The sequence below is a fragment of the Levilactobacillus suantsaii genome, assembly GCF_004115745.1.
GTDB lineage: Bacteria > Bacillota > Bacilli > Lactobacillales > Lactobacillaceae > Levilactobacillus > Levilactobacillus suantsaii.
Map to the genome: position 1 here is coordinate 115344 of NZ_QXIL01000001.1, position 57671 is coordinate 173014.

At 52.6% G+C, this 57671-nt stretch carries 54 protein-coding genes and 2 pseudogenes (3 of these 56 running past the window's edge); 5 read left to right on the plus strand and 51 right to left on the minus strand.

Annotated elements, in window-relative coordinates:
• The 31 genes and pseudogenes from DXH47_RS00515 to DXH47_RS12065 form a co-directional block, all read right to left on the minus strand.
• Positions 1-488, minus strand: partial view of a PFL family protein gene (locus tag DXH47_RS00515; protein ID WP_129031138.1) — the start only. Its footprint begins 856 nt before the window's first position; the window shows 488 of its 1344 coding nt (coding positions 1-488); its start codon is at positions 486-488; its stop codon lies beyond the left edge, outside the window.
• Between the two features lie 9 nt (positions 489-497).
• On the minus strand, positions 498-767 hold the full coding sequence (locus DXH47_RS00520) for an ACT domain-containing protein (protein ID WP_129031139.1): 270 nt from the start codon (positions 765-767) through the stop codon (positions 498-500).
• 150 nt (positions 768-917) lie between these two features.
• On the minus strand, positions 918-1859 hold the full coding sequence (gene whiA / locus DXH47_RS00525; protein ID WP_129031140.1) for a DNA-binding protein WhiA: 942 nt from the start codon (positions 1857-1859) through the stop codon (positions 918-920).
• Positions 1860-1861: 2 nt separating this feature from the next.
• Positions 1862-2875: a gluconeogenesis factor YvcK family protein gene (locus DXH47_RS00530; RefSeq protein WP_129031141.1), complete on the minus strand. Its 1014-nt coding sequence runs from the start codon at positions 2873-2875 to the stop codon at positions 1862-1864.
• A complete protein-coding gene (rapZ, locus tag DXH47_RS00535; RefSeq protein WP_129031142.1) occupies positions 2872-3756 on the minus strand; it encodes an RNase adapter RapZ in 885 nt (294 codons plus the stop codon). Before rapZ ends, DXH47_RS00530 begins: the two co-directional genes overlap by 4 nt.
• 238 nt (positions 3757-3994) lie before the next feature.
• Positions 3995-4540, minus strand: coding sequence for a DUF308 domain-containing protein (locus DXH47_RS00540; protein ID WP_129031143.1), 546 nt, complete (start codon positions 4538-4540; stop codon positions 3995-3997).
• Between the two features lie 179 nt (positions 4541-4719).
• Positions 4720-7569 carry an excinuclease ABC subunit UvrA gene (uvrA, locus tag DXH47_RS00545; protein WP_129031144.1) on the minus strand — a complete coding sequence of 950 codons (2850 nt, stop codon included), beginning with the start codon at positions 7567-7569 and terminating at the stop codon, positions 4720-4722.
• Positions 7570-7589: 20 nt separating this feature from the next.
• Positions 7590-9596 carry an excinuclease ABC subunit UvrB gene (uvrB, locus tag DXH47_RS00550; protein ID WP_129031145.1) on the minus strand — a complete coding sequence of 669 codons (2007 nt, stop codon included), beginning with the start codon at positions 9594-9596 and terminating at the stop codon, positions 7590-7592.
• 104 nt (positions 9597-9700) lie between these two features.
• Positions 9701-10246, minus strand: coding sequence for an acetyltransferase (locus tag DXH47_RS00555; RefSeq protein ID WP_129031146.1), 546 nt, complete (start codon positions 10244-10246; stop codon positions 9701-9703).
• 1 nt (position 10247) lies between these two features.
• Positions 10248-10892 carry a YfbR-like 5'-deoxynucleotidase gene (locus DXH47_RS00560; RefSeq protein WP_129031147.1) on the minus strand — a complete coding sequence of 215 codons (645 nt, stop codon included), beginning with the start codon at positions 10890-10892 and terminating at the stop codon, positions 10248-10250.
• A 179-nt stretch (positions 10893-11071) separates the two neighbouring features.
• On the minus strand, positions 11072-12013 hold the full coding sequence (trxB, locus tag DXH47_RS00565; RefSeq protein ID WP_129031148.1) for a thioredoxin-disulfide reductase: 942 nt from the start codon (positions 12011-12013) through the stop codon (positions 11072-11074).
• 67 nt (positions 12014-12080) lie between these two features.
• A complete protein-coding gene (galU, locus tag DXH47_RS00570; protein ID WP_129031149.1) occupies positions 12081-12980 on the minus strand; it encodes a UTP--glucose-1-phosphate uridylyltransferase GalU in 900 nt (299 codons plus the stop codon).
• Positions 12981-13013: 33 nt separating this feature from the next.
• Positions 13014-14027: an NAD(P)H-dependent glycerol-3-phosphate dehydrogenase gene (locus DXH47_RS00575; RefSeq protein WP_129031150.1), complete on the minus strand. Its 1014-nt coding sequence runs from the start codon at positions 14025-14027 to the stop codon at positions 13014-13016.
• 14 nt (positions 14028-14041) lie between these two features.
• Positions 14042-14896, minus strand: a complete 855-nt coding sequence (lgt, locus tag DXH47_RS00580; protein WP_129031151.1) for a prolipoprotein diacylglyceryl transferase — start codon at positions 14894-14896, stop codon at positions 14042-14044.
• Positions 14893-15840 carry an HPr(Ser) kinase/phosphatase gene (gene hprK / locus DXH47_RS00585; RefSeq protein ID WP_129031152.1) on the minus strand — a complete coding sequence of 316 codons (948 nt, stop codon included), beginning with the start codon at positions 15838-15840 and terminating at the stop codon, positions 14893-14895. The genes lgt and hprK overlap by 4 nt, the downstream gene beginning before the upstream one ends.
• A gap of 133 nt (positions 15841-15973) precedes the next feature.
• Positions 15974-16345 (minus strand): phage holin family protein, encoded by a 372-nt coding sequence (locus DXH47_RS00590; RefSeq protein ID WP_129031153.1) that lies wholly within the window; start codon positions 16343-16345, stop codon positions 15974-15976.
• Positions 16346-16687: a PspC domain-containing protein gene (locus tag DXH47_RS00595; protein WP_129031154.1), complete on the minus strand. Its 342-nt coding sequence runs from the start codon at positions 16685-16687 to the stop codon at positions 16346-16348.
• A gap of 175 nt (positions 16688-16862) precedes the next feature.
• Entirely contained in the window at positions 16863-17540 is a 678-nt protein-coding gene (phoU, locus tag DXH47_RS00600; RefSeq protein WP_129031155.1) for a phosphate signaling complex protein PhoU, read from the minus strand.
• A 10-nt stretch (positions 17541-17550) separates the two neighbouring features.
• Entirely contained in the window at positions 17551-18312 is a 762-nt protein-coding gene (pstB, locus tag DXH47_RS00605) for a phosphate ABC transporter ATP-binding protein PstB (RefSeq protein ID WP_129031156.1), read from the minus strand.
• Between the two features lie 15 nt (positions 18313-18327).
• Complete coding sequence (gene pstB, locus DXH47_RS00610) at positions 18328-19116, minus strand: phosphate ABC transporter ATP-binding protein PstB (protein WP_225423467.1); 789 nt, start codon at positions 19114-19116, stop codon at positions 18328-18330.
• Between the two features lie 51 nt (positions 19117-19167).
• Complete coding sequence (gene pstA / locus DXH47_RS00615) at positions 19168-20052, minus strand: phosphate ABC transporter permease PstA (protein WP_129031158.1); 885 nt, start codon at positions 20050-20052, stop codon at positions 19168-19170.
• A gap of 1 nt (position 20053) precedes the next feature.
• Positions 20054-20986, minus strand: a complete 933-nt coding sequence (gene pstC / locus DXH47_RS00620) for a phosphate ABC transporter permease subunit PstC (protein ID WP_129031159.1) — start codon at positions 20984-20986, stop codon at positions 20054-20056.
• The gene (locus DXH47_RS00625; protein WP_129031160.1) at positions 20983-21870 is read right to left on the minus strand and encodes a phosphate ABC transporter substrate-binding protein; all 888 of its coding nucleotides are present in this window, start codon (positions 21868-21870) and stop codon (positions 20983-20985) included. The genes pstC and DXH47_RS00625 overlap by 4 nt, the downstream gene beginning before the upstream one ends.
• A gap of 276 nt (positions 21871-22146) precedes the next feature.
• Positions 22147-23553: a sensor histidine kinase gene (locus DXH47_RS00630; RefSeq protein ID WP_129031161.1), complete on the minus strand. Its 1407-nt coding sequence runs from the start codon at positions 23551-23553 to the stop codon at positions 22147-22149.
• Entirely contained in the window at positions 23550-24254 is a 705-nt protein-coding gene (locus DXH47_RS00635) for a response regulator transcription factor (RefSeq protein WP_318531324.1), read from the minus strand. The genes DXH47_RS00630 and DXH47_RS00635 overlap by 4 nt, the downstream gene beginning before the upstream one ends.
• 3 nt (positions 24255-24257) lie before the next feature.
• Positions 24258-25415, minus strand: a complete 1158-nt coding sequence (locus DXH47_RS00640) for a PDZ domain-containing protein (protein WP_129031163.1) — start codon at positions 25413-25415, stop codon at positions 24258-24260.
• 123 nt (positions 25416-25538) lie between these two features.
• Positions 25539-26655, minus strand: a protein-coding gene (gene prfB / locus DXH47_RS00645) for a peptide chain release factor 2 (RefSeq protein ID WP_191985849.1) whose coding sequence is annotated in 2 segments (ribosomal slippage) — positions 25539-26582 and positions 26584-26655 — 1116 coding nt in all. Because the reading frame shifts where the segments join, the coding sequence is not laid out codon by codon here.
• 110 nt (positions 26656-26765) lie between these two features.
• On the minus strand, positions 26766-29129 hold the full coding sequence (gene secA, locus DXH47_RS00650) for a preprotein translocase subunit SecA (protein ID WP_129031165.1): 2364 nt from the start codon (positions 29127-29129) through the stop codon (positions 26766-26768).
• A gap of 279 nt (positions 29130-29408) precedes the next feature.
• The gene (gene hpf / locus DXH47_RS00655) at positions 29409-29972 is read right to left on the minus strand and encodes a ribosome hibernation-promoting factor, HPF/YfiA family (RefSeq protein ID WP_129031166.1); all 564 of its coding nucleotides are present in this window, start codon (positions 29970-29972) and stop codon (positions 29409-29411) included.
• 277 nt (positions 29973-30249) lie between these two features.
• Positions 30250-30786: a ComF family protein gene (locus tag DXH47_RS11795; RefSeq protein WP_225423463.1), complete on the minus strand. Its 537-nt coding sequence runs from the start codon at positions 30784-30786 to the stop codon at positions 30250-30252.
• Positions 30786-32095: pseudogene (locus DXH47_RS12065) on the minus strand (DEAD/DEAH box helicase). Before DXH47_RS12065 ends, DXH47_RS11795 begins: the two are co-directional and overlap by 1 nt.
• A gap of 75 nt (positions 32096-32170) precedes the next feature.
• Here DXH47_RS12065 and DXH47_RS00670 point away from each other — a divergent pair.
• Positions 32171-32833 carry a YigZ family protein gene (locus DXH47_RS00670; RefSeq protein ID WP_129031167.1) on the plus strand — a complete coding sequence of 221 codons (663 nt, stop codon included), beginning with the start codon at positions 32171-32173 and terminating at the stop codon, positions 32831-32833.
• 89 nt (positions 32834-32922) lie between these two features.
• On the opposite strand, the gene DXH47_RS00675 is transcribed toward DXH47_RS00670, so the two are convergent.
• Positions 32923-34017: a glycosyltransferase family 4 protein gene (locus DXH47_RS00675; protein WP_129031168.1), complete on the minus strand. Its 1095-nt coding sequence runs from the start codon at positions 34015-34017 to the stop codon at positions 32923-32925.
• 626 nt (positions 34018-34643) lie between these two features.
• Between DXH47_RS00675 and DXH47_RS00680 the strand changes: the two genes are divergently transcribed.
• Positions 34644-35012 carry a CidA/LrgA family protein gene (locus DXH47_RS00680; RefSeq protein WP_129031222.1) on the plus strand — a complete coding sequence of 123 codons (369 nt, stop codon included), beginning with the start codon at positions 34644-34646 and terminating at the stop codon, positions 35010-35012.
• Between the two features lie 31 nt (positions 35013-35043).
• The gene (lrgB, locus tag DXH47_RS00685; RefSeq protein WP_129031169.1) at positions 35044-35850 is read left to right on the plus strand and encodes an antiholin-like protein LrgB; all 807 of its coding nucleotides are present in this window, start codon (positions 35044-35046) and stop codon (positions 35848-35850) included.
• A 150-nt stretch (positions 35851-36000) separates the two neighbouring features.
• Here the strand turns inward: lrgB and DXH47_RS00690 are convergent.
• Positions 36001-36739, minus strand: a pseudogene (locus DXH47_RS00690) (sulfite exporter TauE/SafE family protein).
• Positions 36740-36861: 122 nt separating this feature from the next.
• On the opposite strand from DXH47_RS00690, the gene DXH47_RS00695 reads away from it, so the two are divergent.
• Positions 36862-37437, plus strand: coding sequence for a TetR/AcrR family transcriptional regulator (locus tag DXH47_RS00695; protein WP_129031170.1), 576 nt, complete (start codon positions 36862-36864; stop codon positions 37435-37437).
• Between the two features lie 82 nt (positions 37438-37519).
• Here the strand turns inward: DXH47_RS00695 and DXH47_RS00700 are convergent, their stop codons facing one another.
• From DXH47_RS00700 to DXH47_RS00715, 4 genes are all read right to left on the minus strand, one after another.
• Positions 37520-39355 (minus strand): APC family permease, encoded by a 1836-nt coding sequence (locus tag DXH47_RS00700; RefSeq protein ID WP_129031171.1) that lies wholly within the window; start codon positions 39353-39355, stop codon positions 37520-37522.
• Positions 39356-39670: 315 nt separating this feature from the next.
• A complete protein-coding gene (gene groL, locus DXH47_RS00705) occupies positions 39671-41296 on the minus strand; it encodes a chaperonin GroEL (RefSeq protein ID WP_129031172.1) in 1626 nt (541 codons plus the stop codon).
• A 63-nt stretch (positions 41297-41359) separates the two neighbouring features.
• Entirely contained in the window at positions 41360-41644 is a 285-nt protein-coding gene (groES, locus tag DXH47_RS00710; protein ID WP_129031173.1) for a co-chaperone GroES, read from the minus strand.
• A 304-nt stretch (positions 41645-41948) separates the two neighbouring features.
• Complete coding sequence (locus DXH47_RS00715) at positions 41949-42590, minus strand: redox-sensing transcriptional repressor Rex (protein ID WP_129031174.1); 642 nt, start codon at positions 42588-42590, stop codon at positions 41949-41951.
• A 393-nt stretch (positions 42591-42983) separates the two neighbouring features.
• Here DXH47_RS00715 and DXH47_RS00720 point away from each other — a divergent pair, with 393 nt between their 5' ends.
• Positions 42984-44945, plus strand: coding sequence for an ABC-F family ATP-binding cassette domain-containing protein (locus tag DXH47_RS00720; RefSeq protein WP_129031175.1), 1962 nt, complete (start codon positions 42984-42986; stop codon positions 44943-44945).
• A gap of 74 nt (positions 44946-45019) precedes the next feature.
• Here the strand turns inward: DXH47_RS00720 and tsaD are convergent, their stop codons facing one another.
• Positions 45020-46063 carry a tRNA (adenosine(37)-N6)-threonylcarbamoyltransferase complex transferase subunit TsaD gene (gene tsaD / locus DXH47_RS00725; protein WP_129031176.1) on the minus strand — a complete coding sequence of 348 codons (1044 nt, stop codon included), beginning with the start codon at positions 46061-46063 and terminating at the stop codon, positions 45020-45022.
• Between the two features lie 38 nt (positions 46064-46101).
• Entirely contained in the window at positions 46102-46704 is a 603-nt protein-coding gene (gene rimI / locus DXH47_RS00730) for a ribosomal protein S18-alanine N-acetyltransferase (RefSeq protein ID WP_129031177.1), read from the minus strand.
• Positions 46688-47410, minus strand: coding sequence for a tRNA (adenosine(37)-N6)-threonylcarbamoyltransferase complex dimerization subunit type 1 TsaB (tsaB, locus tag DXH47_RS00735; RefSeq protein WP_129031178.1), 723 nt, complete (start codon positions 47408-47410; stop codon positions 46688-46690). Before tsaB ends, rimI begins: the two co-directional genes overlap by 17 nt.
• A 200-nt stretch (positions 47411-47610) precedes the next feature.
• Positions 47611-48351 carry an acyl-[acyl-carrier-protein] thioesterase gene (locus DXH47_RS00740; protein WP_129031179.1) on the minus strand — a complete coding sequence of 247 codons (741 nt, stop codon included), beginning with the start codon at positions 48349-48351 and terminating at the stop codon, positions 47611-47613.
• Positions 48341-49237, minus strand: coding sequence for a 16S rRNA (cytidine(1402)-2'-O)-methyltransferase (gene rsmI / locus DXH47_RS00745; RefSeq protein ID WP_129031180.1), 897 nt, complete (start codon positions 49235-49237; stop codon positions 48341-48343). The genes DXH47_RS00740 and rsmI overlap by 11 nt, the downstream gene beginning before the upstream one ends.
• 16 nt (positions 49238-49253) lie before the next feature.
• Complete coding sequence (locus DXH47_RS00750) at positions 49254-49595, minus strand: DNA replication initiation control protein YabA (protein ID WP_129031181.1); 342 nt, start codon at positions 49593-49595, stop codon at positions 49254-49256.
• A 24-nt stretch (positions 49596-49619) separates the two neighbouring features.
• The gene (gene holB / locus DXH47_RS00755) at positions 49620-50636 is read right to left on the minus strand and encodes a DNA polymerase III subunit delta' (RefSeq protein ID WP_129031182.1); all 1017 of its coding nucleotides are present in this window, start codon (positions 50634-50636) and stop codon (positions 49620-49622) included.
• A 9-nt stretch (positions 50637-50645) separates the two neighbouring features.
• A complete protein-coding gene (locus DXH47_RS00760) occupies positions 50646-50975 on the minus strand; it encodes a cyclic-di-AMP receptor (RefSeq protein WP_129031183.1) in 330 nt (109 codons plus the stop codon).
• A gap of 16 nt (positions 50976-50991) precedes the next feature.
• Entirely contained in the window at positions 50992-51660 is a 669-nt protein-coding gene (gene tmk, locus DXH47_RS00765) for a dTMP kinase (RefSeq protein WP_129031184.1), read from the minus strand.
• 230 nt (positions 51661-51890) lie between these two features.
• On the minus strand, positions 51891-52748 hold the full coding sequence (locus DXH47_RS00770) for a diguanylate cyclase (protein ID WP_129031185.1): 858 nt from the start codon (positions 52746-52748) through the stop codon (positions 51891-51893).
• Positions 52741-54876, minus strand: coding sequence for a cellulose biosynthesis cyclic di-GMP-binding regulatory protein BcsB (locus DXH47_RS00775; protein WP_170954913.1), 2136 nt, complete (start codon positions 54874-54876; stop codon positions 52741-52743). Before DXH47_RS00775 ends, DXH47_RS00770 begins: the two co-directional genes overlap by 8 nt.
• The gene (locus DXH47_RS00780) at positions 54821-56074 is read right to left on the minus strand and encodes a glycosyltransferase (protein WP_129031187.1); all 1254 of its coding nucleotides are present in this window, start codon (positions 56072-56074) and stop codon (positions 54821-54823) included. The genes DXH47_RS00775 and DXH47_RS00780 overlap by 56 nt, the downstream gene beginning before the upstream one ends.
• Before the next feature lie 19 nt (positions 56075-56093).
• Positions 56094-57671, minus strand: partial view of a hypothetical protein gene (locus DXH47_RS00785; protein WP_129031188.1) — the 3' portion only. Its footprint extends 3 nt past the window's final position; 1578 of the gene's 1581 nt are visible here — the last part of the coding sequence; its start codon lies beyond the right edge, outside the window; its stop codon occupies positions 56094-56096.
• A protein-coding gene (gene wsfD / locus DXH47_RS00790) for a glycan biosynthesis hexose transferase WsfD (RefSeq protein WP_129031189.1) crosses the window boundary here: on the minus strand, positions 57667-57671 show its final stretch. Its footprint extends 1480 nt past the window's final position; the window shows 5 of its 1485 coding nt (coding positions 1481-1485); its start codon lies off the right edge, out of view — the gene reads right to left on this strand; the stop codon is at positions 57667-57669. The genes DXH47_RS00785 and wsfD overlap by 8 nt, the downstream gene beginning before the upstream one ends.

Consider the following 57671-nt stretch of genomic DNA (forward strand, 5'->3'; position numbering starts at 1 on the left):
TCACCGACCGCATCGAGGTTGATGCCGGCTTTGGTGGACCCGATATTGACCGAACTGCAGACCCGGCTGGTCTCGGCTAAAGCTTGGGGGATCGAGGCAATCAACTTGCGGTCCCCGCTTTGATAACCCTTTTGGACCAGCGCCGAAAACCCACCAATCAAGTCTACGCCCAAAGCTTCTGCGGCTCGTTCCATGGTCTGTGCGTAAGCCACGTAATCTGCATCCCCACTGGCCGCAGCAATCAGGGCTATCGGCGTGACCGCGATACGCTTGTTGATGATGGGCACACCGTATTCCGTTTGAATCTGTTCGGCGACCTTGACCAGGTCTTGCGCACTGCGGGTAATCTTGTCGTAGATTTTCCGCCGGGCTTTAGCCCCATCACTATCGATGCAATCAAACAGCGAGATGCCCATGGTCACAGTCCGGATATCTAAGTTTTCTTCGTCTATCATTTGAATCGTTTCGAGAATTGAGCGACTTTCCATGGGAACCCCCTATACTTTCTGAATGGCATCAAAGAGCGACTCCCGTTGCATCCGGATTGTCAGCTGCTTTTGCTGTCCTAATGTTTCTAACGCCTGCTTCACGGCCGTAAAGCTCAGGACCTGTTCGTCCCATTCTCCCAGTAACATCATGGTGAAGTTCTGGTCCATGATGGTCTGTGACACATCGACAATGTTGATGTGTTTCTGGGCTAGCGTGGTCGCCACTTCGGCAATGATTCCCACGTGGTCTTGGCCAATCACCGTAATAATTGCTCGCATCTTATTTGCCTCCAATTGAACTCATTATTTTCTCATAATAGCATGTCCCACCCGTAAATGCATCCATTTTATCAAATCACCACACGCCCAATGACTAGACCCCGACACAAAAAGCGCTCCGCCACTAAGGAACGGAACGCTTCTTGATCGTTAAGCCGTGGCTTCCCCCTCACGGAGGTGCTTGGCATAATCATTGATTTTACGTAACCGGTGATTGATTCCCGACTTCGAAATCGGGCCTCCGGGCACCAGGTCGCCCAGTTCCTTCAAACTGACTTCCTGGTGTGCTAAACGGGTCTCCGCCACCTCACGCAGCTTGGTCGGTAATTGTCCCAAGCCCACCGTGGCCTCGATATACTGAATGTTATCGATTTGCCGGGTCGAAGCGGTCGCCACCTTATCCAGGTTGGCGTTTTCGCAGTTGACCAGCCGGTTGACCGAGTTACGCATGTCGCGCATGATGCGGACATCCTCGAATTTCAGCATGGCCGTCGTAGCACCAATCAAAGACAAGAAGTCAGCGATGTGTTCGGCCCCTTTTAAATAGGTGATGTAGCCACTACGCCGTTCGATTGAGCGGGCGTGCAAGTTATACTGGTTCATCATCCGCGCAATCATCTGGTTATGTTCTTCATACAAAGAGTAGATCTCCAGGTGATAACGACTGGTTTCCGGGTTGTTGACCGAGCCGCCCGCTAAAAAGGCGCCCCGGAGATACGAGCGCATCTGCAGGTCCGACTTTAAAATGCTCGCGGGCACGGCTTCGGACAATTGGGACCCGTCAAAGATGCCCAGGTCCGATAAGACGTCGGTCACACCACTCTTCACCCGGACGATGTAAAGGTTATTCTTCTTGAGCTTCATCTTACGCCGCACTAGCAATTCACTTTCCAAATCGTAGAACTGCTTCAACAGTTGGTACATTCGCCGCGCGATGGCGGGATTTTCCGTCTGGACGTTCAATACGAAATGATGATTGGCTAACCCTAAGGTCCCATTCATCCGAATCAAAGCCACCAGTTCTGCCTTGGCGTTGTCCCGGTGGACTTCTAACGTGGTGAGTTCTTTTTTGACTTCACTGGCATAGGACATGGTTAAGACCCCCGATTCATGCGATAAGTGGGTTGACCAATCAGGTTCAACAGTTCGTGGACGACTTCCTTACCGTTATGGAACGCACCGTTATCGCGTAATTCGAGAAAGTCCGTCGAGATGACCCGGCAGCCCTGGTTACGCAAGCCTTGAAAATCATGCTTGACGGGTTGCGAGATTTCATCCCACCGTTGGTAATCGATGTAGCGGTCCGGCACCTTTCGGGTGTTGACCAAAACGGTATCGATAAAGTTCGCGTGTAAGTGGCGGTTCAAGACCCGCACGTGGTCGGCGTCGGTGAAATTTTCTGTTTCACCTTTTTGGGTCATGATGTTACAGATGTACACCACTTCAGCCGGACTGGTGCGCACGGCATTACCCACGCTACTAATCATTAAGTTCGGTAAAATACTGGTAAATAAACTCCCGGGCCCCAACACGATTTGGTCGGCGGACATAATCGCGTCGATCACCGGTTGAACCGCTTGGGGTTGCTGGTGGTGGTCACTGGTCTCGACCCACACCCGTTTAATCAGCTTATGTGCGGCGGTGATCTCGGACTCACCACTTAACGTGCTACCGTCCGAAAACTGGGCGTGCAACTCTAAGGGCTCGTTAGCGGCCGGATAGATGTGCCCGTTGACCCGCATCAACTGGGACAACTCTTGAACAGCATCAAAAATTCCGCCCTTCATCTCTGAGAGGGCTGCAATAATCAGGTTCCCGATGGCGTGGCCCGCAAAAAAGTCGTCGGTCGTTTCAAACCGATATTGGAACAGGTCCTTGTAAATCGAGGGGACCTCAGCCAAAGCGACCATCACGTTACGGATGTCACCCGGCGGCACCACGTTGACGTAGTGGCGAATAATGCCGGATGAGCCCCCGTCATCAGCGACGGTCACGACCGCCGTAATATCGACGTTTTGGTCACGCAGATTCCGTAAAATGACCGGTAATCCGGTACCCCCACCGATCACGACAATTTTGGGCCGGTGCGTATGCATTGGATCTATCATGAGCGGTTAGCGGACTCCTTTCGTTTCTCAATGTCGCGGTGGGTCACATGGACGGGATATTCATCCCCCAAGGCCTGGCCCAGTCGTTCAGCTAACGCGACTGACCGATGTTGGCCTCCCGTACACCCAATGGCGACAGTAAGATTTGATTTGCCTTCTTTTTTATATCCCGGCATGATCGACTGTAATAAGCCCAAGAAGCGTTGGTAGAAAGCTTCGGTCTGGGGCTGTTTCATCACGTAGTCGTACACCGGTTGGTCCAATCCCGTCTGGTCCCGTAGTTCGGGTAAATAATACGGGTTGGGCAAGAACCGGACGTCCATCACGATATCGGCATCAATTGGTAACCCATACTTAAAGCCAAAAGACATCAATTCGACGTGGAACGTTTGGGTAGTTTCCGTTTCATAGTTATGGAAGATTTCCTCCCGCAACTTCCGGGGGGCAATCTCAGTGGTATCAATCACTAGTTGGGCAGCTTGACGAATCGGCGCCAGTAACCGGCGCTCACGCTGAATGCCTTCCATCACCCGACCATTACGGGCCAACGGGTGGGAGCGTCGGGTTTCCTTATACCGGGACACCAATTCCTCGTCGGAGGCGTCCAAAAACAGCACCTGCGCCTGCATCGTGCCGTGAATAGCGACGTCGTTCAACATCCGGACAATCTCATCGTAGAAGGCCCGGGAACGCAAATCAATGACCAAAGCAATCTTATTCAACTTGCCAGATTCGCGTACCAGGTCCCAAAACTTTGGCAATAACGATGGCGGTAAATTATCGATACAGAAGTAGCCCAAATCCTCGAAACTTTGCATGGCAACGGTCTTACCGGCACCACTCATGCCCGTAATAATCACCAAATGAACCTGTTCTGTCATAGTTGTCACCTTCCTTGTGGTCAAAAAACATCTTAGAGCAGTATAACACACCGGGCGTGTCTTTCCCAATGATTCCCAAAAAACGCCGGCTAGTCCACCGCCAATGCGTAGGCGACACCCCCCTTCCTTAAGCTTTACTAAAGGGTTGGGCAAGCGACCTAAAAAAACGACCCTCCTTAGTCAACGTGACTGAGGAAGGTCGCTTTAAATTTTGCCATCAGCGATGAAATATCAGCATTTAGCTACGGCTACGAGCAATCGCAATCCAGATGGCGTTCACCCCAAAGAGTCCAAAGAAGATGGCAATCAAGGTGTTTAATGAAACAGCCGCCACGATGGGATTGACGAACAGCAAGATCCCAATAATCAAGGTTAACAAGTCCAAGATGATCGAAACCCAGTAAAAGCCCCCACCAAAATCACGCAGGTGCCGGCCGACGAGCAACCGTTCCAGTGAATCAACAATGAACCACAACGCAAAGAGGTACCCTAACGTGACGATGGCACTGGACATATCGAAGAAAAAGACCAGTGCAATCAGAATATCGATAATCCCGAGCAGCAGCGCAAAATTTGCGCGCATCCCCGTAACGTCGTGTAGTTTCCGGTAGCCGGCAATGGTGGTCAATCCACTTAAAAGCGCAAGGGTCGCGAAAATAATAGCAAGTCCCGTTAAGCCAATCTTTGGCGAGCGGAATAGGCCGTACCCGGCAACCAGAAACAGGATGCCTAGGATGAATTCCCCCCAATCAAAGCCCCAGCGGGTTCGGTTCATATTAAACATGATGTTGACACTTCCTCTCACAAATTCAGTCAGATGCGACTGGTTTAAACCATTGTACTGGTTTTCCGTGGTTCTCACAAGTTAAGGGGTCACACTAACGGCGCGTTTCCCTGGTTTAATCCGGGAAACGCGCCGTTAATTTTTAGTTAATTTCAATTTTTACCTGGAATTCGAACAGCTTACTGATCTGTTTCGGTGCGCTTGCGGTCCCGTTCCAACACGGGTTTCAGGTACTGACCCGTATAGCTGTTCTTCACTTGGGCCAATTCCTCAGGCGTCCCGGTAGCGACCACGTAACCGCCGGCTTCCCCACCCTCAGGACCTAAGTCGATCAGATGGTCGGCCGTCTTGATGACATCGAGATTGTGTTCGATGACCAACACCGTGTTGCCCTTGTCGACTAACCGGTGGAGCACTTCCAACAGGCGCTTGATGTCGTCGGTGTGCAATCCAGTGGTGGGTTCATCCAGAATATAAAAGTTCTTGCCGTTTTGTTGCTTGTGTAGTTCAGCCGCCAACTTCATCCGTTGGGCTTCCCCACCGGATAAGGTCGTGGCGGGTTGACCCAACTTCACGTAGCCCAAGCCGACATCCTGAATCGTTTGTAATTTCCGGGTAATCTTCGGAATCGCTTCGAAGAATTTGAGGGCTTCACTGACTGTCATGTCCAAGACGTCGGCGATGTTCTTGCCCTTGTACTCGACTTCCAGAGTCTCAGAATTGTACCGCGTTCCGTGGCAGACTTCACACGGCACGTAAACGTCGGGCAAAAAGTTCATTTCAATCTTTAAGATGCCGTCACCGTGGCAGGCCTCACACCGACCGCCCTTGGTGTTGAAACTAAAGCGGCCCTTCTGGTAGCCCCGCAGTTTGGCGTCATTGGTCTGAGCGAACAACGCCCGCACATCGTCGAAGACTCCGGTGTAGGTCGCCGGGTTACTCCGCGGTGTCCGACCAATCGGACTTTGGTCGATGTCAACTAAGCGTTCGATGTTTTTGACACCCGCAACGCTCTTGTATTTGCCGGGCTTGGCTGAATTCCGATTCAGCTTCTGGGCCAGGACCCGCTTCAAAATGCTGTTGACCAACGTGGATTTCCCGGAACCGGAGACCCCGGTCACGACCACAAACTCACCTAACGGAAAGTCCACGGTGATGTCCTTCAAGTTGTTCTCGGCCGCACCGGTCAAGCGAATCTGCTTGCCGTTGCCCTGACGGCGTTCTAACGGCACCGGAATGTACTTCTTCCCGGAGAGGTATTGGCCGGTCAACGACTTACTTGAGCGCATCACTTGCTTAGGCGTGCCGGCGGCCATGACCTGGCCCCCGTTTTCCCCGGCTCCCGGACCAATGTCAACGATGTAGTCGGCAGCCCGCATGGTGTCTTCATCGTGTTCGACCACGATCAGGGTGTTCCCTAAATCACGCATTTGCTTCAATGACGAAATCAACCGGTCGTTATCTCGTTGGTGCAACCCGATGGACGGTTCGTCCAGGATATACAGCACCCCGGACAGGTTCGACCCAATCTGGGTGGCCAACCGAATCCGTTGGGCTTCCCCACCGGACAAAGTCCGCGCCGAACGACTCAGCGTTAGGTAGTTGACCCCCACGTTGCGTAGGAAGGTCAACCGGTCGCGAATTTCCTTTAAAATGGGGTGGGCAATCGTGGCGTCTTGTTCGCCAAAAGTCAACCCCTTGAAGAACGTTAATTCCTTATCAACGGGTAAATCGGAGACTTCCCCGATGTGTTGGCCGTCGATTTTGACACTCAACGCCTTTTCGTTGAGCCGGTAGCCGTGACAGGTATGACAAGTCAATTCGGTCATGTACTTGCGCATCACGTCGCGGGTGAAGTCACTGTTGGTCTCGTGGTAGCGCCGGTTGACGTTCGGGATGACCCCTTCGAATGCCACGTCGACGTCACGCACGCCACCAAAGTCGTTTTCGTAGTGGAAGTGGAACTGCTTGCCCTGTGACCCGTAAAGGACTAAGTCGCGGTCTTTTTTGGCCAGCTTATTAAAGGGTGTATCCATGTCAACGTTGAAGGCAGCACAAGCCTGTTCCAGTAAGGCTGGGTAGTACTGTGAACTGATGGGGTTCCAAGGCTCTAAAGCCCCTTCCCGCAAGGTCTTGGTCTTGTCCGGAACAACTAAGTCCAAGTCGACTTCCAGTTTGACACCTAACCCGTCACAATCGGGGCAAGCACCAAACGGGGCGTTGAAGGAGAACAGCCGTGGTTCCAGTTCACCAACCGTAAACCCACAAATCGGGCAGGCGTAGTGTTCGGAAAACACCATCGGTTCGCCATCAATCAAATCGGCGATCGCATAACCCCCACTCAAGCGTAACGCCGCTTCGAAGGAGTCAAACAAGCGGGACCGAATCCCCTTCTTGACCACGATTCGGTCGATGACGATGGCGATGTCGTGACGTTGATTCTTATTAAGTTCCGCCACGTCGTCGAGGTCTTGGGTCTCGCCATCCACGCGAACGCGAACGAAACCTTCCCGGCGAATCTTTTCGAAAATCTGCTTATGCTGGCCCTTCTTGCCCCGCACGATGGGCGACAAAATCTGGAGCTTGGTCCGTTCTGGCAAGGCCAAAATCTGGTCTACCATCTGTTCAACACTTTGGCTGGTAATCTTCGTGCCGTCGTTAGGACAGATGGGCGTGCCGACCCGCGCCCATAAAAGCCGCAGGTAGTCGTTGATTTCCGTAACGGTCCCCACGGTCGACCGTGGGTTCTTCGAGGTCGTCTTCTGGTCGATAGAGATGGCCGGACTCAGCCCATCGATGGAGTCCACGTCCGGTTTGTCCATCTGGCCTAAGAACTGCCGCGCGTAGGAAGATAAGCTCTCCACGTAGCGCCGTTGGCCTTCCGCGTATAGCGTGTCAAAGGCTAACGAGCTCTTCCCTGAACCGGAAAGACCACTGATGACCACAAACTTATTCTTAGGAATCGTGACGTCAATATCTTTTAAGTTATGGGCCCGTGCCCCATGAATGACAATCTTATCGTTCATCAAGTTTTCTTAGCTCCTTCTTCCTAATCACCAATCTCCGTCTTCATGTCCATGATGGTATCCCGTAAGGACGCCGCTTGTTCGAAGTCGAGTTTTTTCGCGGCTGCGCGCATCTCGTCTTCCAGACGGGCAATCAGCTTCTCCTGGTCGGCCTTATCCATATCCTCGAAGTCGTTAGTGACAAAGTCGTCGCTCTCGCCACTCTGGTCGTCCTTCTTGGTCACGGAAATCAGGTCACGGATTGGTTTGACAATCGTCTTCGGGGTAATCCCATGCTTTTGATTATAAGCCTGTTGAATCTTCCGCCGCCGAGCGGTCTCATCAATGGCGGCTTGCATCGAGTCAGTGACGCTATCCGCGTACATGATGACGTGCCCGTGAACGTTCCGGGCCGCCCGGCCGATAGTTTGAATCAGCGACCGTTCGTTTCGTAAGAACCCTTCCTTGTCGGCATCCAAAATGGCAATCAACGAGACTTCAGGAATATCGATACCTTCCCGCAAGAGGTTGATGCCGACTAAGACATCGTACTTGCCTAAACGCAAGTCCCGCATGATTTCGGTCCGTTCCAAAGTCTTGATGTCAGAATGCAGGTAGGCGACTTTAATGCCCAAGTCTTTCAAATAATCGGTCAAATCTTCGGCCATCTTCTTGGTCAAGGTGGTCACAAAGGTCCGTTCGTTGGCCTCGACCCGTTGGTTGATTTCACCCACCAGATCGTCCATTTGACCCATGATGGGGCAGACTTCGATGGTCGGATCCAATAACCCCGTCGGTCGAATAATTTGTTCGACCACGTGATTGGTCTGATCTTCTTCGTACGGCCCTGGCGTGGCGGACATGTAGACGACCTGATTGACGTGTTGTTCGAACTCATTGAGCTTTAACGGGCGGTTATCGAGCGCACTAGGCAACCGGAAGCCGTAGTCAATCAACTGTTGCTTGCGGGCACGGTCCCCGTTGTACATCCCCCGCACTTGGGGCATGGTGACGTGCGATTCATCGACCACCAGCAAAAAATCTTTGGGGAAGAAATCGAGTAAGGTGTACGGCGGTTCGCCCGCTTGGCGACCTTCCATCCAGCGTGAGTAGTTTTCAATCCCACTGGTGTAGCCCATCTCGCGCATCATTTCCACGTCGTAGGTGGTCCGTTGCTTCAGCCGTTGAGCTTCCAGTAACTTCCCCTGACTTTCGAACTCGGCCACCCGGTCCTTCATTTCACCTTCGATTCCAGCAGTGGCTTTCGCCATGATATCCTCATTGGTCAAAAAGTGGGTCGCCGGAAAGATAGCCACGTGGTCGCGGTCGCCGACGATTTCCCCGGTCAAGGCATCGACCTCGCGAATCCGGTCGATTTCGTCGCCGAAGAATTCGACCCGTAACGCGTGTTCGTCCCGCGATGCCGGGAAGATTTCGACCACATCACCGTGGACCCGGAACCGGCCCCGTTGGAAGTCGTAATCGTTGCGTTCGAATTGAATATCGACTAATTTCCGTAGTAACGCGTCCCGTTCGATTTCTTGACCGACCCGGAGTGAAACCACGTGGTTCTGGTATTCTTTGGGATCCCCTAATCCGAAGATCGAGGAGACGGAGGCCACGACGATGACATCGTTACGTTCCAGTAAGGAACTAGTTGCTGAGTGCCGTAATTTATCAATCTCATCATTAATAGATGAGTCTTTTTCAATATAAGTGTCGCTCGAAGGGACGTAAGCTTCCGGTTGGTAGTAGTCATAATAACTGACGAAATACTCCACCGCGTTATGCGGGAAAAACTGTTTGAATTCCCCGTAGAGCTGTCCCGCTAACGTTTTATTATGCGACAAAATCAGCGTCGGTTTATTGACGTTTTTGATCACGTTGGAAATGGTGAAGGTTTTCCCCGTTCCCGTGGCGCCTAGTAGAATCTGCGCCTTTTCGTGATTCTGGATTCCCTTGGTCAGTTCCTTGATGGCCTCGGGTTGATCCCCCGTTGGCTGATAGTTGGAGACCAAATCAAACTTCTGGTCCGTTTGTCGATCAATCATGCAGGTCCCTCCTTACCCGTTCAAAATGAATTTCAGCGAAAAAAATGGGAAACGTAGCGCTCCCCATCACGTTCAAATAGTTTACCACACCGAACATACTTTCGCTAGTTTGCGGTTCGGGTGTCAAATTTATCTTGATAAATGGTCACGTTGGCACTCCGGGAGCCCCGAACTACCGTGGTTCGTTGGACCTGCGTCAGCCCCTGGTCGGTCCAAAAGGTCGGCGCGTCACGGTCGCCCATAAAGACGCTCAGCTGGAGTTGCACCGCATCGACCGTCAGTAACGTCTGGACCAGACTTTGGTACAACTCGCCCTGTTGCGCGCGCGACAGTTGCTTATCGGGTAACCACAACCCCAGCCACACTAAGCTGGGAAGTGGGTAATCAATGATGAGGTCCACGATAAGTACCAAGCGGTCGTGGTCAAACACGCCCAGGTAGGCTTTTTGGTCCGCCGTCGCGTTGAGCGGAACGTCTTCCACGTCTTGCACCGCTTCGCGCCGCGTCACCGGATGGTCTTGAAAATGCCCAAAATATTCCGGGTGTTGGGCCTGAAACTCATAAATCAAGTCGTCATCAGCGTGGGTCAACGCCCGCACCGTGGTACCAGTGCCTTCGAGGCGGTGATTCCACACAGTTGCTAATGTCATGTTAGTCCTCCTTGGCGTGCTTCAACAGTTGATTCGTCAGCGCGGCGAGCTTCTGCCGGTCACTAAAGTCGGCCGACAACAGTTCGGCCAGGACTTCCTTTAAAAAGTACTGGACACACGCCATTTGTTTGAATTGTAAAATCGTGGCCAAGCTTTCGCGGTAGATCTCCGTGTAGACCGGTTCGGGATTACCCTTTTCGATTTCCCCAAAGGACTCGTACAGTAAGTCGACCTTATCGGCGACCGATAAGATACGGCCTTCTAGAGTATCGTCCTTGCCTTCACCTAGTCGCCGAGCGTACGCCGCTTGGAACTGTTCGGGAATTTCATTGTGGATGAAATTGGCAGTCAACGAATCCTCAACGTCGGCCAGCATCTTGCGCAGTTCCGGTGTCGCGTATTTCACCGGCGTCTTGATGTCACCGATAAAGCGTTCAGTGTAGTCGTGGTTTAACGATTTTTCGTATAACGACCGCCAGTTGATGGTGTGACCAGCTTGTTCCTCAACATCGCCTAAGAACTGGGCCACTTCCGCCACTTTAAACGAATGAGCGGCCACGGAGTGTTGTTCGAATTTGAAATACCCCGGTGCCCGGTTGATTGTTTCCAAGTCACTCAAACTCTGTAAATACTGGTTCATTCCCATTTTACTCAACTCCCTTGGTTGTGGTGGGTGCCCTAACGACATATCTACGTCTATCCTAGGCGATGTCCGTGCAGATTGCAAAATATATCTTAGTCGTAACGCACCCCCGAACTTAACCCGACACAAAATCGGACCGAGACTTGCCGTCTCGGCCCGATCATTGGTTTAGTTCAACTTAGTTAGGCTTCTGATGAGGCCTGTGCTTTGAGGGTTTCCAAGTAGTTAAAGGCTGCTTGACCAGCAGTTCCGCCTTCACCAACGGCCGTCGTGATTTGACGGAGATCCTTTTGCCGGACGTCGCCAATCGCGAAGATGCCAGGAACGGCCGTGGCCATGTGGTCATCGGTCTTGATCCAGCCCGCGTCATCGGTGATGCCCAGGTCCGTAAAGGCCGTGGTCATTGGCAACGTCCCTACGTAAATGAAGACGCCACTAGCATCGAGGTGCCCCGTTTCGCCAGTTTGGTTGTTGTGGGTCGCCACACCGGTGACCTTCATCTTGTCACCCTGGATTTCGGTAACGTTCGTGTTCCAGACGAATTCAATCTTATCGTTAGCAAACGCCCGGTCTTGTAAGATCTTTTGGGCCCGTAATTGGTCCCGCCGAACCACAATGGTAACCTTTGACGCTAATCCAGCTAGATAGATGCCTTCTTCAATCGCGGAGTCACCTCCGCCAACGACGATGACGTCGCGGTTCTTGAAGAACGCCCCGTCGCAGACCGCGCAGTAGGACACGCCCCGGCCACCGTAGTTATCCTCACCCGGAACGCCGAGTTTCTTGTACTCGGATCCCGTGGCGATTAAAACGGCTTTAGCGCTGTAATCCCCATCATCGGTCTTGACGACTTTATGATCGCCATGGTCTTCGATACTGTCGACACTTCCATAAGCGAACTCGGCCCCAAACTGGGTGGCGCCGTCGTACATATCCTTTGCCAAGTCCGGCCCTAAGACCGACTTGAACCCCGGATAATTTTCAATTGCCGCAGTGTTGTTCATTTGGCCACCGTAAATTCCCCGGTCTAACATCAGGACGGACAGGTTGGCCCGCGATGCGTATAATGCACCAGTCATGCCACCTGGTCCGGCACCAATAACAATGACGTCGTAATTCTTCAAGTTAGCGACTTCCCTTCATCTTAATTTGCCTGACCATTACTTTACTAGGAAAAAGTAAGTTTGTCACCTATTTTGACTTGGGTTGGTCTTCCGCCGTCAATTTTTTGCCTAGCGTTTCGATATAATGTCGCAATTGGGCCTTAGTTTCGGGGTGCCGCAGACCAAATTCGATATTGGTCTGTAACCAGCCAAACTTATTGCCAACGTCGTACCGTTTGCCGGTATACTCGTGGGCAAAGACCCGCTGCGTCTTGTTCAAGTGATCAATAGCATCCGTTAATTGTAATTCATTTCCCAAACCTACGGGGGTGTGTTCTAGGGCCTCAAAGATTTCAGGCGTAAAGAGGTACCGGCCAATAATAGCCAAGTCACTCGGGGCCTTATCCGGTTCTGGTTTTTCCACGAAGTTCGTGACGTTATACAAGCCGGGCAACGTCTCTTCAGACGGATTGATGACCCCGTATTTGGCGGTGTCTTCGTGTGGCACCCGCATCACGGCTAAGGTCGACGCACCGGTCTGCTCGTAGCGGTCCATCAATTGTTTGGTCAACGGGACCTTACTTTCGGTCATATCGTCACCCAGCATGACCACGAACGGTTCATCCCCAATGAACGCTTTAGCGGTCAAGACTGCGTCTCCCAAGCCCCGTGGATAGGGTTGGCGAATGAAGTACAAGTTCATCCCCGTGGTCTCTTGGACTTGCTTGAGCAATTGATCCTTATGCTTAGCCCGCAAGTTGGCTTCCAATTCCGGGTTTGAGTCGAAATGGTCTTCAATCGACCGTTTGGACTTTCCGTCAACGATCACGATATCTTCAATACCGGACCGCCGAGCCTCCTCCACGATGAATTGAATGGTCGGCTTGTCCACGATGGGTAACATTTCCTTCGCTAACGCCTTTGTCGCTGGTAAGAAACGAGTCCCGAGACCCGCAGCCGGAATAACGGCCTTTCTGACTTTTCTCATAAAATTGAGCCCTCCTCAAAATAATAAAAAACTCTAAAACTCCGAACGTCCTTCACGTTGCATTAAATCTGAAATGGCTGTTTTGATGTCCTTCCCCTGGTAGAGCACCTGATAAATCGCAGTCGTAATCGGCATCGAAACGCCACGTTGTTGCGCCAGCTCGTAAGCCGCCTTGGTCGTGGCGACGCCTTCGATTACCATGCCCATGTGACTGATGACGTCGTCAAGTTTTTCGCCGCGACCAAGTTCGTCCCCGGCGCGCCAGTTTCGCGAATTGGTACTGGTAGCCGTCACGATAACGTCCCCGACGCCAGATAACCCGATAAAGGTCAACGGGTCGGCACCAAATGACGTTCCCAGCCGGGAGATTTCAGCCAACCCCCGGGTCATCAACGCCGCCTTAGCGTTGTCGCCGTAACCCAGGCCATGTAAGGCCCCGGCGCCTAACGCGATAATGTTCTTCAAGGCCGCCCCAATCTCAACACCGATCACGTCGGAGTTGGTGTAGACCCGGAAGTACGGCGTCATGAACAAATCCTGCGTGTTCTTTGCCGCTTCGGGGTTCTCACTAGCCGCCGTAATCAAGGTGATGTCGTGTCGCGCCACGTCTTCCGCGTGACTCGGACCGGACAAGACCGTGATGGACCGCCGGTTTGCCGCCGGAATCTCTTCCGCTAAGACCTGCGAAATCCGCTTATAAGTCTTTTGCTCGATGCCTTTGCTGGCGTGAATCAACGCGGGTTGGTTGTGGTCTTTCGCTAAGACCTCGGCCACCTCATGGGCCACCGACCGCACTGCTTTGGTCGGCACCACGAATAAGATGGCATCCACGTCGGCCAACGCGCTCGCCATATCGGCATACGCCACTAATGACTTCGAATAAGTGAAGTTTTGGATGTAGTGCGTGTTCGTATGCTGCGTATTGAGTTCCTCGACCTGCTTAGGGTTGTAAGACCACAAGCGGACGTCATGCCCGTTCTCATCCAACAAGTTGGCCAAAATCGACCCCCAGGAACCAGCACCAAGTACGGCAATTTTTTCTGACATAGTCTCGATTCTCCTTAATTAGAAAGTTTTGTGCGTTCGCGGAACGGATTACCGGCTAGGTAATCGGTCGGCGGATTGGTCCGCCGCCGGTAGATCCAGATAAAAATGGCGCCGACAAACAACACCACGGACAAGAGTTGGGACACCCGAATCGTGCCGAGTAACATCAAACTATCGGTTCGCATTCCCTCGACGAAGAAGCGGCCCAGCGAATACCACATCACGTACCCTAAGAAAACTTCGCCCTGCTTAAAGAGTTGTGGATAATGCCGCAGACTCATCAAAACCACGAAGCCCATTAGATCCCAGGTCGATTCGTACAAGAACGTGGGTTGCCGGTAAGCCCCATTGATAAACATTTGATTGATGACAAACTGGGGCAAATGCAACCCCTGCAGGAACGCCAAACTGGTAACCCGACCAAACGCTTCTTGGTTCATGAAATTACCCCACCGACCGATGGCTTGCCCCATGATCACGGTCGGGGCCGCCACGTCGAGCATCAACCAGACAGGGATGAACCGGGAGCGACAGAAGAAGAAGACCACCAGCCCCGCCCCAATTAGCGAGCCATAAATGGCGATTCCTCCGTCCCAAATGGCCACGATTTCGTTCAAGTGCTGACTATAATACGACCACTGAAAGACCACGTAGTACAACCGCGCGGCAATCAGGGCCGCTGGTAACGCCCACAGGATCATATCGTAGATGTCGTCGGGGTCGATGCCCCGTTTGCGCCCTTCACGGACGGCCAGGAGTACGGCTAGAATCACGCCCGAAGCGATAATCACCCCGTACCAGTGGACTTGCAACGGGCCTAAATGCACCGCAATGGGATTTAGGGCCGCCGTAAAAGGGGTTATCGTCATGATTTGCCGCCATCCTTTTGTGAATTTTGTTTGATCAAGCGGTTCAAGTTATCGTCAAAGACCTTGGTGGCATCGTAACCCATCGACCGCGCCCGGAAGTTCATCGCCGCGGCTTCAATGATGATGGCCAAATTCCGCCCAGTTTTGACCGGGATCGTCACCTTAGGGACCACCACATCAAAGAACCGTTGGGTATCGGTGTTATTGCCTAAGCGGTCGAAGTGATTATCATCGTGCCAAAGTTCCAGGTGGACGATCAGTTCGATATCCGCCTCACTCCGCACGGCACCAGCGCCAAAGAGGTTCATGACGTCAATAATGCCAATCCCTCTAATCTCCAACAAGTGATTCAAAATGGGGGGTGCAGCCCCGACTAGAGTCTGTTCGTCTTGTTGATAGACTTCTACGCGGTCGTCGGCAATCAACCGGTGGCCCCGCTTGACTAGCTCCAAGGCCGTTTCGCTCTTACCGACCCCGGAATCGCCGGTGATCATGACCCCGACCCCGTAGATATCGACCAAGACCCCATGAACGGATTGCCGTTCGGCGAGTTTGCCTTCGAGAAAATTGGTCATGTTACTCAAGACCCGCGACGTGGTCAGCTTAGTCCCCAGAATGGGAATCTGCGCTTCCCCCGCGGCTTGCTTCAATTCTTCCGGTGGGTCCAATTGTGTGGACACCACAAAAGCCGGCGTTTCCGGCTGACACATTTTTTGCATCACATCCAGGAGCTGTTGGTGACTCATCCCCTTGGCAAAGGACGTTTCCGTGATGCCCAGTAGCTGGATTCGTTTGGCAGGGTAATAATTGAAATACCCCGTCAGTTCCAGACCGGGACGGGAAATATCACTGGTCGTAATTTGCCGATCCAAATAATCCTGACCGGAATAGACATCTAACCGGTTGGCTTTGACCAAATCGGCAACAGTTACGCTTTCTGGCATGAACGCTCCTCCTTACTACACAAATTTATCAACTTACTCTAATTCTAGCACTTTCATTCGGGTTCTCCTATCAAATTAAGTCCGCCGTCATCCAGCGTCACCCTAGCAAGAAAACGCTTTATCAGTTAGAGGCTTAACGGTGGGCTAAATGGTCACTGATGATTGCGTTAAACAGGGCCATCACGATGGCGACGACCAAGGTCACCCCAAACGAGGCGAAGGTAAAGTTACTGCCCACGACCCATGAGGTCAATTCCAACATCACCGCGTTCAACACCACGCTAAATAGGCCCAACGTCAAAATGGTGATGGGTAACGACAAGATAAACAAAATCGGTCGTACCAGCGTGTTCAACACGGCCAGAACCAAGCTGGCCAGGAGTGCAATTCCCACACCAGACACGTAAAACGCGTGTTGGTAGGTGCCCGCTAATGAACTTTGAAAGAATCCGGCTAACGCCAAAAAGATGATGGCGTTAACTAAAATTCGTGACCAAAACCGCATCTAATCACCGTCCTTATTCTCATGGTGAACGTCACGTTCCTTCACGTCATGAATCACTTTGCGTCCCGGCTTTTGAGAAGCCTGTGTGCCGCGGCCAAACCCAAATAGATCACTCAGATTGGGGCCGTTGGTCGGCGTATCATCTAACGGAATGAACGTCATTAAAATGACATAGACCAGTAACCCTAATACCACGTGCGCAAACGGAATTGAAATCGTGATAATCACGTAGATCAGCCGCAAGAGGTTGGCGTTCCAACCAAAGTACTCGGTAATTCCGCCCAAGACTCCCCCTACCAGGCGGTTAGTCCGGGACCGTACCAGGCGTTTTTTTGCTGCCATCGTCATGGCCTCCTTAAATTTAGACTAGCTAGACCGGCTAAGCAGTTAGCTGTCTTAGCGACTTGTTGCCCACACTTTTAACCGGTCCTATTGGGAAAAGAATAACGAAAGCGGCCACTGAAAGCAAGTTTTCAGTGGCCGCTAGGCAAAATCTTCAGTTTTCGCTAAGAATTGCTTAGCTTTCGGTCCCTTCACTTGCCGAATTCAGTTCCACGATTTGTCCGGAACGGAGGTAGATGATCCACTCACAGACGTTCGTGACGTAATCCCCAATGCGACTCAGATCTTGCGCCACGTTCAGATAAATCGACGCGCCGGTCTCAAACGTTGCGTCTTGACGCATATCCTTGTAGCTTTCACTGCGGACCTGGTGATTCAAGTGATCTAACTGCCGGTCGACGTCGGCCAACGACCGGGCTTCGTGGTCGTCCTTGTTGACGTAAGCCGTGATGACATCTTCGACCGTTTGAGTAGTCATCTGGCCCATCTTCGCCATCAACTGTTCCAGTTCGGACACCTTTTGTTTTTGACCCATCTTAATCGTCGAATGGGCAATGTTACGGGCATGGTCCCCGGCCCGCTCCAAATCAGACACCGCTTTTAGAATCGTCACGATTTCCCGTAAATCGGAGGTCACCGGTTGGTAAAGGGCAATCATCTCAAAGGTCTTCTTCTCCAAAGCAATTTCCCGTTCGTTGATTTTGTGGTCTTCATCGATAATCTGTTGGGCCGCCGCAGCGTCCCGTTCGAGAAACGCGTCGACCGCACGTCGAATGACCCCACTGACCAACATGCCCATTTCCGTAAAGTCTGCGTCTAACTCCGCTAATTCATCATCAAATAATCGCCGCATAGCCTGCCTCCTATCCGAACCGACCACTAATGTAGTCTTCTGTCTGCTTATTTGCCGGGTTCATAAAGATATTCTTAGTCTGGTCCACTTCCACCAGTTCCCCGTTCATGAAGAACGCCGTGCGATCGGCAATCCGGGATGCTTGCTGGAGGTTGTGGGTTACAATAATAATCGTATAATCTTGGCGTAAATTCAAGAGAGTTGCTTCGATTTGGCTACTCGAGACCGGATCCAACGCACTAGTCGGTTCATCGAGTAAGATGATTTCCGGGGACACGGCTAAGACCCGCGCGATGCAGACCCGTTGCTGTTGGCCCCCAGACAGCGCCAGCGCACTTTCGTGGAGGTGGTCTTTCACTTCATCCCACACGGCCGCTTGCCGTAATGACTTTTCCACTACAGCGTCGAGCTTTTCCTTGTCCCGTTCACCGGCGATGCGTAATCCGTAGATCACGTTGTCATAAATCGAGAACGGAAACGGGTTAGGCTGTTGGAAAACCATCCCGATTTCCTTGCGAATCTGAACGGTGTCCGCATTCGGGGCGTATAAGTCCTCGCCCTTGAACTCCGCGGTCCCGGTAATCGTGACCCCCGGAATCAAGTCGTTCATCCGGTTCAGCGTCCGTAAATACGTCGACTTACCACACCCAGACGGGCCAATCAAAGCCGTGATGCCTTTTTCCTCAAAGCTCAGGTTGATGCCCTTGAGCGCTTCGTTACTCCCGTAATACAGGTGCAAATCTTGCGTCGTTAAAATTTCTTTCGTCGTCATCTTTTTTCGCTCCTCCTAACCAAAGTTCCCCGAAACATAATCACTCGTCACTTGCACCTGCGGATTCGTGAAGATTTGGCTGGTCGTGTCGTACTCCAAGACCCGACCTTGATTGAAGAACGCCGTGTATTCACTGATCCGAGCCGCCTGTTGCATGTTGTGTGTCACGATGATGATGGTGTAATGCTGCTTAAGCTTCAGCAAGGTATCCTCCAGCTGACTCGTCGACACGGGATCAAGCGCACTAGCCGGTTCGTCCAACAATAAGATGTCGGGTTTCACGGCAATCGCCCGCGCAATACACAATCGTTGCGCCTGCCCCCCGGACAGCGCCAACGCGCTCTTGTCCAGGTCGTCTTTGACCTGTTCCCACAACGCGGCTTGTCGCAGGGAGGTCTCGACGATTTCATCAAGCTTAGTTTTAGCCGTTACACCGCGTAAGCGCAAGGCAAACGCAATATTATCGTAAATTGATTTGGCAAATGGGTTAGGTCGTTGAAACACCATCCCCACCCGCCGGCGCATCTCGTACACGTCGATATCGGGTTGGTTGATATCCACGCCCCGGTACATGATGCGCCCTTTAACCGTCGCGATGCGGTCGTTCATCCGGTTCAGTGACCGTAAATAAGTCGACTTTCCGGACCCGGACGGCCCAATCAGTGCCGTAATCTGATTCTGGGCAAACTGCAAATCGCCCTCGAAGATGGCCTCCTTACTGCCGTAGTACACGTGGAGGTCCTCGGTCGCAAGCACGATGGGGTGCCCCGCTTCATGAGGCTGGGTCACGTGGCGCTCTTGCATGGCCGTACGCCGTTGAACATCACTACTCATAAACATCTCTCGACATCCTCCTTAGGCTGACGTCAGCCGCTTGTACAGGCGTTTCCCCAGATAACGGGCCGCCAGGTTGAACAGTAAGATGGCAATCACTAAGACCGCCGACGCTCCGGACGAAATCGCCTTGGCGTCGGGCATGATGCCCTCTGAATTGATTTTCCAAATATGCACGGCCAACGTTTCGGCCGGCCGCATTGGGTTCAACGGACTGGAGATGTTGAACGGGTTCCAGTCGGCGAAATTTAACGCCGGTGCACTTTGCCCTGCCGTATAAATCAACGCGGCGGCTTCCCCGAAGACCCGCCCGGCACTCAAGATGAACCCCGTCAAGATGCTGGGGACGGCGGCTGGTAGAATCACCCGGGTAATGGTCTCCCACCGCGACAGCCCGAGTGCCAGCCCCCCTTCGCGTTGTTGTGGGTCAATCGTGCGCAGTGAATCTTCAATGCTCCGCGTTAGTAGCGGCAAGTTGAAGAACGTCAACGCAAACGCTCCGGACAGAATCGAAAACCCCATGTTTAGCTTGACCACGAAGAACAGGAACCCAAACAGTCCCACCACCACAGACGGTAACGAACTTAGAATCTCAATCGCAGTCCGCACCGTGTTGGTCACCCAATTATCCTTAGCGTATTCGTACAGATAAATGGCCGACCCCAACGCGATGGGAAACGAAATCAACATTGCTAGAATCAATAAATAAAACGAATTGAAGAGTTGGATGCCCACACCCCCACCCTTCGTGAAGGCTTTGGCGGGTGCCGTTAGAAAGTGCCAACTCAACTGGGGCACCCCACTGACCAGGATATAACCGAGCAAGGCCAGCAAGATGAGGACCACCAGGCCGGCGATGCCGTATAACGTTCCAATCGCCACTTTATTTTGTCGTTTTGCGTTCATGTTATTGCAGCCGCCCCTTTCGTCCAATCAGTCGAATAATCAGGTTAAAGACCAGTGACATCACTAACAGCACTAACGCCAGTGACCACAGCGCGTTATTTTGTAACGACCCCATGACCGTGTTCCCGATTCCAGTGGTCAAGACCGACGTTAAAGTTGCGGCTGGGTCGACCAGACTATGTGGCATCAAGGCCGCGTTACCAACCACCATTTGGACCGCCAGTGCTTCACCGAAGGCCCGGGCCATCCCGAAGACCACCGCCGTCATCAAGCCCGGTGTCGCGGCCCGCAAGACCACCTTGTAAATGGTCTGCCATTGGGTCGCTCCTAAGGCCAGTGAGGCTTCACGGTAGTAACGTGGGACCGCCCGCAAAGCGTCCGCACTCATCGACGTGACCGTCGGTAAGATCATCACGAACAACACACAGGTCCCGGACAAGATTCCGAACCCACTACCACCAAAGGTTGCGCGAGTAAAAGGTACGATGACGCTCAATCCAATGAACCCGTAAACCACGGAGGGGATCCCCACCAGTAGTTCGGTTACGGGTTGGAGGATCTTAGCGCCTTTGCCTGGCGAGATTTCATTCATAAAGACGGCCGTCCCGATGGCAAACGGGGTCGCCACCAGCGCCGATAAAATCGTAATCAGAAATGACCCGACGATCATCGACAAAGCCCCAACTTCGGGCTTGCCGTGGGCATCGGTAATGCTGGGGTTCCAATCTTTCCCACTTAAAAACGACCATAAATTCACGTGATTAGTGGTGAAAGTTGCCAATCCTTTGGATGCCACGAAACCGATAATCGCAACCACCACGGCCGCGATGATAATCAGTGCGGTAAAACTCACGACCCGCCCCCAGATTTCCAGCTTAGCCGCCTTCGAGCGACGTTTTAACTCGTGTTCGAGCTGTTCCGGTGATTTGGTCATGAGTGCTGGCCTCCAATCTTTGTGATTTGGCCGTGCACGTCCCGTTCGACGTGCATCTGGCTAGGTGACAAGTAACCCAATAGCCGGACCAGTGTTTTTTGAATGGCCGGCGATTGGACGTACTTGATAAAATCCTTGGTCAGTCCCGTGGGCTGTCCCTTCGTGTAGAGGTGTTCGTACGACCAAATTTTCCAGCGGTTATTGATGACGTTAGCTTCGGTCGGAGCCACGTGGTTCAACGCCACAGCCTGGACACCCTTGGTCACGTAGGAAAAGGCCACGTAACTGATGGCCCCCGGCGTGGTCTCCACGATTTGGCGGACCATTCCCGAAGAATCTTGTTCTTGAGCGGTCTTGGAACGATGACCGGCTAACCCGAACTGTTCAAAAGTCGCCCGGGTCCCACTGCCTTGCGCCCGATTGATCAACACGATGGGCACATCTTTCCCACCAACTTGTTTCCAGTTGGTCACTTTGCCGGTAAAGACAGCGACTAATTGTTTGGTCGTCAATTGGGTGATCCCCGTTTTACGGTTCACGATGGGCGTGATGCCCACGACTGCCACGCGGTGATCGACCAGGCCTTTCGCCCGAATTCCCTTTTGTTCCGCCGCAAATAAATCCGAATTACCAATCTGCACGGCGCCTTCTTGAATCTGGCTCAACCCCGTCCCGGTCCCACCGCCTTGAACGTTGATAAACGTCCCCAGGTGGTCGCCGGCATATTGCTCGCCAGCCGCTTCAACCAATGGCTGTAGCGCCGTGGAGCCTACCGCCGTAATTGATCCACCTGCATGGCTGACCTGGCGGGTCTGGTAAGCAAAGATGCCCAGAGCTACTAAAATCATGAGGAGTAGGCTCTGTAACCATCGTCGTTTTGTCATCCCGTTTGTCCCTCCTATCCCGGTTGGTTGCGTTCCGGCCGGGTATCTCAGGAATTAGTATACCGGGTGAATGTAAATGTGATGTAGACGTATTGTAAAGGTTATGTAAATGTCCCCGCAAAGTAAGGTCAATTACGATTAAAAGTGGAGGCCAAACTGACTTTGGCTGCCGTTTCGATCTCTTATGGACACCGACTAATTGCAAAAAAAGCACCCCCTGCAAATGGAAATTCCATTTAAAGGTGGTGCACTTAGTGTTTGGTCTCAGGCCCCAACTTATCGAGATAGCTCCGTTTTACGAGCCGCCAAGCGCTGTTGCGCCGAAAGGGCCTCGGCCGTTTTGCGCGGAAAGGTCAAAGTCACCGTGGTCCCCTGGCCCAACTCACTTTGCAACTCCAGCTTACCGTTCAAGGCTTGGACCAATTCACGCACGATGGCTAGCCCCAAGCCACTCCCGCTGACCCGCTGGTTGGAATGGGAAAGTTCCGCCCGGTAAAAGCGTTCAAAGACTCGCAACTGGTCTGACTGTGAAATGCCTATCCCAGTATCGGCAATTATGAGGCTCCAAGTTGTGGTGGTCGTTTTCAGACGCAACGTAACGCTTCCCTGCGGCCGATTATACTTGATGGCGTTACTCAACACGTTTTTAATGATTTGGTCCAGCTTACGCTGATCGGTCGCCGCTGTGAACTCAGCGGGCACCTGGTTCGTTAACGCTACCTGATTGACGCCAGCGAGGGGCGTCAACAAGTGGACCTGGTTGGCGACCAGTTGACCCACGCCAACCTGATTGATTTCCACGGCGTTCCCCGATTCCAGGTGCGAAATAGTCAGCACGTCGTTGATCAGCTCGACTAACCGGTCGCTTTGCTGGTCGATGATCTGTAAAAACTCCACCGATTTTTCGGGGTCATCCTTGGCACCCGCCAACAGCGTCTTGGCAAACCCGGAAATCGCGGTGACTGGCGTTTTCAGTTCGTGCGAAGCATTGGACACGAAGTCCATCTGCATCTGCTCGACCGCATAAACTTCGGTCACGTCGTACAACAACACTAGCACTTGGAAGTAGTCTTGTGATGTCGCCGTGTAGACTACCTGAGCGTCGATTGTCCGCTCGTTGGGCGACCCCGGGAGCTTCAAGACTCGGTGTTGGGTCTGCCGCTCGGACAACGCCTTGTTGATCAAACTTGCCAGTTCGAACTGGCGGACGTCTTGCGTAAACAGGTGACGTCGTGGCGAGATACGTTGTTGCAAGAATTGCTCCATTGCTGGGTTGGCCAATTCCACCTTGCGGTAGCGGTCAATCACCATGACCCCAATCGGCAAATAATCCAGCAAGGTCGCGAATTCTTGATTCTGCCCCGCCATCTTACGGTGGAACTTGCGTTGCTGGGTCTGTAAGTAATTGATCTGTAAGGCCAACTGGTAGAACGGGTCGTGGGGCGACAGCAACACGTGGGCCAGGGCCTCAGCGTGACGCATTTGCTGAACTTTTTTGGTCAAAATATTGATTCGTTGCTGCGCCCAACGCTGGACCCACAATAAACAGCCCCATTCGATGGCAGCAAACGACCAGCCAATGACCAGCGCCCAGCCACTGTTATCGGGGCGTAACCCCCACACCAATAACGTATTCAAACTCAATAAAACAATGGCGCTCCCCCAAGTGAATTGGCGGCTCATGGCACCGCCTCGAAGGTGTAACCAAAGCCCCGCACCGTTTTCAGCAAGCTAGGATGCTTGGGGTCGGTCTCAATTTTTTCCCGTAAATGGGACACGTGGATGTCGACCATCCGCGTTTGGCCACTGTAGTCGAAGCCCCAAACCCCTTCGAGTAGTTGCTCACGACTCCAGACCTTGCCAGGACGTTTGGCAAAGAAGAGTAACAGTTCAAACTCCTTGGGCGTTAATTCAATTTGTTGTTGACCACGCTTGACCTGGAACTTGTCCTGGTCGATGCTCAACCCCGCAATCTGGATCACGTTGCCCGCTTCCGTAGGTTGCTGCGGGTGGTCATCTTCGTGGTACCGGCGCATGACCGCCTTCATTCGTGCCAACACTTCGCGTGGACTGAATGGTTTGGTGATGTAATCATCCGCACCTAACTCTAAGCCCACGACCGTATCGAACTCACTAGTCTTGGCGGTGATCATAATAATCGGTGTCTGGATTTTTTCCTGACGTAACCGTTTGGTCACCTCAACCCCGTCTAACTTCGGCAGCATCAAATCTAACAAAATGACATCAAAATTCTCATGTTCCGCCAACTGTAACGCCTGTTCGCCATCGATGGCCGTGACCACCTGATAGTCTGCTTGTTCCAAATTATACTGTAACAGCGTCACAATTGACGGCTCATCATCCACGACTAGCACTCTACTCATGATTTACCCCTCCTGATCTCTGAATAGAACAATTCCGATTTCGTGTGGCGCCCCGGAATAAATGGCCGTTTCCGTGACTTTTAAATCGCCTGCCATGTTGCGCACCCGCAAATGGCAGTATGTTGGGTTTTGCAATAGCGCTTCGTAAAACGCCGTTTCGCTATTCACCGCGCGATGGTTGCATTCCAAAATAATGTCGCCCGCCGCTAAGTCGAGTTTGTTAGCCGGCGTACCTGGTCGGATGGCCAGCACCCGGACCCCATCGTCTACCTGAGAATACCAAAATGATTGCCGGTGGTCATAGCGTTTGGCTTGCCATAAGCACCACCCATAACAAACTAACAACACGATAACACCAATCGGTAAGTCTTGTGGTCGCCACAGCAACCACCCCAACAAGACTACCGCTAAGCCAGCTAACACCAAAATTTGCCGGGACAGGTGCCGATAAACCGCTTTAGGCACTTCCCGAAAGACCGTGAAGCGGACCCCCAACAGCAAGGGTAAAAACAACACGGCAAAGGTCTGTCCGTGTAGGTTCAGCATCGGCCACCAGGACAAGCCGCCTTGAACGAACCAGTCCCCGGGAACCAAGGTCACGACCGGCACCACCAGCAACTCTCGCCAAGGATAACCGGCGATTCGCTTGCCCCGTTGCTTGGCGTAGATGCGTGGGCTATCGAAACGGCCGCCATAGTGAGCGACCCAATGGCCTAAACCCAAGAAGGCAATCACAAATAACCAGGCAAAATTAGTTGCGGGCACGTCAGCAGTACTCAGTCCCAGCGTTTGCAGATCAAAAACGGGCAACCAACTACTTCCCAGAACCCCGGCCAATAGTGTCGTCACCACTAAAAGGGTGATGGGCAAGACCGTGGTCGGCAAGATAAGTAAGGAAAGACTGGGTAACGCTTCGTAAATCAGAATCCAGTTAAGCGGCAGACTGAACCCCACGATGAGGGTCAAAATGGAGAGTCCCACCCCGAGGATGACGCCCTGCGTCAGCATATGTCGTAATTCATAATGATCACTATACACGGCACTACTAAAGTCATGCCGTTCGTGGGCCACCCGTGAGCGACTGGTCAGCCAAGAACGCAAAATAGCTAACCATAACAGGGGTTGTAACGCAAAGCTACCCACAACCAATAAAGTCCGCATGCAATCGACACCTTTCTAAAAAACTAGCTGACATCAGTATAGCATTAACTAAAAACGGGTAACACCAGATTCGCGTTACCCGTTCAACCAATTTATTTATATGACGTGTCACCGACTCCCAGTCTAGTCGGGATTTTTTTGACTCAATTGCCACTGCAAATAAGCATCGATAAACGGGTCTAAGTCGCCATCCATAACGGCTTGGCCCTGCGACGTCTCGTGGTTGGTGCGGTGGTCTTTGACCATGGTGTACGGGTGGAAGACGTAGGAGCGAATCTGCGACCCCCAACCAATATCCATCTGGACACCTTCCAAAGCCGCCTTTTCCTTAGCCTTCTTCTCTTCTTCCAGTTCGTACAGTTTGGCCCGCAACATGGACAGTGCCGTTTGCCGGTTTTGGAGTTGCGACCGTTGGGCCTGACTTTGCGTCACGATGCCCGTGGGCAGATGGGTAATCCGCACGGCTGACGAGGTCTTATTGACGTGTTGGCCTCCAGCTCCGGAAGCCCGGTACACGTCGACCTTCAAGTCGGCGGGGTTAATCTCCACATCGACCGAATCATCTAGTTGCGGTAACACATCTACCGATGCAAATGAGGTGTGCCGCCGCCCCGCGGAATCAAATGGCGAGATTCGGACCAGCCGGTGCACGCCCTTTTCGGAACGCAAATACCCGTAAGCGTTGTGGCCGGCAATCAACAGGGGCGCACTACTCAAGCCGGCCACTTCCCCCGCTTGGTAGTCTAAGACGGAAACTTTGAAGTGGTGCTGTTCGGCCCAGCGGGTGTACATCCGCATCAACATTGAGCCCCAGTCTTGCGATTCTGTTCCCCCGGCCCCCGGGTGAATTTCTAAAATGGCATTGTTGCGATCGTACTTCTGGTTCAATAACAAGTTCAACCGGTACTGCCGCAAAGCCGCCTGAGTCTTAGCAAAATTCTGGTTGAAATCGGCCTGAATATCGTCGTCCGGTTCCTCACTCAGAAGGTCGATGGCAACCTCCAAATCGGCAACTTGGTCGGACAATTTCTGAAAAGCGCCGACTTTTTGCTTCATCTCGTTGGTGGCATCGATCAGTTTTTGGGCCTGTTGCGGATCGTCCCAGAATCCTGGCTCTGCCATTTGGCCTTCGTTGACACTGATGCTCTCGTTCAGCGCATCAAAGTCAAAGTGACCTCCTAAAGCCGGTTAATTGTGTTTTCATGGTTTCAATGGCGTGTTTAGCATCCGTTAATTCCATTTTGTTGGCTCCTTTTTAAGGTGATTTTTGGTGGTGATAACCAAACAGGGACCCGGGACAAGTCCCCAGGTCCCTGTTCAAACGCTCCTATTAAGCGCGTCACACGGTCTTTACCGCGTAATGTTTTGTCGAATTTCAGACTTCATGAACAACCGCGTCGTGTCATATTCGATGTCGGAAATCATTTCTTCGAACATCCGGAACCCGTCTTGTTGGTATTCAACCAACGGGTTCAATTGACCGTAACCCCGTAAGCCGATGGATTGTCGTAACTGGTCCATCGCATCGATGTGGTCGGTCCAGTGCGAATCTACGACCCGCAACAGCACGACCTTTTCAAATTCAAGCATTTGTGCGGGATCGTAAAGTTGCTTGGACTTATCATCGTAAACTTTATTGGCTAAGTCCATGAAGAAGTCCACGATTTCATCCGCGGTTTTGTCCTTCAAACCAGCCAGGCTGATTTGGTCGGGCGAAACCATCGCTGAAATCCCGAAGTCGAGCAAGGTATCCAAATCCCAATCAGCTTGGTCACCCTGTGTATGCAAGCTAACGACCCGGCTGACGGTCCGCTTGATCATCGGCATCAAGACCCATTTCAGGGACTTTTCTTCCTGGATGACTTGGTTCCGTTCACCGTAGATGACGTTCCGTTGTTGCCGCATCACGTCATCGTATTGCAAGACGTTCTTCCGGGAATCATAGTTGTTCCCTTCAACCCGCTTTTGCGCAGATTCCACCTGCTTGGTGATCATCCGGCTACGGATAACGGCGTCTTCGCCGTCAACGTTCATCCGTTGTAAGAAGTCTTTGACCCGGTCAGAACCGAACCGCCGCATCAAGTCATCTTCCAGCGACAGGTAGAACTGGGTCAGACCCGGGTCACCCTGCCGACCAGAACGGCCCCGCAGCTGGTTATCAATCCGCCGGGACTCGTGCCGTTCCGTCCCAATCACGGCTAAACCACCTAATTCAACCACGCCGGGTCCGAGCTTGATATCGGTCCCCCGTCCAGCCATGTTGGTGGCAATGGTGACGGCGCCCCGTTGACCGGCGTTTTGAATAATATCGGCTTCACGCGCATGGTTCTTGGCGTTTAAGACCACATGCGGAATCTTTTCTTGGTCTAAGCGTTGCGACAGGTATTCGGACGTTTCCACGGCCACGGTCCCGATTAACATCGGTTGGCCCTTCTTATGAAGCGCCGCGATTTCCTTGACAACGGCGTCAAACTTAGCTTCCAAAGTCGGGTACAACACATCCGGATGGTCAACCCGCACGACCGGTTTGTTGGTCGGCACGGAGATGACTTCCATGTTGTAGATTTCCCGGAATTCCTCGGCTTCGGTCTTGGCCGTCCCGGTCATCCCGGCTAACTTACTGTACATCCGGAACAAGTTTTGGTACGTGATGTTGGCCATGGTCTTGGTCTCTTCTTGAATCTCGACGCCTTCCTTGGCTTCAATGGCTTGGTGCAGCCCATCGGAGTACCGCCGGCCTTCCATGACCCGGCCAGTAAAGGAATCAACGATCAAGACTTCGCCGTCTTGAACCACGTAGTCTTTATCCCGCAACATGATAAAGTTCGCCCGTAAGGCTTGGTCCATGTGGTGGGTCAACGCGGTGTTGTCCGTGTCGTATAAGTTCTTCAAATTAAAGTATTTTTCGGCCTTTTCAATCCCGGTATCCGTCAAGGACACGGTCTTGGATTCCAGGTCGATCTTAAAGTCTTCCTTTTCGTGCAAGGTCTTAGCGAACCGGTCGACCCGTTTGTAGAGCTGACTAGTTCCTTCGGATTGCCCCGAAATGATCAACGGCGTCCGGGCTTCATCAATCAAGATGGAGTCCACTTCGTCGACGATGGCGAAGTTTAGTGGCCGTTGCACCATATCTTCTTTGTAGACCACCATGTTGTCCCGCAGGTAATCGAACCCGATTTCCCCGTTGGTGGAATACGTGATGTCAGCGTTATAAGCTTCCCGCTTTTCATCTGGCGTCTTTTCGGCGGAGTTCAACCCAACGGATAAGCCCATCCAGTTGTACAGTTCACCCATTTCCGTGGCGTCCCGTGCGGACAGGTATTCGTTGACCGTGACCACGTGGACCCCTTTGCCTGCTAAGGCGTTCAGGTACACGGGCATGGTCGCCGTCAAGGTCTTCCCTTCACCAGTCTTCATTTCGGCGATGTTACCTTCGTGAAGCACGATTCCCCCCATGATTTGAACATGGAATGGGTACAAGCCGAGGACCCGGCGCGCACCTTCACGACAAGCCGCAAAAGCCTCAGGCAATAAATCATCCAAGGTTTCCCCGTCTTGATACCGCTTTTGAAATTCGGGCGTTTTGGCCTTCAAATCTTCGTCTGAAAGCTTTGCGTACTCGTCAGCGTAAGCACCCACTTGGTCCGCTAACTTACTGAGGCGTCGTAAAGTTCGTCGATCACTTTCGACCCATTTTTTTAAAATGTTTGCCATGTGAGAATTCCCTTCAGTACTGCGTTTTAATTAGTCTATTTAAAATTACCCATTGTTTTGCAATAAATCAACCTACATTTTAACACTATCCCCCCCAAGATGAAACTCTCCACTTCGGTTCGCAAAGCCTGAACCGCTTTCATTTGCGATTTGCCAGTTTAAATTTAACAAATGCCGAACGGTTGGGTGACGGGACAGTTAATTAGTTGATTTATAATTTCGTTACCCGACTAAAAAAGCCCGGGCAGGCTCCCAGGCTTGATACCATTTCACGTTAATCTAGTCTTCATCGTTGGCTTCAATCAAGCCGTAGCGACCATCATTACGCCGGTAAACGATGCTGACACCATTCGTTTCAGCGTCTTGATAGATGAAGAAGTTGTGTCCCAACATATCCATCTGGAGAATGGCTTCTTCATTATCCATCGGCTTCAAAGACAACCGCTTCGTGCGGACCACTTCGAAATCATTGCCATTGGCCGATTGGTCGTCTTCGGATGTTGCTTCTGGTGCAAAGTCTAAGTTCTTATAGCCCTTTTCACGGGACTTACGGTTAACTTTGGTCTTGTACTTACGGATTTGGCGTTCCAATTTGTCGGTCACCAAATCGACGCTGGCGTACAAGTCTGGTGAGGTCTCCTCCGCTCTTAAGGTCAAGTATGGGAGTGGGATTGTTACTTCAACCTTCGCGTTCTTGTTTTGGTAAACCTTCAGGTTGATATGCGCAATTGCCTCGACGTTGTTGTCGAAATACTTTTCTAACTTGCTGATTCGCTTCTCAACGTAATCCCGTATTGCGTCAGTAACTTCGATGTTTTCACCACGAATATTAAATGTGAGCATAAAACTTCTCTCCCTTCAGCCAAGAGATCGCTTGGCTTGCTTAGCACACGAAGGACCACTCTTCTGCAGTGCTTTGCTTACTTTCATTATAAAGGAAAGCGCTACGATAGACAATTATTCTGCCGGACAAAAATGAACGTCAGCGCGCTAGAGTCAGGCTAGTAACCGCTTTCGCACCCCCTAAATAAATTTGCGCTGCGGCGTGCCGGATGGTCCGCCCCGTCGTATAGACATCATCCAGTAGCAATACCCGGCGATTCGCCAGCACCGTAGCGGCCTACGGGACCAACTCAAATGGTTGTGGCATGGCCAGGCGTTCGCGGCGTGTCTTACTGGACTGGGGTCGGGGCTTGCGGGCAGGGGGTACGGTCAAGACCGATTGGAAAGGTTGGTCCGTTAACCAACCGGTCACTTGATTAAACCCGCGCGTCTGCCAGGTCGTTGCGGTAATCGGAATTGGCACCAATACGTCATACTCTATTTGAGCTAATGCGCGCCGTAAATAGGGCTGCATAACCAATCGTAATCGATAATCCCCCTGAAATTTATACTGTTGCATGTAGGCCTTTATCGCCTCATCGTACGGAAAGATGGCCTGGTTATGCCACTCATCAGCCCACCGGGCACAATCTGGACAGACGGTCGCCGTGGCCTGTTGACGGCCACATTGCGGACACTGCGGCGCGTGTAGCGGCTGTAACCGCTGCGCACAGGTCGTGCACAACTTAGGAGGCACGATGACTTGCCACCGTAGCAATATCCGCAACGTTACTGGCACTTTTACAACGGCCTGACACCATAGACAGGTTGCCATTACGACCGTCCCCCTAACCGTTTCCCCCGCCGATTCAACTCGCGAATCATGTGCTGAGCGTGGTAGATTTCCCGGGTTAAGCTTTGACAATAACACCAAACGTCACCGGTCGGATAGTCGCGATGGCGCCCCACTCGACCAGCAATCTGGACCAGTGCCGCAGTCGAAAAGACCGGGTCATCCCCACCCAAGATCACCACGAACACGGCGGGAAACGTGACCCCACGCTCTAGAATCGTAGTGGTGATAAGGCATTGTCCCTGACCATCCCGAAAGGCTTGGACCTTGGCCTGGCGGTCGGGGTCGGCGGCATGCACGGTCACGCCTTCGGGTAACCCCGCTTGCCGGAGTGCCCGGGCCACTAACCGCAAATCGCTCACCCGCGGCACGAAGAATAAGTATCGTTGGCCCGTCTGCGCATAGGCACGTAATTGCCGCAACACTTTAGGGGGCAACCCGTGGCGCACTAACCGGGTCCGCCCGCCCCCACTAGCTTAGTCCGCAACGGTGGTAAGAGGTGCCCGTGGTACCGCAGCGGCAGATAAGTCACCGCTAGTTGATGGCGTTTCAGTTTCCGCTGCAGGTCTGGTCCTGGGGTCGCCGTTAAATATAGGTGACATCCCGCGGGTTTTTGGGCCTGGACAATGGCGCGTTGAAGCATCGGGCTGGTTGCTAACGGAAAAGCGTCAACTTCGTCCACCACGATCCAATCGAAGGCGGCCTCGAACCGCAGCAGTTGGTGCGTGGTGCAAATAGTCAGTTGGCAGTACCGGTATGGCGCGGGTTGTCCCCCATACAAGACGGTCTGGGGCACCGCAGCAAACGCTTGGGCCAACCGTGGCGCCAGCTCCAAACACACATCGACACGCGGTGACGTCCACGCTACCCGCCATCCCCGTTGTAACGCCCACGCCAGTGCCGGGTACACCATCTCGGTCTTCCCCGCCCCAGTGACCGCCCACAACAATTGGTCACGTTGCGCCTGAACTAACCGGCAAACGGCTAAGGCAGCTTGATGCTGTTGCTCACTTAACGTCCCCGCCCAACTCAAAGGCGAATCCGACCATTTCAAAAACTGATTGGGTTCCGGAATAGTGTATAATTTAGTATGCTTAGTCAATCGCCCCAGGTTCAGACAGTGCCGACAATACGGTACGCCGTGTGGCAAGCAATCTTGCGGTGCGACCCACTGGTGACACCGCTGACACTGCCAGTGCCCGTTGACCAACTGTAACGCCGGTTTCCCCGTGGCCTCCGGGGGCGCTTGGGTGAGTGGCACGCGACGACCAAATAACTGAGTTTTATCCATAACTGACCATCCTTTCAGGTTATCCTGAAGGTAGGTCCGTAGGTCGCCAACGAAATTTTGAAGAAGGGTGTTCACATGGAAACAGACTATTTAACCGTAAAAGCTGCTGGTAAGCATGAACTGGAAAGCAAGAAGTCGCGTTTTATTGCCGATCTCGGCCGGGTCACGACCGAAGCCGAAGCTCAGGCGTTCTTAAACGACGTCATCGCCAGAGAACCCAAGGCCACTCACCATTGTTGGGCCTATGTCTTGGGTGACCACGACTATATCCAACGGGAAAGTGACAACGGCGAGCCCTCCGGGACGGCTGGCGTTCCCATCTTGACGGTCCTCCAACGCAACCACCTGCGCAACACGATTGCCGTGGTCACCCGTTACTTTGGTGGCATCAAGCTAGGTGCCGGAGGCCTCATTCGGGCTTATAGCAACGCCACGTCCACCGGAATCGAAGCCGTGGGCGTCGTGAAGCGCGTTCAGCAACGGGCCGTGCAGATCACCGTTAATTACCCGCACTACGACCAGCTGACCCACTACCTTGAAGAAAATCACCTCATTGTCTTACAGACCCTTTACACTCAAGTGGTCCAGATTACCATCGGCGTCGATTTAGCTGCCGTCGAGGCGACGACTCAAGCCCTCACCGACCTGCTGAACGACCGGTTAGACATCAAGCTGGGAGACGTAGCCTATCATGAGGTCCCTGTCGAAATCCATGCCAGCAGTCGCGATGATGCTTAATACCATAATTGACCAACCAAAAAGTCCCCCACAATCCTTGATGATTGCGCGGGACTTTTTGGTTGGACCCCTAGTGGTCCATTAAACTTTCAATCCGAAGTTTTTGACGTAAACTGTTTCACGATATGCTTAATCCAGTGCAATAGCGGTTGACGATTCGACCCAACCAGACCGATGGCTTCCACGAAGAGCTCTAGCCCCACCAGGATGGCCACGGTCAATAGGACCGAGCCCCAAATCGTCGACAACGGGTAAAGTAAGGCGATGAACGAAAAAATCAACGCAATCCCGTAGATGACCAACACCGTCTGGCGGTGCGTCAATCCCAATTGCATCAAGCGGTGGTGCAAATGGTGTTTATCCGCATGCGAAATGGGTTGCTTGTTTAGAATCCGGCGAATCATCGCGTAGACCGTATCCGTAATCGGAACCCCCAAGATGATGACCGGGCTGATAACGGAGATGAAGGTGACGTTCTTTAACCCGTACAACGAGAAGCAGGCAATCATAAACCCGATGAATTGTGCGCCCGTATCCCCTAAATAAATCCGCGCTGGGAAAAAATTATAGGGCAAAAAGCCAACCATGGCGGCGACCAACGCAAAAATCATGATGGCGACCCAGGTGTTGGCCACGTTCAAGAAGAACAGCCCGGTAATCCCGGTCGTGGTCAAGGCAATGATAGACACCCCGGTGGCCAACCCATCCAGTCCGTCAATCAGGTTGATGGCATTAATGATCGCCACAATCCAAAGCAACGTAATGGGCAACGCCAAGAGCCCCAGGTGCCAGGTTCCCACAAACGGTAACGTCAGATAACGCATCCGCACTTCGGCCACGAAGTAAACTTCTAAGGCCGCCAGTAATTGCCCAAGCACTTTTTGATGGGGCTTGAGTTCAAAGACGTCATCGATCATCCCCTCAGCCACGATAATGCACTCCCCGCCAAACAGTCCCCACAGCTGATGAGTCGGCATTTGGTCCCGGAGTAAAAACATGGTGGAAAAGGTAAACGCAATAAAGATGGCCAACCCACCTAAGGTCGGCATGGCCACTTTGTTAACCCGACGTTGATTGGGCTTATCTACCGCCCCAATTTTAAACGCCAAGCGCCGAATAAACGGCGTTAGAATCGCGGAGATGATCATGGTAGCAAATAAGCTAACAATAATCTCAAATTTCATAACTGTCCTCTTTCTATTCTTAATAGCCAAGCTTAGCGCGGTATCCGCGCCGCTAGCTGGCGTCCCGTTTATCCCCGGGAACGTCCCCGTTGACCGCTAAACATGCGGTTCATGGCCATGACCCAAGTCCAGTCTGGAAGCCACCATGGGCTACCCTTCCCAGACCATTCCCACTCAGGTGGCCTTTTGCTAATTATACAAAGCCATGAAATCAAACACAACCGCCAGTTTAAATTGAAATAAACCAGTTCGGGTTAGTTCGGTCACCTAAACTCGCTTCACAAAATGAGGCACTGTCAAAAAATGACGGTGACGTGGCCACTTAGCTAATTCTCCCTAGTGATGGTTAGCTTCTCAGTTGTTTTAAATAGCAACTGTTTTGCCTCATAGCCATTATAAGTATTTTAGCTTGTACTTGAAAACTAAAATTCATATAATGGGCTTATGGAGTCGGCGAAGACTGCCGGCGTCCTTTCATGGCTCCAGAAGTGTATCAAACGCTTTGTGAAATTATTATATTTTGTTCGGTTCAGCTTAGCTGAATTAGAAGGGAGATTTTTTTATTGGCTACTCAAAATAAAGTCACACCAACTGACAGCCCGCAACCGACGCCTATCCTCATTCAAATGGGAATCTTCGCAGCGGTCCTCTTTGTTTCTAGTCTGATTTCACCGCTGTTTCCCGCATCGTTTCCTGTGCCAACGCCTGTTATTGGGCTGATTTTACTTTACCTGTTACTCGCAACCCACATCGTCAAACTGCATAACGTCGAAAAATTTGGCGATTTCATGATCAGTTTGATTGCCTTTCTGTTCGTGCCCTCCGGAATCCAATTAGCCGCTAACCTCGATATTTTACGGACTGAAGGGGTCCAGATTGTCTTAGTGACCCTGATTGCCACGATTATTCTCTTGGTTGTCGTAGCTTACACGACCGCTGGGTTCATCTGGTTGGCCAAGCACGTCTTCCACGTCAATACGACCGTCGACAACTAATTGCCCACCATTTTTTTGAAAGGATGATATCATGATTAGTTTAGCTGTAACACCGCACATGGCGGTCTGGGGCAAGTGGTTGAGCGACGCGCTTGGCACGACTGCCACCGGGGCCAGTGCCGGTAACGCCATTTTTGGAATCTTCTTGTCCCTGGTCGTTTACCTCATTGGCCAGTGGCTTTTCAAGATTGGCAAGGGCTTCTTCTTGTTCCAGCCCCTCTTCGTTGGGATGGTCCTTGGGATCTTCATTCTTTTTCTGTTGGCCAAGGCATTCGGGACCACGACTGCGGTCTTCTATAAATCCGCATACCTCCCGGGAGGTAACATTATCTTTTGGTTCTTGAATCCAGCCACGATTGCCTTCGCCATTCCGCTTTATCGGCGGAACGACATCGTCAAACGTTTCTGGCCGGTCATCTTGCTCTCATTGATTGTGGGCCTGTTCATTTCTTTGGTCATCATCTACTGGGTCGCCAAGCTTTTCGGCCTCAACAATGCGGGTATCGCATCGATGCTGCCACAAGCCGCCACGACTGCCATTGCCATGCCAATCTCTACGGCTATTGGGGGCAACGCCGCGATTACGGCGATGGCCTGCATTTTAAACGCCGTCATCATTTACGCCTTGGGTGATTGGCTGGTCAAGTTCTTCCGCATCAACCACGACCCCATCGGTGCCGGCTTAGGGTTAGGAACCGCCGGGCACACCGTGGGCTCCGCTAAGGCACTTCAATTAGGATCCATTCAAGGGTCAATGGCCTCCATCGCGGTGGTCATCATCTCCATCGTGGTCGACCTGGTCGTCCCTGCCTTTGCGTCCTTCATGGGCTTACATTAACTTCTAACCTTTGAAAATCGGCTTGATAGCAACTAAACGAGCGGATGCTATTACAGCCACTGAATAACTTAAAAGTGCACCGCCTTTAAACGGAAAATCCGTTTAAGGGCGGTGCACTTTAGCATTTTATCGCCGTCTCATTGTTCGTCACTATTTGAAAAATATATTAATCCCGAAATAAACGATGACCAGACCAATGATGGGAGTCAACCATTGGTTCAAATGGACCAGTTTAAACTTTCGCAAGACAATTGGCGTACCGACCGCCCCAATCACTGAACCGACCATCAAGGTCAACCCGGCACTCCAGGCAATCGACCCAGTAAATAAGTGACTGATCACCCCAACTAACGCCATCACGCTAATGACGTACGTCGACGTCCCAGCAGCTTGCATCGCGGGTAGCCCCAAGATCGACAGCCCCGCCGGTGGGACCACCACCAGTCAGACCGCCGATACCGACCATCAGGCCACTCAAGAAACCCAGACCGATAGCCACACCAAAGCGCGATTTACCCGCCAGGGTCTTGGCGCGGTGGCGTAAGCTTCGAATCACCACGATGGCCCCCATGACCATCAAAATGGTCCCGACGACCCAGTCATAGATTTTCGCAGGAATGAACGGTGCCACCCCAGTCCCTAAAAGGATGCCGGGCAACGAAGCTAGAATCATTCGGTTCCCCAGGTCGTAGTGGATGTTATGAATCCGCATCTGAACCGCACACCCAAAGACCAGTGCCGGAATCGCCACGACTAACGAGGTCGGCGCGGCCACGGCGGTCGACATTCCCAGCTCACTGGTCAAGACCCCCAGGTATAACGCGGCGCCACCGCCACCCATGATACTGATAAAGATTCCAATTAATAGTCCATAAAAGACAATTAACATTCCTGAGACGCCCCTTTTCACGGTTTAAGTACACCCCTCTATTTAAGTGGAACTGGTTCCACTTGTCAAGCCTCACCGAAAAGTGTAGGTTAGACGTAACTGATCATCGAGGAGGACTCATCATGCGCGCCGATGCCCGTGCCAACCAACAAAAAATTTTGACCACCGCTAACCGGCTGTTTGCGGAGCAAGGAGTCGCCAACGTGGGGATGAAACAACTGGCCCACGAGGCTCACATCGGGGTCGGGACTTTATACCGTAACTACCCCAGCAAGGGCGCCCTGTGCGTCGCCCTCATCCGTGACCGAATGCAGCACTACGTTGACCAGGCCAATGCTTACCTCGACACCACGACCGACCGGCCAGAAAAGCAACTGACTGTGATCTTGCAGGGCTACCTCGACGTGCGGGTGGCTCACGAAGGCTTCTTCACCATCATTGAAAATGAGACCACCCCGCTGGGCTTCACCCAACTCCTACAAACACCCATCTACCGCAACCGCATCGACCTGTTGATTCGGTTCCTGCGGCGCAACCAACCGGCGAGCTCCGAACAGTATTTGTGCTTTCAAGCCGACATGGTCGCCGCCATGCTCCGTAGCCGGGTCTACGCTTTCGAACGCCATCAACGACACCTGAGCAACCAAGACTTGCTCCACGCGATTCTACGTCTATTGACGGGCAAAACTCAGCAGTAGCCTGCAAGTCAACCTAAAAAATGAGCTTCCCCAATACTGGAGAAGCTCATTTTGCGTTTCATTCCTGCTAACTAGAATGAAACTACTCTTTTAAGTGATAATTATAAGTTGAAACGATGATGTTTTCCCGAGAGTTCAAGACGGTCCGCAAGCGTAACGCCGTTTGGTTATGCAGAACATTTTGCCATGGGTGCCGCGGGACAAACTGCGGGACCAAGACCGTCGTGGTAAAGTTCCGTTCAGTCGCCCGTTTAGCGATGACGTCACAGAACCGCAACGTTGGCGTCGCAATCGACCGGTAAGACGAGTGAATATCCACGAAGCGGATATCGGGGAATTCAGCCTTGAATTCCAAGGCTGTCTTGTGTTCCTTTTTGGGATTCTCGTCAAACGACACGTGCATCGCAATCACGTAGTCTCCAATGGAACGCGCGTAATTGATGGCGCCACTCGTTACCCGGGTGATGTTGCTGACCAGGACAATGACCGTGGCCCCATCGTACTCGTGGACCACCGACTTAGTCTTGGCTTCTACCCGTAACTGCCGAGCAACGTTGATGTAATGCTGATGAATCCGATAGAACATCATCAATAATAATGGCATGATGATTAGGTATGGCCAAACGTTCCCGAAATGCAAGAACAGTAAGAAGATAACCAGAATTAGTGAGATCAACGCCCCTAACAGGTTGATAGCGGCTTTACCCAGCCACCAGCCTTCTCGGACCCGGAACCAGTGAATAATCATCCCGGATTGGGACAAAGTAAACGGGACGAAGACCCCAACCGCATACAGCGGAATCAGTAAGGTCGTTTGCCCGTGGAAGATGAAAATCAACACGATGGCCCCAACGGCTAACGAAATGATTCCATTGGAATAGCCTAAGCGATCCCCACGGTCCAGATAAGCGTGTGGGAGAAATTTGTCTTTAGCCAAATTGTAAGCCAAAATGGGAAAGGCCGAGAACCCGGTGTTGGCCGCGACCGCTAAAATCAAAGCCGTAGACAGTTGCAGCAGGTAGTACAGCACCCCGTGGCCAAAGACGCCAGTGGCGATTTGGGAAAGGACGGTCTGACTCGATTCCGGTCGAATCCCCATGTAGTAACTCAAGTAGGTAATCCCGGCAAAGAAGATGGCCAAGATTCCAGCCATAATCGCCAGCGTCGTCGCCGCATTATGCCGCTTCGGGGCCTTAAAGTTCGGCACCGCGTTACTGATGGCTTCGACCCCGGTCAGAGAAGATGACCCAGAGGAGAAAGCCCGAAAGAACAGTAGCAGCGTCATGCCTTGCACCGGCGCACCTAGTCCGGCAGCAGCATGGTAAGTCACTTGACCCGTCGCGATGTTGTATAAGCCAACCCCGACCATGACTAGAATCATGACGATGAAGAAATACACTGGAATGGTCAAAAAGGCCGCTGATTCGCGCATCCCCCGTAGGTTCAATAACATAATCCCAATCACAATCAGGACGGATACTAACACCGAATACGGGGACAACGCCGGAATCGCCGACGTGATGGCCTCGGTCCCAGAAGTGGTCGAAACGGCCACGGTCAACATGTAATCAACCAGTAATGATCCCCCGGCGACCAGCCCCGCGTTTTGGCCCCAATCGGTGGTCGCAACCACGTAGGCCCCCCCGCCGGAAGGATATGCCCGGATAATCTGCTGATAAGAAAGCGTGATGGCAAATAACAGTACTAAAACCAAAGCGGCAACCCAGAGTTGGTACATCAGGGCTGCAGCGGATAAGGTAATTAAGACTGTGGTAATTTGCTCAGTACCATAAGCCACGGAAGATAGCGCATCAGACGACAGTAACGCTAAAGCTTTAAACTTAGTTAGCGCCTGGCCGCCTTCGTCCATGGTTTTGAGGGGTTTCCCAATTAAAACCCGCTTTAAATAATGCCACATGACTATTTACTCCTTATCTCCACGAAATAATGATTGAAACCCCGGCCAGAGACCGGAAAACACCACTCGCTTTTGCGAATGCAAACGTCATTCTACTACATCTAGGTCCACATTACCACAATTCTTCGCATTAACAACCCGCAATTTTACCGCCCCGAAGCCCCTCGCCGCCACCCGCTGCTTTCACTCCTAGGTACTCGTTGCCCGTCAACTTGTTTACCGGCTTAGCGATCCACCCATTTATCGGCGCCACCGCACACAAAAAAGCCCGGACCGAGGTCCAGGCTTGATAACACATTACTAATTTAATTGAGCTTACATCATACCGCCCATGCCGGGTTGTGCGGCTGGAGCAGCAGGTGCTGGGTTCTTTTCTGGCTTGTCCGCAACCACCGCTTCGGTCGTCAGCAACAAGGCAGAAACAGAAGCAGCGTTTTGCAGGGCAGAACGGGTGACCTTGGTTGGGTCGGTAATGCCGGCAGCAACCATGTCTTCGTACTTACCGTTGGCGGCGTTGTAACCAATACCTGGCTTTTCGCCCTTTAAGTGTTCAACGACAACGGAGCCTTCAACACCAGCGTTTTGCGCGATTTGGCGAACGGGTTCTTCCAGAGCGCGGAGCACGATGTTGGCCCCCGTCTGTTCGTCGCCTTCAGCTTCAACGGCGGCGACATCCTTGATGACGTTGATCAAGGAAGTCCCCCCACCAGCAACGAAGCCTTCTTCAACGGCGGCACGGGTCGCGTTCAAGGCGTCTTCAATCCGGTACTTGCGTTCCTTCAATTCGGTTTCAGTAGCAGCACCGACCCGAACGACAGCAACCCCACCGGCTAACTTCGCCAAACGTTCCTTCAGCTTGTCACGGTCGAAATCAGAAGTCGTGTCAGCGATTTGACCCTTGATTTCATCAACCCGAGCGGAGATTTGGTCCTTAGAACCAGAACCTTCAACAATCGTGGTGTTGTCCTTCGTGACGTTGACCTTTTGAGCTTGGCCTAATTGATCGATGGTCGTGTCCTTTAAGTTCAGGCCTAAGTCATCGGTGATGACAGTCCCACCAGTCAGAACGGCGATGTCTTGGAGTTGAGCCTTCCGGCGGTCACCAAAGCCAGGGGCCTTAACAGCAACCACGTTGAAGGTTCCGCGCATCTTGTTCAAGACCAACGTTGGCAAAGCTTCACCAGTGATGTCATCGGCGATGATCAACAGGGAACGGCTTTGTTCAACGACGGATTGTAATAATGGTAAGATGTCTTGGATGTTCCCAATCTTCTTATCCGTGATTAAGATGTATGGGTTGTCCAGGTTAGCTTCCATCTTGTCGTTGTCGGTGACCATGTATTGAGACATGTAGCCACGGTCGAATTGCATCCCTTCAACCACGTCCAGGCTGGTTTCAACCCCACGGGATTCTTCAATGGTGATGACCCCATCGTTACCAACCTTTTCCATGGCGTCAGCAATCAAGGAACCAGTTTCCTTGCTGGCAGAAGAAATCGAGGCGATTTGGGCGATGTCGTCCTTGGTCTTCACATCGTGAGACATCTTGTGCAGGCCCTTAACGGCAGCGGCCGTTGCCTTTTCGATCCCGCGACGGATGCCAACTGGGTTGGCACCGGCCGTGACGTTCTTCATGCCTTCGTTAACGATGGCTTGGGTCAAAACCGTGGCCGTCGTAGTCCCGTCACCAGCGATATCGTTGGTCTTGGAAGCAACTTCGGAAACCAGCTTAGCGCCCATGTTTTCAAAGTGGTCGTCTAATTCGATGGCCTTAGCGATGGTAACCCCATCGTTCGTGATGGTCGGGTTACCGTAACTTTGTTCCAGCACCACGTTGCGACCCTTAGGCCCTAAGGTGGTCTTGACCGTGTCAGCTAACTTGTCGACACCGGTTAACATTGCGCTACGTGCATCTTCAGAAAATTTCAATTCTTTAGCCATTATTCTCGTTCACCTCATATAGATTTTTTTAAATGAATTTTTAAATCAATCGTGGGGAAAGTCTTAGTCGATAACCGCAACTAAGTCCTTTTCGTGTAAAACAAGGTAAGTCTGGTCTTGGTACTTAACTTCCGTACCCGCATACTTATCGAATAAAACCTTGTCGCCAACTTTGACGCTTGGCGCAACCTTATCGCCATTGTCTAACACCCGGCCGTCGCCGACTGCGACAACGTTAGCCGTTTGCGGCTTTTCTTGCGCGTTACTTGCTAACACAATGCCGCCAACCGTTTCTTCTTGCTCTTCTGGTTGGTCTAAAATGACGCGGTCTCCTAATGGTTTTAACACTTGAATCCCTCCAATGAACTTACTATTAACATTAGTTTTTAGCACTGTTAGCACTTGACTAACATAAGTGCTAATCACAGTTTCTAATATATGAGTTTTCGTTTTAAAAATCAAGGAATTTAGCAAACTTTCTAAGGCGGCCCAACCAGTTGCACCCAATAACACCGTGTCGCCCCGGGCTTCTCGCCATTAGCGTACCAAAAAGGCGCTGGGACCGTGGTCCCAGCGCCATTCTCACCAATTCATCCTGCCTCTAGCATTTAAGGGGCGCAATTAGTCAGTTAAACGTGACGTTTTAAAGCCCTTAGGCTTCCTTTTGGTTGTAGTGTTCCAAAAAGTAGATCAGGGTCTGCAGTTCGTTGGTCAAGTCCACGTTTTGCACCCGAACGCCCTTCGGCACCGTAATCCGCAGTGGCGTGAAGTTCAAGATTCCTTTGATGCCACCCGCCACAGCTTCATTCGTCACTTCTTGGGCGACATCGGAAGGAATGGTCAAGATAGCGACCTGAATTTGCTGTTCCTCGAGTTGCGTCCGCAAATCAGACATCGGGTAAATCGGGACCCCACTTTGAATGGTGTTCGCAATTTCTTCATTGATATCAAACGCCGCACTGATCCGGACGTTACTGTCCTGGTGAAAGTTAAAGTTCAAGAGGGCGTGGCCCAAATTCCCGACCCCGATCAAGGCGACACTAGTCAGTCGGTCTTGGTTCAAGATCTTGCGGAAAAACTTAATCAAACTCTCGACGTCGTATCCGTAACCACGTTTCCCTAACGCTCCAAAGTAGGAAAAGTCCCGCCGAATCGTGGCGGAATCCACCTTTACTGCCTCGGAAAGTTCCGTGGACGAAACCCGCGTCTTATCCGCGTCCAAAAGAATATTCAAGTAGCGATAGTAAATCGGCAACCGTTTCGCCGTCGCGCGTGGAATTTTTTGTTCTGTCAAAGCATGTTACCTCCTAATCAATTCTTGCCGGTCATCGCTTGATAAGATTTCGTCACGATAACTTACAAACCTAACTTATAGTCTAATTGTGAAACCTGATTTCCTATAGATTATAGCATATCAGCCCATCTTGTGAAAGAATTTGCAAATATTTTTCAAATTCCTTCACAATCTGCATTTGTGCATAACGAGCCTAATTATTTCACAAGCCCGCCCAAAACGCAATTTTATTTCTCATATTTCTCACAAACTAGTTTACGGGGCAAAATTGTAGCGGTCGCTTCTACCCGTTGCTTCCCTCCATTCCCCCCTAGACAATATTTCGGCTTAACTGCACAATATGCTAAAATGAAGGTTATTAATGAAAGTCATACCGAAAAGGAGGTTGGTTTTGTGATTCTCTTACAAGTCCAACAAGTGTCCCGGCGGTTTGGCGCTACCGTGCTGTTTCACGACGTGACTCTCGACGTCAGTGACCACGGCCGGGTAGCGCTCGTCGGACGCAACGGGGCTGGTAAATCCACCCTAATTAAAATGATTGCCGGGGAAACCACCCCCGATGACGGTCAAATCACCCGCAAACGCGGATTGACCGTTGGCTACCAGGCGCAAAACGCCGGGTTAAACTCTACTAAAACTGTTTGGAATGAAATGTTAACCGTCTTCGCCAAGTTACGGGCGATGGAACAAAAAATGCACGACCTGGAAGGCCAAATGAGTGACCCCCAGGTCATTGCTGACGCCGACCAATTGCAGCAGATCACCAAGACCTACGATCAATTGCAACAGGACTTCAGTGACCAAAATGGATACGGCTACCAAGCCGAGATTCGGGGCGTACTCCACGGGTTCGAATTCAACGAAGACTACTATGATAAACCTGTCAGCGAGCTTTCCGGGGGACAACGGACCCAATTGGCCTTAGCCAAGCGCCTACTGGAAAAACCGGACCTCTTGATCTTAGACGAACCCACGAACCACCTCGACGTCGAAACTTTGACCTGGCTAGAAGGCTATTTACAAAGTTACCCCGGCGCCCTACTCGTCGTCTCCCATGACCGGTACTTCCTGGACCACGTGGCAACTGAAGTCTATGACATGTCCCGTGGCAGTCTCAGCCATTATCAAGGTAACTACTCGCACTTTATCGACGAGAAAGCTCAGCGACTCCAGCAAGCCTGGAAGGAATACGACAAGCAACAGACCGAAATCTCCAAGCTCGAAGACTTCGTTAACCGTAACATCGTGCGGGCCTCGACTACCAAGCGGGCCCAGGCCCGGCGCAAACAATTGGAAAAGATGGACCGCTTAGACCGGCCCGAGGGTGACGAAAAGGTCGCGCGTTTCTCCTTTCGTCCCCACCGCCAAAGTGGCAACGTTGTCCTCGACGTGGTCAACGCTGCCGTCGGATACGATGGCCACACCCTATCTTCGCCCATTAACTTGGACATCAAGAAACATCAAGCTATCGCCATCGTGGGGCCCAACGGGGTCGGTAAATCGACACTGCTTAAGACCATCTTAGGCAAGCTACCGGCGTTAAAGGGCCAGATCATTTTTGGCACCGGCGTAGACACCGGCTATTACGACCAAGACCAGGCTAACCTGCATGATAAGAAGACGGTACTTCACGAGCTTTGGGACGACCACCCAACCACGCCGGAGGGCGATATCCGCTCGATTCTGGGCAGTTTCCTGTTTACCGGCTCCGATGTGGACAAGACCGTTCACAGCCTCAGTGGGGGCGAAAAGGCCCGACTTTTGTTAACTAAGCTGGCCCTACGTCACGATAACTTCTTGATGCTTGATGAACCGACCAACCACTTGGATATCGATAGCCGTGAAGTTTTGGAAAACGCCTTAAACGACTTCGATGGGACCATCCTGTTCGTCTCCCATGACCGGTACTTCATCAACCAAATCGCCACGCAGGTAATCGAGTTAAGCCCTAACGGGACGACCCGCTATCTGGGCAACTACGATTACTATGTCTCCAAGAAGGCCGAACAAGATGCCTATGCGGCAAAGGAAGCCGCTGAAGCGGAGGCCGCCCACCCGACCGTCACGGCACCCAAGCAGACGCAGGTCGACTACCAACAACAAAAGGACCGCCAGAAAGCCAAACGCAAGCTTTCCCGGCAGGTCCAAGCCTTAGAAGACCAACTCGGAGACCTAGAAAAAGAGAAGACCCAAATCGAAGAAACTATGAGCCAACCAGAGTCTTTCAACGATGCCGATAAGCTGGCGGATCTTCAGCAACAGCTCGATGTCGTAACTACCAAGCTCGACCAGACCGAAGATGACTGGACCAACAAAAGCCTTGCCTTGGAAGATTTTGACGATGCAACTGATTAATTGACCTATCCTAAATATCCAAAAGGACGCGGAGAATTCTCCGCGTCCTTTTTCAATCAGGTATTCAATTCATGTTACTTCACCGCATCAGCAATCCAGTCGAATTCTAAGCTCGGGTCGGCATTTAGCGTGGCATCCGCAAAAACGCCATGGCGGTAGGCCACGTTGGCAAAGGCACCGATCATCGCAGCATTATCGCCACACAATTTGAGCGGCGCTTTGAGTAAATGCGTGCCGGCAACGTTGGCCAGGTCACGGTCCAAGCGTTCCCGCAAGCCGAGGTTAGCCGCCACCCCACCAGCTAAGATGAGCTGGTGGACCGGGTAATCGTGCAACGCGCGCAACGTCTTTTCAGCCAAAACGTCCACGACGGCTTGTTGGAAACTGGCCGCCAGGTCGTGCTTGTTAAGCGTGTCACCGACCTGGTCCGCGTGGTGAGTGGTGTTGATAAAGGCACTCTTCAACCCGCTAAAGCTAAAGTCGAAGTTGTCGTCGGTCTCCATCGCCCGCGGGAAGTGGAAGGTATCGTGACCCTGGTGGGCCCATTGATCAACTGTTTTGCCGGCTGGGTAGTTCACCCCCATGACCCGGCCAATCTTATCGTAAGCTTCACCGGCCGCATCGTCACGGGTCTCGCCAATGATTTCAAATTCATTTTCGGCGGGCATGTAGACCAGCTCAGTGTGACCCCCAGAAACCAGTAAGGCCATCGCCGGAAATTCGATGGGTTCCACGTACCGGGCCGCATAAATGTGCCCCGCCATGTGGTTGACCGGAATCAGCGGTAGGTTGTGGGCAAACGCCACGGTCTTGGCCGCAGTGACCCCAATCAACAACGCGCCGACCAACCCGGGACCGTACGTTACGGCCACGGCATCGAGGTCGTCGTAAGTCACGTTAGCCTCTTGTAAGGCGTCCTTGATGCACAAGGTCACCTCTTCGATATGGTGGCGACTAGCCACTTCGGGTACGACGCCCCCAAACCGTTGGTGACTCTTGATTTGGGTGGCAACAATGTTGGAGAGAATCCGGTGACCGTCTTCAACGACCGCCACACTGGTTTCATCACAACTCGATTCAAACGCTAGAATTAAATTTCGCTTATCCGTTGGACTCACTCCTTTTGATTATCAATCCCCACTAACTTGAGCAGTCGTCACTGTTCTTCCAAGTTTTCCGTCGTGGCGAGTGGCTTGTCCAAAGTCAACACCATATCCACGGCGTCCTCGTGATCACCGAAGTAGTAACCGCGCTTGATGCCGGTTTGGTGGAAGTTTAAATGATGATAGAGATGTTGGGCCTGTTGGTTCGAGATGCGAACTTCTAGGCTCACGGTCTTATAGTTCAATTGTTGGGCTTTATCGATCATGATATTCAGCAGGAAACGGCCGAGGCCCTTCCCTTGAAAGTCAGGTAAGACGGCAATGTTCGTGATATGGGCGTCTTGCGTCCGGTCATCAAAGGTACAACCGATGAACGCCAATAATTGGTCATTCTTACGTACGACCAAGTAAAGCCGATCACGTTCACGGCGGAGTTCATTGGCAAAAGCCGTCGAATCCCACGGGGCCTTCCCCGCGTACACGGCCCGTTCGATTTCAATCATTTCTGGAATATCGGTAAAGAGCGCCTTGGCGACAAAATAAGTCGCGCCCTTAACCTCGACTTGATGGTTTTTAACCCCCAACGTCTCCTCTCGAATGATTTCCCGATGCGTCCCAAAGACATTTTTATACCAGACTTTAAATTTTTTCAACATAGGATTGGTTAAACTCTTTTGGGTGGTTTGCGCGCCAGTCAGCTTCTGCCTGCGTCAGCCGTAAATAGTTAGGGACGAACCGATCAACATCGGTGACTGGGTCTAGGTGCTGACCTAGTAACCCAATTGTAGCAACTTGCGGCAGATTCAGCCAGCCATTGACCGCGGGTGTCGCGGCCGAAATCGTGGTGTGAATCTGGTCGCTAAAGTGGTCGGCATCGCCTAAGAACCAGATGGGTTCGGCGTACTCTTTAACGGCCGCTAAGAAATCGGTGATGCTAGTGTGCGCGTCAGCAATCACCGGTTGTGGCCCGTTTGCCGTGATCCGGTACAGCCCCGCAAAAACGTTTTGGTTGCGGGCATCGAACATCGGCGCTACCAACGCATTCATGACCGGCACGTTGGCGGCCAACGTGGCTAAGCTGGATACCGCCACTAAGTCGATATTCAACGTAGCTGCCAAGGTCTTAGCCGTAGTCACGGCGATTCGAATCCCAGTATAGGATCCGGGTCCAGCAGCCACCACGACCCGGTCTAAATCACCAGGCGTTAAGTCCGCCATGGCCAGTAACCGTTCAATCTCCGGCAAGAGGTACTCCGCGTGCTTTTGGTGGACCGTCACCGTAATGGTCGCTAATACCGTGTCATCATCTAACACGGCCACACTTAAGGGCCGGTTGGACGTATCAATTGCTAAAACTTTCATGCTTGTCAGGTCCCCCTCGACGAAATTCGCGCAACCAGATAACAAGAGCGGTGCGCCAGAATCGCTACACCGCTCCGTTCACCCGTTGGGCGTGATTGGTTTTCTGTCCGCGCAATCAGACGGTCTTACGATTTATCCAGTTTACTATACTACCACAAAATCGTCCCGACAACACCCTTTGGCAGAAACGGTACGCAAACTTAACGCGCCTGCCAACTCACCGTTGCAATCGCAGCGATAGTGCTACCCACTTTAATCTGGTGCTGGGTAGTCGTGGCGTCTGCTTGGACGGCCGCACTGATGACTTCGTGCCCGTATTGGACCTCATTTTCAAAACGAATCTGCACGTCTACTGGTCGGTGCGTCCGTAAGAAGTCCGCGGACAACGTATCGAACAACCAGTCGAAATAGTGGGCATTATTGACGTGACCGTTATTGTCGATATCAAAGTAACGGACCCGGTACGGTTTCGTCACTTGCGTCTTGGTCGTGTCCAACCGTTGCGGCCGGGGTAACCGGGGTAAACGCTTGACTTCTTCACTCTGGTACGGCGCCATCAATTCCGCGGGAATCGTGGCAATCTTGCGGGTCGCGTAACTCATGGTGACCCAGATTGAGTCGCCATATACCAAGGTGTCCCCGTTTTCCGCGAGTAACCAGTACTCGCGGTAGGCAAAGTAGCGGTTATACGACGTGGCGCGTGTCTTTAAGGTCACCCGCTCACCGATGTGGGGCAAGCGCGTTAATTGTAAGTGGTACTGGGTGACCACCCAACCGACACCTAAGCCGTGAATCATGTCGGCGAACATCCCTAATTCGATGTTCTGGTCATCAGAGACCAGGACGAATAAGTCAATCAGCGTCGCCACGGTCAACTGACCGGTCTCGTCGGCCTCATAATAAACAATCCGGTGGGGTTCTGTATATGCCTTAGCGCTCATCCGTTGATTCCTCCTGATTTAAATGATGATAAATGCGATAAACTTCTTGTTTCTTGAGGTGCCGTAAATTGGCGACCTCTTTAATCGCGGCGTTGGGACGTTCACCCGCCGCAATCAGGCGGTCAACTTGAACCGGAATTGGTTCACTCAAATCAATCGTATCTTCTTCCGTGGTCGGGTCCGGATTACCTCCGACCAAAACGACGAATTCCCCGCGCACGGTGTCGGTAGCGGCCCATTCGGCCAGCTCCCCTAAGGTGCCACGGAGAAATTCTTCGTACCGTTTCGTCAGCTCCCGGCACAACACGGCGGGCCGGTCCGCCCCAAAGCCACCAGCGAGGTTTGCTAGCGTCTTCTTCAACCGGTGCGGGGCTTCATAAAAAATCAACGTTTCCGGGCGTTGCGACAGCGCCGCGACTTCGGCCTTTTGGTCCTTGGGCTTGCGGTCCAAGAAGCCATAAAAGTAAAATGGCTGGGGCGCTAACCCGGAGGCAATCAAGGCGGTCAAGCCGGCATTGGCTCCCGGTAATGGAACTACCGGAATCTGGGCTTGGGCACAAGCCACGACCAGTTCGTGACCGGGGTCACTAATGGAGGGCATCCCCGCATCACTGACCTGGGCGATTTGGGCGCCCGCTTGGAGCTTGGCCAATAACTGCGGAATCCGTTCCTGCGTGTTATGCTCGTGAAAACTAAGTTGCTTAGTCGTAATCTCAAAGTGATTTAAGAGCTTTTGCGTGTTGCGCGTATCTTCGGCGGCAATCAGCTCAACGTCCTTGAGGGTTTTAACGGCCCGAAACGTCATGTCATCGAGGTTGCCGATGGGTGTAGGCACCAGGTACAGCCGGCCGACCGTCTCGGATTGAAAACTACGTAGTCGTTGCATCGTTTCTAAATTCCTCCTATTGATCACGATAAATAACTTCTAAACAAAAGGCGCACTCTTCGTCTTGTTTCCGCCGCGTGCCGTAGAATTCCCGGCACACGTGAAACCCCTCTTCGTAGAGTTTTTCCAGAACCTGCCGGGACTTCGACAACCCCTGCTGGGTGGTTTCCGGGGCTTCTGGCAAGGTGCGCTGGAGCTCCTGCAGAAGATCACGCAAGTGTTGATTCTCAATTTCTAGTTCTGCGTTCTGTTCAAATACCTGAGTCAACTCTGCTTGCAAGTCCGTGAACTGGGTCAAAGTCGTCTCGAGTTGTCCCTTCAAATCCTTTAATTGATCATATACTGCTTGTTTATCCAAATTGCCACCCCTTTTCTGGTCGGTCTAGCGTGCGACTTGCGCCAAAATCTGTAACGTTAAGGTTTCTAAGATTGCTTGAAAATTCAGGTTCCCGGCGAGTTGTTGCCGAGTATTCAAGGTCAACGTGACCACCGCCACTAACCGATCGACACTCAGTTGCTGCGCGATTTGTTGGCTCTGCGTGGCGACCTGCGGGTAACTTAACGTCTCCTTGGCGACAGGTCCCGCTTGCTGTAACAGCGCGTCGTGCCAGACCTCCACCAACATATCCAAGACGATTCCTTGCCGATCGCGGTTTGTCGCCAGTGGGACCAGTTCCGTCTGGACCCGTACAAAGGCTCGTTCGTCAGCTTGGCAACAAGCACTGAACCAATGTTCAACCCGCTTCTGTGCCGTGGCCAACCAATCGTCAGCGACCAGGTCTTTAGCCGCAGCGATACTTTCGGTCAACGTCGTGAGTAAGGTTTGTTGGCTCGGAGCCACCCCCACATCAGCCAAGGCACTGGCTAGTTCCTTGGGGGCCACCGGCAAGAGGTCAACAATCTGTGTTCGCGATAAGATTGTGGGCAAAATCAAGTTTTTATTGGTGGTCAAGAGTAGGGCCACCGTGTTCCCGACCGGTTCTTCAATGAATTTCAACAGGCTGTTAGCCGCCCCGGTGGTCATCCGTTCGATTTGATCGACGATAAAGATCTTTTGGTTCCCTTCGACCGCGCTTTTGGTGAACTCGGCCTTTAGGTAACGGACTTGGTCGACCTTGATGCGTTGGCCGTCCGGGACCACCCGAATCACGTCGGGATGGTCACCAGCCAGGATGCGCCGACACTCGGCGCACTGGCCACAGGGCAACCCATCGGCGGTCACGTTTTGGCAAAATAACCGGAGCGCCACAGTTTCCGCTAGGGCCTGCCGTCCCGTGCCGTCCATGCCGTTAAACAGGTAGGCATGAGACAGGTCCCCAGCCTGAATCAAGTGCATGAAATGGGTCAACAGTTGTGGTTGCAGGCGTTGGACCGTCGTAATCGGGCTTTCTTCGGTCATGAGCACCCCCTAGAAGCGATGAAACTGGTCGACGGGGAGCACGAAGACCGTGGCGCCCCCGACCTGAACTTCTACCGGATACGACGAGGTGTTGTCCAATTGGGCATCCAGATTGACCGGCGGGGTCATAAACTGTTGCCGCGTGTGACTGGCAGTCTTGATCAAGTCCAAGACATCGTCGACCCGGTCATCCTCCAGCCCAATCATAAACGTGGTGTTCCCGGACTTGAGAAAGCCCCCGGTCGTCGATAAACGGGTTGCCCGGATGTCGTGGTCGATGAATTGGTTGCTCAACCGGTTAGCATCCTTATCCTGGACAATGGCTATTAACATTTTCATATGTGGATTTCCTCCCTTAAGCGCCAGGGGTAAAGTAAGCCCTGGCGGTTTGTTTGATCAACGTCAACGCACTGGCCACCACCTGAGCGGGCGGTTGCGTGGCGTCAATCAGCTTAATGCGATTTGGCTCGGCTGCTTGTAAGCGCAGGTAAGCGGCCCGGACCCGGTCGTGAAACGCCGTTTTTTCAACGTCCAACCGGTCGACCTTGCGTGGGTCGCGGTGAGCCTGGATACGTTTCAACCCGACCTCGGCGGGAACGTCGAAGTAAACGGTCAACTCGGGTAGCAACCCGTCCGTGGCAAACGTGTTCATCTTCGCCACGGCGGCCTCACCAATCTGCCGGCCGGCCCCTTGGTAAGCCACCGAGCTGTCCACGTACCGGTCACATAAGACCAGTTGGCCGGCTTCTAAGGCCGGTAAAATGGTCTCGGCCAGATGTTGGCGCCGCGCCGCCGCGTAGAGTAACGCCTCGGTGCGGTAATCCATGGCCGTGTTGGCCCGGTCCAAAATAATCGACCGGATACTTTCTGAGATTGCGTTGCCACCGGGTTCCCGCGTGACCGTTAACCGGTCACCCAGTAGCGGCTGTAGTGTCGTGGTAATCGCCCGCAACGCACTGGTCTTGCCAGCGCCGTCCGGACCTTCAAAACTAATAAACGTTCCTGACAAAATTTTCGACCTCATTTTCACGTCATATCAGACGAGCTAATTCTCGACATTGTTGCATCCATTGTACTTTAATTCAGAATTGATGTCTATTTGCGAATGAGTCGCCCCACCAAAAAAGCCACCCCCCAGTCTCACTTTTTCTCGATTCATTTATTATGGTAGAAACCCGCTTACTTGGCACCTGATTAGCGCTCTGGCAAGCCAAAAAGGACCCCTCAAAATTCTTGAGAAGTCCCTGCAGGCACCTAAACATCGTATTCCGTTTCTTTAATGCCGGCATTCATCAGATCATAAGGTGATTGCATCCGTTCGGCATCCCAGGTCGCCACCCCTACGACCAACCGGATATCTAGTGACGCTAATTCCTCGGTCGTGGTGACGGCTTCAGCGAACTGCGTTTTGATTCGTTCCGCCACCACCGTGGCCCCGTTCGACGTGGCGAACAGCAAGGCCGCCCAAGTCGGGTTATTGCGGTCCAACAAATAAGTGATGTCATTAGTCCGCATCCCCTGTTTGACGGTCTGTGACACCAATTGAAGTAACGCCTTCAACTGGGTCTCGCTCAGCATGTTGCGCATCTCATGAAAGTAGCGCACCCGAATGATCATGGTGGCTACCGGCAAGTCAAACTGTCGGTTGGTCTCCGTAAACACCGCAGTGTCTTCGATGTAGGAGACCGTAGTGCGCAGATTGGTGACCTCATCGAACGCCCCCCGCTCCACCAGGTCGCTTTGCAGCTTAACATTTTGGGCCTGCAACCGCCGCGAATGGGCCGTCATGCCGTAAAACGACAGCGATAATAATAGTGGAATGAACAACCAATACAGCAAGACCCAGGGAACTTGATGGTCTAAGACCTGATTTTCATAAATCACCGCTAATAATTGGACAAAGATAAAGAGCAAATTAGCCAATAATCCGGTGATCAAGCCCCCAAAATGGGTCGTCAAAATGAGACAGATTGTCACCCCCAAAAAGATGGTATTCAAGAACAAGTACTGGGGACGGGTAGCTGCCATGCCAATAGCCAGGACGCTCATCCATCCCAAAAAGGCCATCAGATAGATGTCGGTCAACCAATTTTCACGGTTCTGTTTAGTCATAACGAGTCCCCCCTCGGTGCCGTAAACCCCGGTGCTTTCGCCACAGTAAGACGAGTGCCAGGCTGATGACGGCCATGACGCCAGCCGCAATCCCCAGGTACAGCCCCAATTGGCGGTTCTGGGTCAACCGATGATGGGCCGTAGCTGCGGGATCGATCAGCGCTTGGCGTTGGAAACGAAAGTGCCGTTGAACGTTATCAGCATCGACTACCAACGCGTCGCCACCGATTACTGACAAATCTGCTGGCGTACTCAGGTGAGTCGCTGCTCTGGCAGTCGCATCTGGTGTGGCGCCGGTAACGACCAGTAACCCGCGCCGGTCATTATACGGGGAACGTAAGAGTTGCGCCGTTCCCAACGTTGCCCCGTACCGCGGTTCAACGCTCAACTTTTCGTTGGCCACTACCCGCGTCTCGGCGGTGTTGAATTGAAAATACAAATGGTCGTTGAGGTCGTGAATCAGGGGATTTTGCCGCGGCGTGCCCAACGCAATCACGTTAGCCGTCTTCAAGACGTCTTCGTGGGGTCGCTGGTGGTAAAACTGCAGTTGGCCCCGATTACTGTCGACGTAATGGCCTAAGAGGGCAAATACCCGGCTGAGTGTCTGATAATCGGCGGCCGTCAGCTGCCGCGGACGCACAACGGCGAGATGGTCGTAGGCACCCTGCTGTAAAAAGAGCCCCGGATATTGAGCAAACAGCAAGCGGTCCGCCGGGGTGGACTTGAGGTGCGCCGCGGTCCCCGGTTCAATGATCTCCCAGGGTGTCGGCCGGGCACTCCCCTTAGCACTGGTCGCCACGGGCAAGTCTAAGGCCACCCGCACGGTAAAATCATGCCCCACGGCTAAGCGTTGGGGGATACGCACGCTAAAGGTCTCCCCATCGGCGTGGCGTGCGGTCAATCGATGACTTCCAATGGACTGACCGTTGACGCTCACGGTCGCTAAAGCGGCTTGGAAATCCAGGTTCTTAGCGTAGCGCAATTTGACTTGAATAGTCGATCCCGCCGCAGCTACCCGGTCGACCGGCAACTTGACGAAATAATCGCGTTCCTGTCGCGTTGCCCCCACCAGCCGGTCTGCCGTGGTCGTCAAGGCGTACTCATTTTGTGGCGTCGTCTCCGGCGTGAGCACCGCACTCTGCGCGGTCAAAGTTGTACTGGCGTGGGTGGCTTGCCGCAAGAGCTCCGCGTTCGCCAGGTACCGTCCGGCTTGGGCCAACAATTTGGCGTTCGGGGCTGTGACGATCAGGTAATGTTTATTAGCTGCGTCATAACGTTGGATCCGTGCTGTTTGTCCCAGTGAAGTGCGAGAAATCTGGTGCTGGAAGCGAGCCGGTAAATGGTCGTAGGTCGCCAGCACAATCTGGTAGGTCGCTTTCTTGGCAATCGCCGTGTCCGCCGTAGTGACTGGCAACTGCTGGTCGACGGTCGGGGTAAAACGCGTCCCCCCGGTCACGGCCAGCATCCCCGCTTGCAGTTCCGCATCGGAAACCTGGTCAGGTAAAATAACAGCCGCTCGTTGTTGACTGATGGTGTCTAAGCCCGTTAGCCGCTCGTAAAACGTGCTAATCTTTTGACCGGGTGCCCCCACCGTGTAGGCACAAGTCACACTTGACGCTGGCATCACGGTCAGCCAGTTGGCCGCACCAGAGGTCGTCGCGTCACTGCTCTGGTCACTGGTCAACTGCAGCTGACCACTCAACTTGACCACGTTATGCCGCCGCACGGCCGAGACCGGCAAAGTAACTTGTCGGGTCTGCACGCTGGTGCGGTGCTGGGGCCGAAACGTCGTGACTGGCGTACCATTCAAACTCACGGTCACAGCCGATAACCGCTGATCCGTTAACGGTGACACCTGAAAGGCCAACGTGAGCGTCACGTGGCTGAGTCGCCAGTAATCGGTCGTTGTAAAATCTCCGCTAGTTACCACCGCTTGTCCAGCCAAACTGCTGGCTGTCGGGTGAAACGGTTGGGTGTAGGTCTGAGACGTCGCCGCAGCCTGGGCAGTTTTCTGCGGTCCCAGGCTCCCCCAGCTACTGACCAGCAATAACAACCCCACGGCCCACCAGAGTCTACTGATAACGCTTGGTCTTGTACCATTTTGCTGGTTGATGAAAAACTTGTTCACGAATATATTCCCCCATCCCATAGGTTGCAACAGCCAGCCACAGCTGACTATATAGTAGGTACATCCAAATAATGATCACCAGGTTGCTAAGCGTCATTTCGCCCTTTTCCGTGGTGATGGTCACAAACGTGCTAATCACAAACAACACGATGGCAAAGACCCACAAGGTATTAGTGAATCCCTGTAATGTCGAATGAGCCACCCCCGCCACCGACAGAACGAACACGCTATCGGAAAGCACTAACGATGCCATTAAGACGAAGTAAACCACTAAGAAATACAGCAAGTCGAAACGAATCGGCCGGCCAACCTTCCGAAACAGCAGGGGCAGATTCTTCAAAATCACGTAAATGTTGCCCTTGACCCAGCGCGTTCGTTGGTGAAACCAGACGTCAAGTGTCTGGGGTTCCTGCTCCCAGGTCACCGCTTTAGGCTGGAAGTTGATGCGGTAGCCCAACCGGTAGAGCCGAAAGCTGACTTCGGTATCTTCCGCCAGGGCCTTAGTATCAAAGCCTCCAATTCGTTCTAAGACCGAGCGACGAATCACGTAGTTGGTCCCCGGAATCGTACAAAGTTTGAAGAGTCGTAACCGCCCCGCCTGTGCCATCCACTGGAAGGCCAGGGTCTCGATATTGACGAAGCGGGTCAACAGTGTCGCCCATTTGTTACGGGTCCGGAATTTGCCAATTACTGCGCCGTAATGCTGGTTCTGCAACAGATCCGCGACCAATAACCGCAAGGCGTCGCGTTCCGGAGTGTTATCCGCATCGTAGACCGCAATCACCGTTCCTTGCGCCCCCCGTAATGCTAGGTTCAGCGCGTTGGATTTTCCCTTACCGCCGGTCTGGGCATCGGTGTTGATGACCGTTAAGTTCCGTTGCGGGTAGTCAGCCTGTAACTGCGCCAATAACTGAGCGGAATTATCACTCGAATTATCGTTGATCACGATGATTTCGTAACGGTCGTGTGGGTAATCCAATTTCAACAACGCCACCACTGTCCGTACGATTACGATGCCCTCGTTATGGGCGGGGACCATCACACTCACGAACGGGGCCACTGCCGGCAATCTCGGCGCCGGGGTACGAACGGTCCTTAAGTATTGGGTGTATCCCGCCATCGTCAAAATCAAATTCACGACTAGAATGCCCCAAATTGCTAAAATCGCCACAAAAACAAACCAATCTAACCCACTCATTCTGTCCTCCTCATATCATTCACTGCTTGTCCTGCCGGAAAAATTTCCGCCGGTAAAGTCGTCGGCCCACCACTAGAAACCCTACCAAAACGACCGTCGTCAGACTAAAGAACGTCAGCAACACCCACCCCTGATATTTGAAGTAGTTTTGCATCGTGACCTGCGTTGGCCGGGTAAAGTGGTAGTTGGGGATACCGGCGTTAGTGGTACTTACGGCAACAGTCTGCCCATTCAACTGGTAGGTCCCCCGGCGATAGGCAAAAGTTGCTGACGCACTGGTCAATTCCGCCGTCAGTTCCCGTTGCGGCGCGTACCAAGTCACCTGCAAATCCTGCAAACGGTGTAATTGAGCCGTCAATTGCCGCGTCGATTGGGGAAACGGCACCGTCACGGCCGTGGGGACCGCAAACGTCGTCGGTGTTCCCTGTCCAGTCTGCGGCGTTTGCAACTGGTCTAACTGCAACGCAAACCAACTTTGACCATAAGTTGCACCCAAATTATCAGCGTGCCTGGTCAACGTCTCTTCCTCATCGGGGAGGAACAACACGTTTTGGGCGCGTTGTAACCCGGCTGAGCGTAGTACCGCATCCTGGTTCCAAGTTCCCGGGGCACTTAGCCCCACTGGAATCACCTGTCGTTGCCCCAATTGGTTCAACTGGGCCACCATTTCGTGTTCCAAAGCCGGGCCGCTACTGGTCCTAGCGACCGCCCCCGTTGGCACCCGCAAGAAGATGACCCCACCACTCGTCTCAACTTCCCGCAACGTTTTGGTGAACGTGGCGAAGCCCTGGAGTCCGGTATTACGGCTCACGGTCGTCGTACTCACAGCAAACGGGATTCCCGCCGCCTTGAGCCACCGACTGAGTTGCCGCAAACGGGCCAAATCACTATACGGGGTCACCCCGGTAATCGTCAGTAACGGCGCATGGTCCGCGGCCTGGTCAAAGAGCGTGGCCACCGTCCGCATGGCGCAGGTCATTGCCACCCCAGTGGTCAGAAGTTCGGGCAAATAGCCGGCTTGATCCACGACGGTACCATACGCGTAGGTCGCACCACCACCTCCTGACGCGCGTAATGTCCCAATCTTGGTTTGGGGTCCCGTTGGTTGTAGAAGCGTAATCACGGATTTAAATGGGAGCAATTGCCAGGTCGAGCCGGCCCGTAAGGTGACTTGTTGATGGTCGAGCAAGCGACGCGTGGCGTTTAATTGAGTTGCTTCTTGGGCGCTCAATCCTTGACCCACATGTAGTTTACGACCGGTAAAACGGGCGCGGTCCCGGAAAAAGGCAGCGTTTTTAACCGGGTCGTTGGGCGTGTTCACCAAAGTCACCACGCCCTGGTATTTGTCGCCAGTCAGTTGCCCCGCATGGTAGGCCGCTAACGCTTCTGTTTGGCTAGGCACTCCCACGCTGGCCAGCAACCGTTGCATCGTTGCAATCTTGGTGCGCCCCCCGTGTTGGGGGTCTTCACGGTCATAAACCACTAAGACGCGTTGCGTCCGGTCTAACGCCGCGTGTGCCACCAGAACTCGATGTGCGTAACCCCAACTCAGTAGCACGCAGACCACCCCGGCAACCAACCACTGCCACAACCTAAG

Coding starts and splice junctions, on each gene's coding strand:
- DXH47_RS00520 (WP_129031139.1), bottom strand. CDS start 767: ATGCGAGCAATTATTACGGTGATTGGCCAAGACCACGTGGGAATCATT.
- uvrB (WP_129031145.1), bottom strand. CDS start 9,596: ATGATTGATCGACAAACGGACCAGAAGTTTGATTTGGTCTCCAACTAT.
- DXH47_RS00780 (WP_129031187.1), bottom strand. CDS start 56,074: ATGAGTGGGTTAGATTGGTTTGTTTTTGTGGCGATTTTAGCAATTTGG.
- pstA (WP_129031158.1), bottom strand. CDS start 20,052: ATGAACGCAAAACGACAAAATAAAGTGGCGATTGGAACGTTATACGGC.
- rimI (WP_129031177.1), bottom strand. CDS start 46,704: ATGTTGAAAAAATTTAAAGTCTGGTATAAAAATGTCTTTGGGACGCAT.
- tsaB (WP_129031178.1), bottom strand. CDS start 47,410: ATGAAAGTTTTAGCAATTGATACGTCCAACCGGCCCTTAAGTGTGGCC.
- DXH47_RS00635 (WP_318531324.1), bottom strand. CDS start 24,254: ATGAGTAGAGTGCTAGTCGTGGATGATGAGCCGTCAATTGTGACGCTG.
- holB (WP_129031182.1), bottom strand. CDS start 50,636: ATGACCGAAGAAAGCCCGATTACGACGGTCCAACGCCTGCAACCACAA.
- rsmI (WP_129031180.1), bottom strand. CDS start 49,237: ATGCAACGACTACGTAGTTTTCAATCCGAGACGGTCGGCCGGCTGTAC.
- DXH47_RS00695 (WP_129031170.1), top strand. CDS start 36,862: ATGCGCGCCGATGCCCGTGCCAACCAACAAAAAATTTTGACCACCGCT.
- DXH47_RS00595 (WP_129031154.1), bottom strand. CDS start 16,687: ATGGCAGCAAAAAAACGCCTGGTACGGTCCCGGACTAACCGCCTGGTA.
- galU (WP_129031149.1), bottom strand. CDS start 12,980: ATGAGAAAAGTCAGAAAGGCCGTTATTCCGGCTGCGGGTCTCGGGACT.
- DXH47_RS00590 (WP_129031153.1), bottom strand. CDS start 16,345: ATGCGGTTTTGGTCACGAATTTTAGTTAACGCCATCATCTTTTTGGCG.
- rapZ (WP_129031142.1), bottom strand. CDS start 3,756: ATGACAGAACAGGTTCATTTGGTGATTATTACGGGCATGAGTGGTGCC.
- hpf (WP_129031166.1), bottom strand. CDS start 29,972: ATGCTCACATTTAATATTCGTGGTGAAAACATCGAAGTTACTGACGCA.
- lgt (WP_129031151.1), bottom strand. CDS start 14,896: ATGACGATAACCCCTTTTACGGCGGCCCTAAATCCCATTGCGGTGCAT.
- DXH47_RS00640 (WP_129031163.1), bottom strand. CDS start 25,415: ATGCGGACTTTATTGGTTGTGGGTAGCTTTGCGTTACAACCCCTGTTA.
- DXH47_RS00530 (WP_129031141.1), bottom strand. CDS start 2,875: ATGATAGATCCAATGCATACGCACCGGCCCAAAATTGTCGTGATCGGT.
- DXH47_RS00700 (WP_129031171.1), bottom strand. CDS start 39,355: ATGTGGCATTATTTAAAGCGGGTTTTAATTGGGAAACCCCTCAAAACC.
- hprK (WP_129031152.1), bottom strand. CDS start 15,840: ATGCCAGAAAGCGTAACTGTTGCCGATTTGGTCAAAGCCAACCGGTTA.
- pstB (WP_225423467.1), bottom strand. CDS start 19,116: ATGCAAGAGCGCCACGTGACCCAGCCTCATGAAGCGGGGCACCCCATC.
- DXH47_RS00675 (WP_129031168.1), bottom strand. CDS start 34,017: ATGAAATTTGAGATTATTGTTAGCTTATTTGCTACCATGATCATCTCC.
- DXH47_RS00555 (WP_129031146.1), bottom strand. CDS start 10,246: ATGACATTAGCAACTGTGTGGAATCACCGCCTCGAAGGCACTGGTACC.
- DXH47_RS00760 (WP_129031183.1), bottom strand. CDS start 50,975: ATGAAAATGTTAATAGCCATTGTCCAGGATAAGGATGCTAACCGGTTG.
- phoU (WP_129031155.1), bottom strand. CDS start 17,540: ATGCGGCGATTATTTGATGATGAATTAGCGGAGTTAGACGCAGACTTT.
- whiA (WP_129031140.1), bottom strand. CDS start 1,859: ATGTCCTATGCCAGTGAAGTCAAAAAAGAACTCACCACGTTAGAAGTC.
- lrgB (WP_129031169.1), top strand. CDS start 35,044: ATGATTAGTTTAGCTGTAACACCGCACATGGCGGTCTGGGGCAAGTGG.
- DXH47_RS00670 (WP_129031167.1), top strand. CDS start 32,171: ATGGAAACAGACTATTTAACCGTAAAAGCTGCTGGTAAGCATGAACTG.
- pstB (WP_129031156.1), bottom strand. CDS start 18,312: ATGACGACGAAAGAAATTTTAACGACGCAAGATTTGCACCTGTATTAC.
- secA (WP_129031165.1), bottom strand. CDS start 29,129: ATGGCAAACATTTTAAAAAAATGGGTCGAAAGTGATCGACGAACTTTA.
- DXH47_RS00770 (WP_129031185.1), bottom strand. CDS start 52,748: ATGACTAAACAGAACCGTGAAAATTGGTTGACCGACATCTATCTGATG.
- groL (WP_129031172.1), bottom strand. CDS start 41,296: ATGGCTAAAGAATTGAAATTTTCTGAAGATGCACGTAGCGCAATGTTA.
- DXH47_RS00575 (WP_129031150.1), bottom strand. CDS start 14,027: ATGTCAGAAAAAATTGCCGTACTTGGTGCTGGTTCCTGGGGGTCGATT.
- DXH47_RS00625 (WP_129031160.1), bottom strand. CDS start 21,870: ATGACAAAACGACGATGGTTACAGAGCCTACTCCTCATGATTTTAGTA.
- DXH47_RS00680 (WP_129031222.1), top strand. CDS start 34,644: ATGGGAATCTTCGCAGCGGTCCTCTTTGTTTCTAGTCTGATTTCACCG.
- tmk (WP_129031184.1), bottom strand. CDS start 51,660: ATGAGGTCGAAAATTTTGTCAGGAACGTTTATTAGTTTTGAAGGTCCG.
- DXH47_RS00540 (WP_129031143.1), bottom strand. CDS start 4,540: ATGTTTAATATGAACCGAACCCGCTGGGGCTTTGATTGGGGGGAATTC.
- pstC (WP_129031159.1), bottom strand. CDS start 20,986: ATGACCAAATCACCGGAACAGCTCGAACACGAGTTAAAACGTCGCTCG.
- DXH47_RS00630 (WP_129031161.1), bottom strand. CDS start 23,553: ATGAGCCGCCAATTCACTTGGGGGAGCGCCATTGTTTTATTGAGTTTG.
- DXH47_RS11795 (WP_225423463.1), bottom strand. CDS start 30,786: ATGGCAACCTGTCTATGGTGTCAGGCCGTTGTAAAAGTGCCAGTAACG.
- DXH47_RS00560 (WP_129031147.1), bottom strand. CDS start 10,892: ATGGGAATGAACCAGTATTTACAGAGTTTGAGTGACTTGGAAACAATC.
- DXH47_RS00740 (WP_129031179.1), bottom strand. CDS start 48,351: ATGAGCGCTAAGGCATATACAGAACCCCACCGGATTGTTTATTATGAG.